At 50.0% G+C, this 57,671-nt stretch carries 50 protein-coding genes (2 of these 50 cut by a window edge); 46 read left to right on the top strand and 4 right to left on the bottom strand.

The features are described from left to right. From lon to thiI, 11 genes are all read left to right on the top strand, one after another. Nucleotides 1–1,441 carry the 3' portion of an endopeptidase La gene (gene lon / locus DWY89_RS06210; RefSeq protein WP_118523865.1) on the top strand. Its footprint begins 881 nt before the window's first position, so 1,441 of the gene's 2,322 nt are visible here — the last part of the coding sequence; its start codon lies off the left edge, out of view; its stop codon occupies nt 1,439–1,441. A 21-nt stretch (nt 1,442–1,462) separates the two neighbouring features. Further along, nucleotides 1,463–2,068 carry a ribosome biogenesis GTP-binding protein YihA/YsxC gene (gene yihA, locus DWY89_RS06205; protein ID WP_107001606.1) on the top strand — a complete coding sequence of 202 codons (606 nt, stop codon included), beginning with the start codon at nt 1,463–1,465 and terminating at the stop codon, nt 2,066–2,068. A 574-nt stretch (nt 2,069–2,642) separates the two neighbouring features. Then, nucleotides 2,643–3,644, top strand: a complete 1,002-nt coding sequence (gene gpr, locus DWY89_RS06200) for a GPR endopeptidase (RefSeq protein WP_107001605.1) — start codon at nt 2,643–2,645, stop codon at nt 3,642–3,644. A gap of 88 nt (nt 3,645–3,732) precedes the next feature. Then, complete coding sequence (spoIIP, locus tag DWY89_RS06195; protein ID WP_117795076.1) at nt 3,733–4,959, top strand: stage II sporulation protein P; 1,227 nt, start codon at nt 3,733–3,735, stop codon at nt 4,957–4,959. A 178-nt stretch (nt 4,960–5,137) separates the two neighbouring features. Beyond that, the gene (gene lepA / locus DWY89_RS06190; RefSeq protein ID WP_022359720.1) at nt 5,138–6,952 is read left to right on the top strand and encodes a translation elongation factor 4; all 1,815 of its coding nucleotides are present in this window, start codon (nt 5,138–5,140) and stop codon (nt 6,950–6,952) included. After that, a complete protein-coding gene (gene hemW / locus DWY89_RS06185) occupies nt 6,952–8,208 on the top strand; it encodes a radical SAM family heme chaperone HemW (protein WP_118523841.1) in 1,257 nt (418 codons plus the stop codon). The genes lepA and hemW overlap by 1 nt, the downstream gene beginning before the upstream one ends. Nucleotides 8,209–8,300: 92 nt before the next feature. Then, nucleotides 8,301–9,062, top strand: a complete 762-nt coding sequence (locus tag DWY89_RS06180; protein WP_022359721.1) for a TSUP family transporter — start codon at nt 8,301–8,303, stop codon at nt 9,060–9,062. Nucleotides 9,063–9,194: 132 nt separating this feature from the next. Beyond that, the gene (gene prmA / locus DWY89_RS06175; protein ID WP_118523840.1) at nt 9,195–10,151 is read left to right on the top strand and encodes a 50S ribosomal protein L11 methyltransferase; all 957 of its coding nucleotides are present in this window, start codon (nt 9,195–9,197) and stop codon (nt 10,149–10,151) included. Between the two features lie 2 nt (nt 10,152–10,153). Next, entirely contained in the window at nt 10,154–10,888 is a 735-nt protein-coding gene (locus tag DWY89_RS06170; RefSeq protein ID WP_118523839.1) for a 16S rRNA (uracil(1498)-N(3))-methyltransferase, read from the top strand. Nucleotides 10,889–10,919: 31 nt separating this feature from the next. Continuing rightward, nucleotides 10,920–12,074 carry a cysteine desulfurase family protein gene (locus DWY89_RS06165; protein ID WP_118523620.1) on the top strand — a complete coding sequence of 385 codons (1,155 nt, stop codon included), beginning with the start codon at nt 10,920–10,922 and terminating at the stop codon, nt 12,072–12,074. 80 nt (nt 12,075–12,154) lie between these two features. Continuing rightward, nucleotides 12,155–13,333 carry a tRNA uracil 4-sulfurtransferase ThiI gene (thiI, locus tag DWY89_RS06160; protein WP_117795086.1) on the top strand — a complete coding sequence of 393 codons (1,179 nt, stop codon included), beginning with the start codon at nt 12,155–12,157 and terminating at the stop codon, nt 13,331–13,333. A gap of 212 nt (nt 13,334–13,545) precedes the next feature. Here the strand turns inward: thiI and DWY89_RS06155 are convergent, their stop codons facing one another. Beyond that, nucleotides 13,546–13,776 (bottom strand): HPr family phosphocarrier protein, encoded by a 231-nt coding sequence (locus tag DWY89_RS06155; RefSeq protein WP_022359725.1) that lies wholly within the window; start codon nt 13,774–13,776, stop codon nt 13,546–13,548. A gap of 91 nt (nt 13,777–13,867) precedes the next feature. Between DWY89_RS06155 and mtaB the strand changes: the two genes are divergently transcribed. Further along, a complete protein-coding gene (gene mtaB / locus DWY89_RS06150; RefSeq protein WP_118523619.1) occupies nt 13,868–15,184 on the top strand; it encodes a tRNA (N(6)-L-threonylcarbamoyladenosine(37)-C(2))-methylthiotransferase MtaB in 1,317 nt (438 codons plus the stop codon). Between the two features lie 126 nt (nt 15,185–15,310). Here mtaB and DWY89_RS06145 read toward each other — a convergent pair whose 3' ends face one another. Then, complete coding sequence (locus DWY89_RS06145; protein WP_118523618.1) at nt 15,311–16,069, bottom strand: tRNA threonylcarbamoyladenosine dehydratase; 759 nt, start codon at nt 16,067–16,069, stop codon at nt 15,311–15,313. Nucleotides 16,070–16,772: 703 nt separating this feature from the next. Here DWY89_RS06145 and cysK point away from each other — a divergent pair. From cysK to DWY89_RS06035, 22 genes are all read left to right on the top strand, one after another. Next, nucleotides 16,773–17,708: a cysteine synthase A gene (gene cysK / locus DWY89_RS06140; RefSeq protein ID WP_107001595.1), complete on the top strand. Its 936-nt coding sequence runs from the start codon at nt 16,773–16,775 to the stop codon at nt 17,706–17,708. 281 nt (nt 17,709–17,989) lie between these two features. After that, a complete protein-coding gene (locus DWY89_RS06135; protein ID WP_118523617.1) occupies nt 17,990–19,159 on the top strand; it encodes an ATP-binding protein in 1,170 nt (389 codons plus the stop codon). 110 nt (nt 19,160–19,269) lie between these two features. After that, nucleotides 19,270–19,533, top strand: coding sequence for an IreB family regulatory phosphoprotein (locus DWY89_RS06130; RefSeq protein ID WP_022359731.1), 264 nt, complete (start codon nt 19,270–19,272; stop codon nt 19,531–19,533). A gap of 107 nt (nt 19,534–19,640) precedes the next feature. Beyond that, nucleotides 19,641–20,078, top strand: coding sequence for a Holliday junction resolvase RuvX (gene ruvX / locus DWY89_RS06125; RefSeq protein WP_118293431.1), 438 nt, complete (start codon nt 19,641–19,643; stop codon nt 20,076–20,078). A gap of 56 nt (nt 20,079–20,134) precedes the next feature. Then, nucleotides 20,135–20,437, top strand: a complete 303-nt coding sequence (locus DWY89_RS06120; protein WP_107001592.1) for a DUF1292 domain-containing protein — start codon at nt 20,135–20,137, stop codon at nt 20,435–20,437. Nucleotides 20,438–20,471: 34 nt separating this feature from the next. After that, entirely contained in the window at nt 20,472–22,139 is a 1,668-nt protein-coding gene (locus DWY89_RS06115; RefSeq protein ID WP_118523616.1) for a ribonuclease J, read from the top strand. Nucleotides 22,140–22,169: 30 nt separating this feature from the next. Continuing rightward, a complete protein-coding gene (locus tag DWY89_RS06110; protein ID WP_118523615.1) occupies nt 22,170–22,583 on the top strand; it encodes an aminodeoxychorismate lyase in 414 nt (137 codons plus the stop codon). Continuing rightward, entirely contained in the window at nt 22,570–23,211 is a 642-nt protein-coding gene (locus DWY89_RS06105; RefSeq protein ID WP_118524487.1) for an O-methyltransferase, read from the top strand. Before DWY89_RS06110 ends, DWY89_RS06105 begins: the two co-directional genes overlap by 14 nt. 14 nt (nt 23,212–23,225) lie before the next feature. Further along, nucleotides 23,226–24,464, top strand: a complete 1,239-nt coding sequence (locus DWY89_RS06100) for a U32 family peptidase (RefSeq protein WP_118467416.1) — start codon at nt 23,226–23,228, stop codon at nt 24,462–24,464. A 34-nt stretch (nt 24,465–24,498) separates the two neighbouring features. Further along, nucleotides 24,499–25,311, top strand: a complete 813-nt coding sequence (locus DWY89_RS06095; RefSeq protein WP_118523614.1) for a YdcF family protein — start codon at nt 24,499–24,501, stop codon at nt 25,309–25,311. A gap of 115 nt (nt 25,312–25,426) precedes the next feature. Then, entirely contained in the window at nt 25,427–28,345 is a 2,919-nt protein-coding gene (locus DWY89_RS06090; protein WP_118523613.1) for an insulinase family protein, read from the top strand. Between the two features lie 26 nt (nt 28,346–28,371). After that, nucleotides 28,372–29,289 (top strand): GTPase Era, encoded by a 918-nt coding sequence (gene era / locus DWY89_RS06085; RefSeq protein ID WP_118523612.1) that lies wholly within the window; start codon nt 28,372–28,374, stop codon nt 29,287–29,289. Nucleotides 29,290–29,309: 20 nt separating this feature from the next. Then, a complete protein-coding gene (gene recO / locus DWY89_RS06080; protein WP_118523611.1) occupies nt 29,310–29,957 on the top strand; it encodes a DNA repair protein RecO in 648 nt (215 codons plus the stop codon). A 30-nt stretch (nt 29,958–29,987) separates the two neighbouring features. After that, nucleotides 29,988–31,013, top strand: coding sequence for an acyltransferase (locus DWY89_RS06075; RefSeq protein WP_118522400.1), 1,026 nt, complete (start codon nt 29,988–29,990; stop codon nt 31,011–31,013). A 155-nt stretch (nt 31,014–31,168) separates the two neighbouring features. Further along, nucleotides 31,169–31,828, top strand: a complete 660-nt coding sequence (locus DWY89_RS06070) for a hypothetical protein (protein ID WP_107001586.1) — start codon at nt 31,169–31,171, stop codon at nt 31,826–31,828. Nucleotides 31,829–31,923: 95 nt separating this feature from the next. Next, complete coding sequence (locus tag DWY89_RS06065; protein ID WP_107001585.1) at nt 31,924–33,312, top strand: glycine--tRNA ligase; 1,389 nt, start codon at nt 31,924–31,926, stop codon at nt 33,310–33,312. A gap of 334 nt (nt 33,313–33,646) precedes the next feature. Next, complete coding sequence (gene ppdK, locus DWY89_RS06060) at nt 33,647–36,280, top strand: pyruvate, phosphate dikinase (protein WP_118523609.1); 2,634 nt, start codon at nt 33,647–33,649, stop codon at nt 36,278–36,280. Nucleotides 36,281–36,636: 356 nt separating this feature from the next. Beyond that, nucleotides 36,637–37,452: an ABC transporter substrate-binding protein gene (locus DWY89_RS06055; protein ID WP_118523622.1), complete on the top strand. Its 816-nt coding sequence runs from the start codon at nt 36,637–36,639 to the stop codon at nt 37,450–37,452. Further along, complete coding sequence (locus tag DWY89_RS06050; RefSeq protein WP_333491425.1) at nt 37,442–39,607, top strand: ATP-binding protein; 2,166 nt, start codon at nt 37,442–37,444, stop codon at nt 39,605–39,607. The genes DWY89_RS06055 and DWY89_RS06050 overlap by 11 nt, the downstream gene beginning before the upstream one ends. A gap of 45 nt (nt 39,608–39,652) precedes the next feature. Further along, nucleotides 39,653–40,006: a response regulator gene (locus DWY89_RS06045; RefSeq protein WP_118523608.1), complete on the top strand. Its 354-nt coding sequence runs from the start codon at nt 39,653–39,655 to the stop codon at nt 40,004–40,006. 91 nt (nt 40,007–40,097) lie between these two features. Continuing rightward, nucleotides 40,098–40,922 carry a Cof-type HAD-IIB family hydrolase gene (locus tag DWY89_RS06040; RefSeq protein ID WP_118467424.1) on the top strand — a complete coding sequence of 275 codons (825 nt, stop codon included), beginning with the start codon at nt 40,098–40,100 and terminating at the stop codon, nt 40,920–40,922. A gap of 168 nt (nt 40,923–41,090) precedes the next feature. Beyond that, nucleotides 41,091–41,405 (top strand): YerC/YecD family TrpR-related protein, encoded by a 315-nt coding sequence (locus DWY89_RS06035; RefSeq protein WP_022359748.1) that lies wholly within the window; start codon nt 41,091–41,093, stop codon nt 41,403–41,405. A 280-nt stretch (nt 41,406–41,685) separates the two neighbouring features. Here the strand turns inward: DWY89_RS06035 and DWY89_RS06030 are convergent, their stop codons facing one another. Next, nucleotides 41,686–42,300, bottom strand: a complete 615-nt coding sequence (locus tag DWY89_RS06030) for a DUF1836 domain-containing protein (protein ID WP_118492096.1) — start codon at nt 42,298–42,300, stop codon at nt 41,686–41,688. A gap of 245 nt (nt 42,301–42,545) precedes the next feature. Between DWY89_RS06030 and DWY89_RS06025 the strand changes: the two genes are divergently transcribed. The 4 genes from DWY89_RS06025 (at nt 42,546) to DWY89_RS06010 (ending at nt 47,482) form a co-directional block, all read left to right on the top strand. Next, the gene (locus DWY89_RS06025) at nt 42,546–44,984 is read left to right on the top strand and encodes a UvrD-helicase domain-containing protein (protein ID WP_118492098.1); all 2,439 of its coding nucleotides are present in this window, start codon (nt 42,546–42,548) and stop codon (nt 44,982–44,984) included. Between the two features lie 161 nt (nt 44,985–45,145). Beyond that, nucleotides 45,146–45,439, top strand: coding sequence for a hypothetical protein (locus tag DWY89_RS06020; RefSeq protein WP_022359751.1), 294 nt, complete (start codon nt 45,146–45,148; stop codon nt 45,437–45,439). 261 nt (nt 45,440–45,700) lie between these two features. Next, nucleotides 45,701–47,080, top strand: a complete 1,380-nt coding sequence (gene rlmD, locus DWY89_RS06015) for a 23S rRNA (uracil(1939)-C(5))-methyltransferase RlmD (protein WP_022359752.1) — start codon at nt 45,701–45,703, stop codon at nt 47,078–47,080. A 24-nt stretch (nt 47,081–47,104) separates the two neighbouring features. Then, complete coding sequence (locus DWY89_RS06010) at nt 47,105–47,482, top strand: hypothetical protein (protein ID WP_107001672.1); 378 nt, start codon at nt 47,105–47,107, stop codon at nt 47,480–47,482. On the opposite strand, the gene DWY89_RS06005 is transcribed toward DWY89_RS06010, so the two are convergent. Next, a complete protein-coding gene (locus tag DWY89_RS06005) occupies nt 47,460–48,269 on the bottom strand; it encodes a YihY/virulence factor BrkB family protein (RefSeq protein ID WP_118492100.1) in 810 nt (269 codons plus the stop codon). The genes DWY89_RS06010 and DWY89_RS06005 overlap by 23 nt on opposite strands. Before the next feature lie 290 nt (nt 48,270–48,559). Here DWY89_RS06005 and DWY89_RS06000 point away from each other — a divergent pair, with 290 nt between their 5' ends. The 8 genes from DWY89_RS06000 to DWY89_RS05965 form a co-directional block, all read left to right on the top strand. After that, nucleotides 48,560–49,501: a metallophosphoesterase gene (locus DWY89_RS06000; protein WP_118524493.1), complete on the top strand. Its 942-nt coding sequence runs from the start codon at nt 48,560–48,562 to the stop codon at nt 49,499–49,501. Nucleotides 49,502–49,661: 160 nt separating this feature from the next. Continuing rightward, complete coding sequence (locus tag DWY89_RS05995) at nt 49,662–50,480, top strand: segregation/condensation protein A (protein WP_117795115.1); 819 nt, start codon at nt 49,662–49,664, stop codon at nt 50,478–50,480. Beyond that, nucleotides 50,464–51,072 (top strand): SMC-Scp complex subunit ScpB, encoded by a 609-nt coding sequence (scpB, locus tag DWY89_RS05990; protein WP_118467432.1) that lies wholly within the window; start codon nt 50,464–50,466, stop codon nt 51,070–51,072. The genes DWY89_RS05995 and scpB overlap by 17 nt, the downstream gene beginning before the upstream one ends. Nucleotides 51,073–51,253: 181 nt before the next feature. Further along, nucleotides 51,254–52,435: a sodium/glutamate symporter gene (gene gltS, locus DWY89_RS05985; protein WP_107001574.1), complete on the top strand. Its 1,182-nt coding sequence runs from the start codon at nt 51,254–51,256 to the stop codon at nt 52,433–52,435. Nucleotides 52,436–52,736: 301 nt separating this feature from the next. Beyond that, complete coding sequence (locus tag DWY89_RS05980; RefSeq protein ID WP_118467774.1) at nt 52,737–53,168, top strand: dUTP diphosphatase; 432 nt, start codon at nt 52,737–52,739, stop codon at nt 53,166–53,168. A 19-nt stretch (nt 53,169–53,187) separates the two neighbouring features. Beyond that, nucleotides 53,188–53,997 carry a tetratricopeptide repeat protein gene (locus DWY89_RS05975; RefSeq protein ID WP_118523606.1) on the top strand — a complete coding sequence of 270 codons (810 nt, stop codon included), beginning with the start codon at nt 53,188–53,190 and terminating at the stop codon, nt 53,995–53,997. Between the two features lie 14 nt (nt 53,998–54,011). Then, nucleotides 54,012–55,262 carry a GTPase HflX gene (gene hflX, locus DWY89_RS05970; RefSeq protein WP_118472464.1) on the top strand — a complete coding sequence of 417 codons (1,251 nt, stop codon included), beginning with the start codon at nt 54,012–54,014 and terminating at the stop codon, nt 55,260–55,262. A 393-nt stretch (nt 55,263–55,655) separates the two neighbouring features. Then, on the top strand, nt 55,656–57,671 hold the 5' end (the start) of the coding sequence (locus DWY89_RS05965) for an acyl-CoA dehydratase activase (protein WP_118524486.1). 2,682 nt of this gene lie beyond the right edge of the window; 2,016 of the gene's 4,698 nt are visible here — the first part of the coding sequence; the start codon lies at nt 55,656–55,658; its stop codon lies off the right edge, out of view.

The raw sequence follows: 57,671 nt of genomic DNA, 5'->3' as shown, positions 1-57,671 counted from the left end.
AACGGTGCTGGAACTGCCGTGGAACAAAATGACGAAGGATAACGCGAGCCTGAAGCATGCGGAAGAGATTCTGGAAGCCGACCATTATGGTCTGGAAAAGGTCAAAGAGCGCGTGCTGGAATACCTGGCAGTCCGCATCCTGACGAAGAAGGGCATCAGCCCGATCCTTTGCCTGGTGGGACCGCCTGGAACCGGTAAAACTTCGATCGCCCGCTCGATTGCGAAGGCGATGGGACGCAAATATGTCCGCATCAGCCTGGGCGGCGTGCGCGACGAGGCGGAGATCCGCGGTCACAGAAAGACCTACGTCGGCGCGATGCCGGGACGCATCGTGGAAGGGCTCAAGCAGGCAGGGGTTGCCAATCCGCTGATGCTGCTGGATGAGATCGACAAAGTCAGCAGCGATTATAAGGGAGATACATCCTCGGCGCTCTTAGAGGTGCTGGACAGCGAGCAGAATGTGAAATTCCGCGACCATTATGTGGAGATCCCGATTGACCTGTCGGAGGTATTATTTATCGCGACGGCGAATACAACGCAGACGATCCCTGGACCGCTGCTGGACCGTATGGAGCTGATTGAAGTCAATAGTTACACGGAAAATGAAAAATATCACATTGCAAAAGACTATCTGATTCCGAAACAGTTGGAGAAGAATGGCCTTTCGAAGGAACAGTTAAATATCACGGGTTCGGCGCTGGAGAAAATGATTCACAGCTACACCAGGGAAGCTGGAGTCAGGAATCTGGAGCGCCGGGTTGGCGATATCTGCCGCAAGGCAGCCAGAGAGGTGCTGGAGAAGAAGAAACCGTCGATCCGCGTGACAGAGCGGAATCTGGATCATTATCTGGGACGCGAGAAAGTCTTCTTCGATGCAGCCGGAAATGAGGCACAGGTCGGTATCGTGCGCGGTCTGGCGTGGACGAGCGTCGGCGGCGATACACTGCAGATCGAGGTCAATGTCATGCCGGGCAAAGGCGTGCTGCAGATGACGGGTCAGATGGGCGATGTTATGAAGGAGTCGGCGCAGATTGCACTGACCTATGTGCGTTCGGTTGCATCTGATTACGGCGTGAAGGAGAACTATTTCGAGAAACACGATATTCACCTGCATATCCCGGAGGGCGCGGTGCCGAAGGATGGTCCATCGGCCGGAATCACGATGGCAACGGCGATGCTGTCGGCGGTGACAGGACGGAAGGTACTGCCGCGTGTGGCGATGACCGGCGAGGTAACGCTGCGCGGTCATGTGCTGATGATCGGCGGTCTGAAAGAAAAACTGCTCGCAGCCCGCATGGCGCAGGTGGAAAAGGTACTGGTACCGGCGAAAAATCAGCCGGATGTCAAGGAACTTTCGAAGGAAATCACGAAAGGAATGGAGATCGTATACATCAAGGAGATGAACGAAGTCATCCGAGAGGCATTTGTACCGGAGAAATAGCGGTTTAGTAGGAGAAAAAATATGATTATAAAAGATGTAAATCTGGAAACCGTCTGCGGTATCACCAGTAAGCTGCCGGCAAATACACAGCCTGAATTCGCGTTTGCAGGCAAATCAAACGTCGGCAAATCGTCCCTGATCAATGCGCTGATGAACCGCCGATCCTATGCGAGAACATCCTCGCAGCCGGGCAAGACCCAGACGATCAATTTTTACCATATCAACGACGCGTTTTACTACGTCGATCTGCCAGGCTACGGCTACGCGCGCGCGAGCGTTGAGGTCAAGGCAAAGTGGGGCAAGATGATTGAGAATTATCTGCACAAATCGCAGATGCTTCGCTGCGTCTTCCTGCTGATTGATATCCGTCATGAGCCGTCTTCAAACGACAAACTCATGTACGACTGGATCGTTTCCCAGGGCTTCCAGCCGATCCTGATTGCGACCAAGGCTGACAAGATCAAGCGCAGCCAGCTCCAGAAACAGTTAAAGATTCTCAGAACAGGTCTGGGAGTCGGCACCGAAGTGATGATGATTCCGTTCTCCGCCGAGACAAAACAGGGCAGAGAAGAGATCTGGAACTATCTGGAGACGGAGATCTGGAAGGTGGAACATCCGGGGGAATAGATGCCGGTGGGTAACTGTTCACAGGTAGGAATTTTCTGAACTGAAAATTCCGTACGATACAGTTCCGGCAGCAGATTTTGCCGATTTGGAATGCGTAGCATCGGCAAAATCCCGTTGCTGAGCACACGTGTGTGAACAGTAACGCCGGTGGAGAGTGCGGACGGCGAGAAATAGAATAGAGTTTTAGAAAAATTCGAAAAATAAACGTATAAACTGCGGTATCTGACCGGATATCAGGCGGCGCCTATCCTTGCGGGCGATGTCAAATATCTGGGCTGGGTGGCGCAGTTTTTTGTTTCACAGGAAATTGCGTCCTATGAAACAAAAAAGCGTTAGGTTTTTTTGAGAGAATAAAATATATATTTTTGGAAAATATAAAAATTGAGGTAACTGTTCAGTAGGTCTGCGCATTTACTGCGTTTTAATGGATTTTTGCGCGTGACTGTGAAGGTACTGAACAGTTACGAATTGAGAAAAATAATAAGGCTATCTTGAAGTAAAAAGTGATAGGATGGAATTTAAGCCTTATGGTGGTGCGGGTTGTGATTGAGTTGTGAGATAGAAGGGAGCAGCCATGTTTGAAAATCGGACGGATCTGGCGTTGGAGGAGAGAGAAAGTTTTGAGGGGAATGGGGGCGAAATCGGCGGTGTGGCGCTGCGGGAATGGCGCTGTCATGGCAGTTCGATCCGGATGACGGAAGTCTCGATTTTGAACGAAAAAGGTGCGGAATCAATGGGAAAGCCGATGGGAACCTACCTGACGATGGAAGATCCGGGTCTGTCGGAGACAGAGGATGTATACTGTGAGGCGGCTGCCGGGGAGTTAGGACGGCAGCTGGCGTCCCTGATCCGGAAAAACTGTGCTTCAACCATGGCCGGACTTTCGATTCTGGTAGCGGGACTGGGAAACCGGCAGGTGACGCCGGATTCGCTGGGACCGCGCGTGGTGGATGGGCTTTCGATGAACCGCCATCTGCGGACGGAGCCAGGCAGAAGAAATGGCACATACCTCTATACGGCTGAGAAAGCGGGGCGGACGGTGCATCCGGTTCTCAGCGGTATCCATCCGGGGGTGATGGCACAGACAGGGATGGAGACGGCAGAAATTGTCCGCGGCGTCGTGCGGGAGAGCCGCCCGGATCTGGTGATCGCGGTCGACGCGCTGGCGGCGCGAAACGTCCACCGTCTGGCAAGCACCATTCAGCTGACGGATACAGGAATTCATCCGGGTTCCGGCGTCGGCAACCACCGCCGGGGAATGACGCGGGAAAATCTCGGCGTGCCGGTAATCGCGATCGGCGTTCCGACGGTTGTGGGCGCGGCGGCGATCGTTCACGGGACGGTCAATGCGTTAGTGCGGACACTAACCGCCTCAAAAGAGGGCAGCCGGTTCGGTGAATACATCCGGGAACTGGATTCGGACAGCCAGTATGAGCTGATCCGGGAACTTCTGGAACCTGAATTTGGAGCGATGTTTGTGACCCCGCAGGACATGGACGAGCGTATCTGCAAGCTGAGCGCAGCAATCGCCGAGGGGATCCGGCGGGCAGTGGAACGGCTGGAGGAAGAAAGATAACACTGAAAAAAATGCCAGATTGAAAAACAGAACCAAACAGGAAACTACACTTTGCTAATCGCATAGGATAGAACAGGAAAGAAGGGAGATGAATGCGGTGCGGTGGTGGCAGAGGGCAGCCGGGCTCCTGATGGTTCTGTTTTTGCTGACAGTCGGCTGGAAGATGCGTGCATTCATCTGGACAGCTGTGCAGAATGCGGTGGTAAGGTCCTGGTATCCGGTCTGGGGGACTAATTTGCGGGATATACCAGATTCGGAGGAGGGGAAAAGGCATAGACTTGCCGGGTGGAAGAAACAGACGCAGGGAGAAGCCGATCCGTCCTATTATAAATATCTGGAAGAACAGGAAGTCCGGCAGGAGTATATGGATTTCCTGGCACAGTTTTCCGGGAGTAGGCTGGTGGATGGAACTTTACTTGGAAAATGGAACGGGCTTGTTCATGGAAGTGGGAGACAGGGCGGCGGAGAGACAGACGAAGAGAGGCTGTATAGTGCTGGAAAGAATGGAGAAAAGACAGAGAGGGCAAATCCTGCCGCACTGGTGGACAGCCCGCGTCTGCGGAAAAAGCTGGAAGATTATGATTATCTGATCCAGCATTTTTTTACAATCCACCCGACGGCATCGATTGACCGGAGCCTGATGAACGCAGAGACATTTTTATCGATGGATCTGACAATCAGGAAGGACGAGGCGGACGGACCACAGATCTTGATTTATCATACCCATTCGCAGGAAAATTATAGAGATTATGCGGGAAGCGACGGAAAGGGAGCGGTGGTGTCTCTGGGGGAAGAGCTGGCAAAACGGCTGCGGGCGAAAGGATATCAGGTCTGGCACGATACAACTGCCTATGATATGAAGTCGGGGCATCTAGACCGGAGCCGTGCCTATACATATGCCTGCGAGGGTGTCACGAACCTTTTGCAGAAATACCCGTCGATTCAGGTGATTTTAGATGTGCACCGGGACGGTGTCAGCGAGCAGACGCATCTAGTCACGCAGATAGAAGGGAAACCAACGGCACAGATCATGTTTTTCAACGGTACCAGCGAGACGCCGGACGGACCGATCGAGTATCTGGCAAATCCCTGCCGGAAGGAAAATCTGGCGTTCAGTTTTCAGATGAAGTGGAATGCCGATCAGATATATCCTGGGTTTACGCGGACGATTTATTTAAAGGGGCTTCGTTACAATCTGCATCTACGCCCGCGCTCGGCGTTGATCGAAGTCGGAGCACAGACGAATACATATGAAGAGGCGGTCAATGCGATGGATCCGCTGGCGCAGCTTCTGGATCAGGTGCTGACAGGCTAATGGCAAGGCTTTTAGTCAAGGCTTTTTCTATTTCAGGACTTGCGGCGTACCTGAAAAAATGGTATATTCATTTAGATCAGGTGTTATTTATTATAAAAGATGATTTTAAATAAAAAATAAGATATCGCAGCAAACATGTTGCTGCCAAACAAAGTGATACAGAGAGAGGAATGAACGGATGGCAATTATAGATCAGAGCAAAATCAGAAATTTCTGCATCATTGCACATATCGATCACGGCAAATCAACGCTGGCAGATCGTATTATTGAGATGACGGGACTTTTAACGAGCCGTGAGATGCAGGCGCAGGTGCTTGATAACATGGATCTGGAGCGGGAGAGAGGTATTACCATCAAGTCGCAGGCAGTCCGCACGGTATATAAGGCGAAAGACGGTCAGGAGTACATTTTTAATCTAATCGACACGCCTGGACATGTGGACTTTAACTACGAGGTTTCCCGAAGCCTGGCGGCGTGCGACGGTGCGATTCTGGTTGTGGATGCGGCACAGGGAATCGAGGCGCAGACGCTGGCGAATGTATATCTGGCGCTGGATCATGATCTGGAGGTCATTCCGGTGTTAAATAAGATCGATCTGCCGAGTGCGGATCCGGAGCGCGTGGCAGCGGAGATCGAGGATGTGATCGGTCTGGAGGCGTCAGATGCACCGCGTATTTCTGCGAAGACCGGCTTAAATGTCGAGGCAGTTCTGGAGGAGATCGTGCAGAAGATCCCGGCACCGGCGGGCGATCCGGAGGCATCGCTGCAGGCGCTTATTTTCGACTCTCTGTATGATTCTTACAAGGGCGTTATCGTATTCTGCCGTGTGAAGAACGGTACGATCAAAAAAGGCACACGCATGAAAATGATGGCGACCGGAGCGGCTGCCGAGGTTGTGGAGGTTGGATATTTTGGCGCAGGTCAGTTTATTCCGTGCGAAGAGCTTTCAGCCGGTATGGTTGGCTATGTGACTGCCAGTATTAAAAATGTGCAGGATACCCGCGTGGGCGATACGATCACCGATCTGGACAACCCATGTGCAGAGCCGCTTCCGGGTTACAAGAAGGTAACGCCGATGGTATACTGCGGTCTTTATCCGGCGGATGGTGCGAAATATCCGGATCTGCGGGACGCGCTGGAAAAATTGCAGCTCAACGATGCAGCGCTCTATTTTGAACCAGAGACATCGGTAGCGCTGGGCTTTGGTTTCCGGTGTGGTTTCCTGGGGCTTCTCCATCTGGATATTATCCAGGAACGCCTGGAACGCGAGTACAATCTGGATCTTGTGACAACGGCGCCGGGCGTTGTATACCGGGTGCACAAGACGAACGGCGATATGATTGAGCTGACGAACCCGTCAAACCTGCCGGATCCGTCCGAGATTGCCTATATGGAAGAGCCGATCGTGTCGGCGGAGATCATGGTTACGACCGAGTTTGTCGGTGCGATCATGACGCTGTGCCAGGAGCGCCGCGGCGTTTACCTGGGAATGGAGTATATTGAGGCGAGCCGTGCGCTGCTGAAATATGAACTTCCGTTAAATGAGATTATTTATGATTTCTTCGATGCATTGAAATCGCGCTCCCGCGGTTACGCGTCGTTTGATTATGAGTTAAAGGGCTACGAGGAATCCAAGCTGGTAAAACTGGATATTCTCGTCAACCGCGAGGAAGTGGACGCGCTCTCTTTCATCGTATTCGAAGGTTCGGCATATGAGCGCGGCAGAAAAATGTGCGAGAAGCTCAAGGATGAGATTCCGCGTCATTTATTTGAGATTCCAATCCAGGCGGCGGTCGGTGGAAAGATCATTGCCCGCGAGACGGTCAAGGCAATGCGGAAGGACGTTCTGGCAAAATGCTACGGCGGCGATATTTCCCGAAAGAGAAAACTTCTGGAGAAGCAGAAGGAAGGAAAGAAACGTATGCGTCAGATCGGAAACGTAGAGATTCCGCAGAAGGCATTTATGAGCGTCCTGAAGCTGGACGAGGAATAATGGAATTATATATACACATCCCGTTCTGCGTCCGCAAATGCCGTTACTGTGATTTTCTTTCGTTTGCGTCCGATGCGTGCGTGCGGGAGAAATATGTGGATCAGCTGATCCGGGAGATTGAAAGCATTCCGGAAGAGGATGCAGGGCAGTGTCCTGAAAATGCGGCGCCGCGGCTAAACCTGACAGGGCGGACGGTGGAGACGATCTTTATCGGCGGCGGAACGCCGTCCCTGCTTCCACCATCGGCGGTTGAGCGGATTCTGGCAGCCGTCCGGCAGGTCTTTCGGGTAGAGCCGGATGCGGAGATCACGATGGAGGCGAATCCGGGGACATTGACGCCGGATTCGGCAGCCGGTTACCGGAATGCAGGGGTCAGCCGCCTGAGTCTGGGGCTGCAGTCGGCTTCGGAGGAGGAATTGCGGCTTTTAGGGCGGATTCATACGCGGGAGCAGTTTTTACAGAGTTTTCGTGCTGCGCGGGACGCAGGATTTGACAATATCAATGTCGATCTGATGTCGGCGCTTCCGGGACAGTCGGAGGAGAGCTGGCAGGAGACTCTGCGGTTCGTCTGCGACCTTGAACCGGAACATATTTCCGCATACAGCCTGATTGTGGAAGAAGGCACGCCGTTATATGAAGAGTACGGGGAGATGTGCGCGGATCTGGAGAAATACGGCGATTACGCCTCTATGCCAAAGCGTTTACAGACGAAGTATGAAGGCTGCAAATGTCTGCCGGATGAGGAGACAGACCGGAATATGTACCACCACACGAAAACAACGCTGGCGAAGCTGGGCTATGAGCGGTATGAGATTTCCAATTATGCCAGACCGGGCTATGCCTGCCGCCACAACATCGGTTACTGGACCGGTGTGGAGTATCTGGGGCTTGGTCTGGGGGCATCCTCGTTGGTGGGCGGGAAACGCTTTCAGGTGACGGCGGATTTGAACCGTTATCTGGTGTTTACGAAAGAAGAGCTGGCAGCGGGCGCACAGTATGAGGAAATACACGAACTGAGCCGTCAGGAGCGGATGGAAGAATTTATGTTTTTGGGGCTGCGGCTGACCGGCGGCGTCCGGACGGCAGAGTTTGAACGTCGGTTTGGCGTGACGATGGAAGCGGTGTACGGCGAGGTGATCGAGAGGCTTTTGAAAGAAGGATTGCTGGAAGCGTCAGCCCAAACAGATAGCCATATCCGCCTGACGGAATATGGCTTGGATGTCAGTACCTATGCACTGGCGGAGTTTTTGCAATAAGAATAGAAATGTATGCCCGGAGTGCTTTTTGATTTCTGTTTTGCGACGGCAGGAGGAATTTGGGCGTGCATGAAAATTTTGGAGGATGTAGCATGGATTGCACGATACTGCAGTTTATAATCGTCTGCCCGATGGTATTTCTGGCAGGCTTTGTGGATGCGATCGCAGGGGGAGGCGGATTGATTTCACTTCCGGCGTACCTGATCGCCGGGGTTCCGACCCATATGGCGCTCGGAACCAACAAAATGAGTTCCATGATGGGAACGGCAATCGCGACCGGGCGGTTTGCCAAAAACGGTTACATACAGTTTAAGAAGGTGGTCTGGTTTATCGTGGCGGCGCTGATCGGTTCTTCGATCGGTTCGAACCTGACTTTGTTAGTCAGCGATAAGATTTTACAGTATATGATGATCGTGATTCTTCCGATTGTTGCATTTTATGTTATGCGGAATAAGAAAATGGGCGATGATTCGCTGGCGGGCACCCTGCCGGAGCGGAAATCATTCCTGATTGCGCTGGCATCCGCGCTGATCATCGGTATTTATGATGGCTTTTACGGACCGGGAACCGGAACTTTCCTGCTGCTGGTGCTCACAGGAGCGGCGCGCTATACGATGAAAGAGGCGGCGGGTACGACAAAGGCGATCAATCTTTCGTCCAATGTGGCGGCGTTTGTCACATTTGTGATTCACGGCAAGATCATTTACACGCTGGGGCTGGCTGCGGCGATCTGCAGTATTTTAGGAAATTATATCGGTTCCGGCCTGGTAATGGGAAATGGACAGAAGATCGTGCGCCCGCTGATTCTAGTGGTGCTGGCGATCCTGTTTGTGAAGATTTTATCGGGAAATTAGAAAAGAAAATTAAAACGATTAGGCGGATTCAGTTGTTTGACACATTTACAGTGAGAATGATGCAAAAGTAGCTGCGTGATGAAACGTGAATATTTGGCTGATAAGTCGTTTCAATAAAGAGAGGTAACGAACATGAAATGGAAGAAATTTACGCTGACGACCACCACAGAGGCAGTGGATCTCATCAGCTACACATTGGATGAACTCGGCATCGAGGGCATTGAGATTGAGGACAATATCCCGCTGACCGAGAAAGAGACGAAGGGAATGTTCATCGACATTCTGCCGGAGCTTCCGCCGGATGAGGGCGTGGCGAAGGTAAGTTTTTATCTCGATGAGGATGATGATATCCCGGCGATGATGGCGAAAGTCAAAGAGGCGCTGGAAGAATTGAAGCCGTTTACCGATCTGGGCGCCTGCACGTTTGCAGAATCCGAGACGGAGGATAAGGACTGGATCAACAACTGGAAACAGTATTTCAAACCGTTTACGGTCGATCACATCCTCATCAAGCCGACCTGGGAGACAGTGCCGGAGGAGCACAAGGATAAGCTGCTGATTCAGATCGATCCGGGTACGGCGTTTGGTACGGGCATGCATGAGACAACGCAGCTTTGCATCCGCCAGCTCGAGAAATACGTGACACCGGATTCAGAGGTGCTTGATGTCGGAACCGGAAGCGGTATCTTAGGCATCACGGCGTTAAAACTGGGCGCAAAACACGTATTTGGAACGGATCTGGATGAAAATGCGATCACAGCCGTTGGCGAGAATCTGGAAGCAAACGGAATCGCACCGGAGCAGTTCAAGGTCGTACAGGGCAACATCATCGACGATAAAACAGTGCAGGACGAGGCAAAATACGAGTATTACGACATTGCGGTTGCCAACATCCTGGCAGACGTTATCATCATGCTGCAGAAAGAGATCCCGGTTCATATTAAGAAAAATGGTATCTTCATCACATCGGGTATCATTGATATGAAGGAAGAGGCAGTCAAGGCGGCATTTGAGGCGAACGATGCCTTTGAGATTGTAGAGATTACCCATCAGGGCGAGTGGGTTTCTGTCACAGCGAGGAAGAAATAATCATGTACCATTTTTTTGTGGAACCGCACCAGATCGGGGCGGAAGAAATCCGGATTGAGGGCTCGGATGTCAACCATATCCGCAATGTTCTGCGGATGAAGCCGGGCGAGGAGATCCTGATCAGCAGCCGTGAGGGCGGCGACTATTTCTGCCGCGTGGAAGAACTGGAACCAGAGTATGTTTCGGCAAAGATTCAGGAAGAATGGGAAAACAAAGAGCTTCCGGCGCGGATTCACCTGTTCCAGGGGCTTCCGAAGGGCGATAAGATGGAACTGATCATCCAGAAGGCGGTGGAGCTGGGGGCATACCGGGTGGTTCCGGTCAGCATGAAGCGCTCGGTTGTCAAGCTGGATGCGAAAAAAGCGGACGCGAAGAGAAAACGCTGGAATGCGGTTTCTGAGAGCGCCGCGAAGCAGTCCAAGCGCAGCCTTATCCCGGAGGTGGCGCCGCTTATGACCTACAAAGAGGCGGTCAAAGAGGCAGCCGGGTACGATATGGTTCTTCTGCCATATGAGTCGGCGGACGGCATCCGGAAAACGAGGGAACTGCTGGCGTCGGTCAAGCCGGGGACGGATATCGCCGTTTTCATCGGTCCGGAGGGCGGTTTTGAGGACGAAGAAGTCGAGCTTGCCAGGGAAAACGGGGCGGAGATCGTAACGCTTGGAAAGAGAATTTTGCGGACGGAGACGGCAGGCTTGTGTATGCTGTCGGCACTGATGCTGCAGTTGGAAGTGTAATTGGAAAATTACAAAGGAGATAGAGATAAAAATGGAAGCCTATTTTGATAATTCAGCGACTACCAAGGTGCTGGACTGCGTAAAGGATGCGGTCGTTGATGCAATGTGCGTCAACTACGGAAACGCGGCGGCGAAGCACAGAAAAGGTGTGGAAGCAGAAAATTTGGTTCGCGAGGCAAAGAAGGCGATCGCGGATACACTGAAAGTGCAGGAGAAGGAGATTCTCTTTACTTCCGGCGGAACAGAGTCGAACAATACGGCGCTGATCGGCACGGCGCTGGCAAACCGCAGAGCCGGAAAACACCTTATCACAACCGGTGTGGAACATCCGTCGATCTACAATACGATGTCATTTCTGGAGGAGATGGGCTTTGAGGTGACCTATCTTCCGGTCGATCATCTGGGACATATTTCTCTGGAGGATCTGGAAAAAGCTATCCGCGAGGACACGATCCTGGTGTCTGTGATGTACGTCAATAACGAGGTCGGAGCAGTAGAGCCGATCGAGGCGATCAGCCAGTGCATCAAGAAGAAAAATCCGAAGACATTGTTCCATGTCGATGCGATCCAGGCATATGGAAAATATAAGATCCGTCCGAAAAAACAGGGAATTGACCTGCTTTCCGTCAGCGGACACAAGATCCATGCGCCGAAGGGCGTCGGATTCCTCTATATCCGCGACGGTGTCAAGATCCGCCCGATTCTGTTTGGCGGCGGCCAGCAGAAGGGCATGCGTTCCGGTACGGAAAATGTGCCGGGGTGTGTCGGACTCGGCGTGGCAGCACGAGAGGCGTACAAAGATTTTGATGCACGCATCGAAAAGCTGTATACACTCCGGGAGCACCTGATTGCGGGATTGAAACCGCTCGGCGGCGTCACCATCAACGGCAGTGAGGACCGCACCAACGCGCCGCAGATCGTCAGCGCCAGCTTTGGGGGCGTCCGCAGCGAGGTACTTCTCCATGCGCTGGAGGACAAAGGGGTTTATGTATCGTCCGGTTCCGCCTGCTCGTCCAATCATCCGGGCATCAGCGGTACTTTAAAGGGAATCGGCGTGAAAAAAGAACTTCTCGATTCGACGATCCGGTTCAGTCTGGGTGATCTGAATACCGAGGAAGAAGTAGACTATGCGATCGGCGTTCTGGGAGAACTGCTTCCGGTACTGCGCCGTTACCAGATGAAATAAAATGGCTGTTTAAAGAATGGCTGTTCAGTTTTTTTGCGGGAAAGCAGAAGAATGACAGCCTGTTGTAGAAAGGGAATTCCATGTTTCATACATTTTTGATTAAATATGCGGAGATTGGCCTGAAAGGTAAAAACCGCTATGTATTCGAGGACGCGCTGGTGTCCCACATCCATCACTCGTTAAAACGTCTTGATGGAAAATTTACCGTAACCAAGGAGGCAGGGCGTATCTATGCGACCGCAGCGGAAGAATTTGATTACGATGAGGTCATCGACGCACTGAAAAAGGTATTCGGTATTGCGGCGATCTGTCCGATGGTCCAGTTAGAGGACAACGGCTATGACGACCTGAAAGCGAAGATTGTTGAGTATGTGGACAAAGCATACCCAGATAAACACTTTACGTTCAAGGTAAACACCCGCCGTGCCAACAAACAGTATCCGCATACCTCCGAGGAAGTCAACCGCGATCTCGGTGAGGTCATCCTGGACGCATTCCCGGAGACAAAGGTAGACGTACACAATCCGGATGTTCTTTTAAATGTGGAACTGCGTGCAAAACGTATCAACGTATACTCTCTGGTGATTCCGGGACCGGGCGGTATGCCGGTCGGAACCAATGGACGCGCGATGCTGCTTTTATCCGGCGGTATCGACAGCCCGGTGGCAGGATACATGATCGCAAAACGCGGCGTTACCATCGAGGCAACCTATTTCCATGCGCCGCCATACACCAGCGACCGTGCAAAACAGAAAGTAGTCGATCTGGCAAAGCAGGTAGCAAAATACGCAGGTCCGATCAAATTAAACGTAGTCAATTTCACAGATATCCAGCTCTACATCTACGAGCAGTGCCCGCATGAGGAGCTGACGATTATCATGCGCCGCTACATGATGAAGATCGCGGAAGAGCTGGCGAAGAAAGACGACTGTCTCGGACTCATCACCGGCGAGAGCATTGGTCAGGTAGCATCCCAGACGGTTCATTCCCTGGCGGTTACCAATGCAGTCTGCACACTTCCGGTCTTCCGCCCGCTGATCGGTTTCGACAAACAGGATATCGTCGATATTTCTCTGAAAATCGGTACCTACGAGACATCGATTGAGCCGTATGAAGATTGCTGCACCATCTTCGTAGCCAAACACCCGGTTACCAAGCCGGTCCTGCACCTGATTGAAAAATCCGAGCGCAATCTGGAAGAGAAGATAGATGCGCTGGTAAAAGAGGCGATCGATACGGTTGAGGTTATCCGGTGCTAGTCATATATAAAAAAGAATGTGCCTTGGCACATTCGGGCGTCTCGCGCGGTCGCTTGCGACAGTTTTTTGCTTCGCGCGAGTGCGCATTCTCGCGGAGTGTTTTTTTCATAGGACGTAGTTCTCTATGAAAAAAAAGAACCGCTGCAAAGCGAGTTGCTTAACAGCGGTTTTTTTCGTTTCAAACAGAACCATCTCGATCGTTCTAATGGTTGCTATACAATGTACGGAGCCAATGTCGTTAAGATCTCATCGATCTGGTTCTCAGAATGGATGTTTAAATCGATCGGTTTAGACAGATCCAGACTGAAGATACCCATGATGGATTTAGCGTCAATCACATAACGTCCGGAAACAAGGTCAAAATCTACGTCGAACTTCGCTAAGTCGTTGACGAAGGATTTAACTTTATCGATCGAGTTTAAAGAAATACGAACTGTTTTCATGAAAAAAACCTCCTCTATCTACAATAATACTTTTATACTACAAAGTAATCTGACAAAAGTCAAGAGAGGATTCAATTTAAAGGAGATAAAAATGAGAAAAGCGGCATTCCACAATCTGGGCTGCAAGGTGAACTCGTATGAGACGGAAGCCATGCAGCAGCTCTTAGAGGATGCAGGATATGAGATTGTGCCGTTCCGGGAAGGAGCGGATGTTTATATTATCAACACGTGTTCCGTGACGAATGTTGCCGACCGGAAATCGCGCCAGATGCTGCACCGGGCAAAGAAAATGAACCCGTCGGCGGCTGTTGTGGCGGTCGGCTGTTATGTGCAGGCAGCAGGCGCGGAGCTGAAAAAAGATGAGGCGGTCGATCTGATCGTCGGCAATAACCAGAAAAAAGATCTGGTACAGATCCTGGATGATTATTTTGCAGATCACGAAAACAGCGGTGAGATTCTGGATATCGGACATTCACAGGAATACGAAGAACTCCATATCCGCCGGATTGCTGACCATACGCGTGCCTTTATCAAGGTACAGGACGGCTGCAACCAGTTTTGCAGCTATTGTATTATACCATATACGAGAGGACGCGTCCGCAGCCGCCGCCCGGAGGACATCGAGCACGAGGTGCGCGGGATTGCGGAAGCCGGATACAAGGAAATTGTCTTGACAGGTATCCATTTAAGCTCCTATGGTGTCGATTTCAAGGATGAGCAGCAAGAAAATCTTCTGACTTTAATCAAACGTCTCGACCAGATTCCGGGCATTGAGCGCCTGCGCCTCGGTTCTCTTGAACCACGTATCGTAACCCGTGAATTTGCCAAAGAGCTGGCGAGGCTGCGGACCATCTGCCCGCACTTCCATCTGTCACTCCAGAGTGGCTGTGACGCGACTTTAAAGCGCATGAACCGCCGCTACAACGCTGCTGAATATCAGGCGTGCTGTGAAATTCTGCGGGAAGAATTTGACAATCCGGCGATCACGACCGATGTCATCGTAGGATTCCCGGGCGAGACCGAAGAAGAATTTGCCGAAACAGAACGCTTCTTAAAAGCGATCCATTTCTATGAAATGCATATATTCAAATACTCCCGCCGCGCAGGCACCCGCGCCGCCGATATGCCGGATCAGGTACCAGAAGGAACCAAATCCGTCCGCAGCGATATCCTGCTGGCACTGGAAAAACAGCAGTCCTTAGAATACCGCGGGCGCTTCCTCGGAACCGAAGAAGAAATCCTTCTCGAAGAACCAATCGAGATTGACGGAACCAAATACATGATGGGACACACCCGCCAGTATGTCAAAGGTGCCGTGCCATACGAAGAAGGATTGAAAAATAAGACGGTGAAGGGAATCTTCACGAAGGCACTGAATGAAGAGGTGCTTTTACTGGAAAAAGAATAAAAGACAGAAAACGAAAAAACCAATGATACCCCCAAGATGGGATTCATTGGTTTTTTACATACATATAAAATTAAAAAAAATGACATAAATAGAATATATCGGCTTAACAAATTAATCAGTAAGCAATCAATGAACCCCAACGAGATCCTTAATAACTTCCCCAGCAATAATCAGTCCCACTACTGACGGTACAAACGAGATACTCCCCGGAATCTGCCGTCTGGCGGTACAATTGCGTGCGGTTCCCGGCGGGCAGACACAGTGGGAACGGCAGGAGGTAGCCATATCATCCACCGGCGTCAGTGGTTTTTCTTTCGAATAAACCACTTTCAGCTTCTTGATCCCGCGTTTTTTCAGCTCCCGCCGCATGACCTTCGCGAGAGGACAAACAGAGGTTTTATTAATATCGGTCACCTCAAAAGCGGTCGGATCCAGTTTGTTTCCGGCGCCCATCGAGCTGATGATCGGCGTGTGGGTTTCTTCCGCCTGTTCCACCAGAATCAGCTTTCCCGTTACGGTGTCGATTGCGTCGATCACGTAGTCATACTGGGAAAAATCAAATTCCTTCGCGGTATCCGGCATGTAGAATGTCTTGTAGGTGTGGACAACCGCATGCGGGTTGATGGATTTGATGCGTTCCTCAGCGACATCGACCTTGTACTTTCCGATGGTGGAGGTGGTTGCGATGATCTGACGGTTGATGTTGGTTAAGCAGACCTTGTCATCGTCGATGAGATCAAGCGTGCCGACGCCGCTGCGCGCGAGGGCCTCCACCGCATAGCCGCCGACTCCGCCGATGCCGAAGATGGCAACGCGTGCTTTTGATAAACGCTCCATGGCATCCCTGCCGAGGAGAAGTTCAGTTCTGGAAAATGAATTTAACATATGATACTCCCTTGTAATATATTCTGTCAGTAGCTTCACAGTCACAACTGTGCTATACTAAATAGTAGCAGGCTCTGTTTCTGAACGTTTTTTACCCATCAGTTCGGTATTTTATTGTAAAGGTGCGGTCTGCGTTTGTCAAGAAAGACATGAAGAAACGTAACAAAGTGTGCAAATAATCGTTACTGGGCACGCGTGCGTGAACAGTAACAACGGGCAAAAAAGGGTTGACAGATATTGCATAAAGTGATAATATACCTACTAAGCTAATAGGAAAAAGAAAAGGAGTGAAGATCATGAAAGCAGTCAATGGTTTTTGGATGAATACGATGTGTTGCAGCAATGTTTGTACCTGTATGGATCGATGTTGTTGTCGCATTTGTGTACGCGAAAACCAGAAAGCTGGACTTCGGTAAGCGGGGGTTCCGGGGAAAACGGGTTTCGTGAATCTTTTTATTCATAAGGGTTAAGGATATAGAAAGAGCGCATCCGCGTACACAGAAAAACAAGCAGGACAGGCGGCAGAAAAGCTGGATTGGACGGGCGGGAAATGTGTATAGAGGATGGGCTCTTTTCGCATTTTAAACTTCTTTTGGAGCGAGTTTTTCAAATTGGAAATGAGTTCTGGAAAAAAGAAGAATCTATAGAAATCTATAAAAATTAAAAAATATAAAAATCATCACAGATATAGGAGGAAATCATCATGGCAAACATTTATAAGGGAACACTGGGGCTGGTAGGAAACACACCGTTAGTTGAGGTTGTGAATGTTGAGAAAGCGCTGGGACTGGAAGCAACGGTTCTGGTAAAACTGGAGTATTTAAACCCGGCTGGAAGCGTGAAGGATCGTATTGCAAAAGGCATGATTGAGGATGCAGAGAAGAGAGGTGTCCTGAAAGAGGGTTCTGTCATCATCGAGCCGACTTCCGGCAATACCGGTATCGGTCTGGCGTCCATCGCAGCAGCGAAGGGATATCGCATCATCCTGACGATGCCGGAGACGATGAGCGTGGAGCGCCGCAACATTCTGAAAGCGTACGGTGCAGAGATTGTCCTGACTGAGGGCGCAAAGGGCATGAAGGGCGCGATCGAGAAGGCAGAAGAGCTGGCAAAAGAGACACCGGGCAGCTTCTTAGCCGGTCAGTTTGTCAATCCGGTCAATCCGGCGGTTCACAGAGCAACCACTGGTCCGGAGATCTGGAATGATACCGACGGAAAGGTTGATATCCTGATCGCAGGTGTTGGTACCGGCGGAACTCTGACAGGTACCGGCGAATACTTAAAATCCCAGAACCCGAATGTGAAAGTCGTAGCGCTGGAGCCAGCTTCATCCCCGGTATTAAAGACAGGCAAGGGCGGCGCACACAAGATTCAGGGTATCGGCGCCGGATTTGTGCCGGATGTACTGAACACTAAGATTTATGATGAGATTTTCGAGGCGGAGAATGAGGATGCATTTGCGGCAGCAAAACTTCTGGCACACAAAGAGGGCATCTTAGTCGGTATTTCCTCCGGCGCAGCCCTGCATGGTGCGATTGAGCTGGCAAAACGCCCGGAAAATAAGGGGAAAACCATCGTAGCGATTCTTCCGGACAGCGGTGACCGCTATTATTCCACACCACTCTTTACAGAGGACTAAGAGACTAATTATAAGAGACTAATTATAGAAATAGGACTTCCCAGAATGCAGGGAGAGTGTTATAATTAACAGAAAATGAGTGACTGGTTACGTGCGCGTGAACGGTAACAAAACAGCAGAAAAACACAGGACCCGTTTGTTTGGCAGAGCACTGTCAGCGCGGATCCTGTGCTTTTGTTTCATTTCATGAGAATTGTGGTTACTGTACACAGGTAGGTACATTTTTTACATTCTTTTTCTTAAAGAGGATTTTGCAGATAACGGATACAGGAGAATATACAATGAAAACGATTACGATTGAGGAGCTGGAAGCGTTAAAGGATGCGGAGAAGACGATCGTGGACATCCGCCCGCAGGACCAGTATATGCGCGGAACTTTTCCGGGGGCGGTAAGCCTCCCGGCGTCCCGGCTGGAAGAGCAATATGAGGAAGAAACAGCCAGGTTAGACAAAATGCATCCAGTGTACGTGATGTGCCATACCGGTGAGAAGAGTCAGGAGTGGGTGCGTCGTCTGACCGGAGACGGATTTGACGCGGTCAATGTGGAGGGTGGTTACCGTGCGTGGCTGCGCCTCTCCCTGTCCCGCTTCGTAGGCGGAGAATCCGAGGCGGATCGAGAGGAAAAACGGGCGAGAATTGAGCAGAGTATTATAAAAAAATTCCGCAAGCCGATCTGGCGGGCGTTTACGCGGGCGCTCAACACCTACGACCTGATTCAGGAGGGCGACAAGATCGCAGTCTGTATCTCCGGCGGCAAGGATTCCATGCTGATGGCGAAACTTTTCCAGGAATTGAAAAAACATGGAAAATTCCAGTTTGAAACCGTTTTTCTAGTGATGAATCCGGGCTACAATGCGGATAACTGGAAGATCATCCAGGACAATGCGAAACTTCTCGGCATTCCGCTGACGGTATTTGAGAGCGATATTTTCGACACGGTGGCGACGATCGAACAGAATCCGTGCTACCTCTGTGCCAGAATGCGACGCGGTCACCTCTATGCACAGGCGAAAGCGCTGGGCTGCAATAAAATTGCGCTTGGGCATCATTTTGATGATGTGATTGAGACGATCCTCATGGGAATGCTGTACAGCGGCAAGATTGAGACGATGATGCCGAAGCTGCACAGCCAGAATTTCGAGGGCATGGAGCTGATCCGCCCGATGTACCTTATCAAGGAAGATGCGGTCAAGGCGTGGCGCGATTACAACGGACTGCGGTTTATACAGTGCGCGTGCCGTTTTACTGAAAATTGCGTGAGCTGCGGAGGCGGACGCGGTTCCAAGCGCGATGAGATGAAGGAATTGATCGCCCATTTCCGCAAGGAGAGCGACGTGATCGAGAAAAATATCTTTAAGAGTGTCCACAATATCAACTTAAAGACTGTGATCGGTTACCACAAGGACGATTGGACGTACAATTTCCTGGATGATTATAATGATAAAAAATAACTTGCCGAATGGGGTAAAGTAGAGTAAAATAAAAAAGAGTAGTTTACCTGCACGCATGGATCCACAGAGTGACAGAGCGCGGCGGGTATTTAAAAGGACGTGAAGACAAAATGGGTGATATCAGCAATACACAGTTTTTTAGAGCAGTACAGGAAGAGAAGAAGCTGGAGGCAAGCCAGGTTCTGGAACAGGTATATACAGCGCTGACGGAGAAGGGTTACAACCCGATCAATCAGATTGTAGGATATATTATGTCTGGAGATCCGACCTATATTACCAGCCACAAGAGTGCCAGAAGCCTGATTATGAAGGTAGAGCGTGACGAAATTCTGGAAGAGCTTGTGAAGGTATATATTGAGACGAAGCTTCAGTAAAGAGTGGATGCAGCACGGCAATTAAAAAGCGGAAGAGTAAACAGCTGGCGACAACAGTCCAATATCTGACGGGCTGCCAGCTTGTTTTGTTATGGAGAAAATAGAATATGAGAATTATGGGGCTTGATTTTGGATCGAAGACCACGGGAGTGGCAGTCAGCGATCCGTTAGGCATTACAGCACAGGGGATTGAGACGATCACACGGAAGGATGAGAACAAACTTCGCCAGACCTGCGCCCGGATTGAAGAGCTGATCCGGGAATACGAGGTTGGGACGATTGTTTTGGGGTATCCTAAAAATATGAATAATACGCTGGGAGAGCGCGTTGAAAAGACGCTGGCATTTAAAGAGATGCTGGAACGGCGGACGAACCTTCCGGTCGTTATGTGGGACGAGCGCCTGACGACGAATGCGGCGGAGCAGATTCTGATCGAGAGTGGAGTGCGCCGGGAAAACCGGAAGAGCGTGATTGATAAGATTGCGGCAGTATTGATTTTGCAGGGATATTTGGATTTACAGGCACAAGGAAAAGCGGAAGAATAAATTATCAGTGATAAAAATAAATGATTGAAAATAAAGAATAGAAGGAGAATCATAGAATGGGAAACCTGGATTCAATGTTAGATGAACTGAATAATATGGAAAACAGCATCACGCTGAGGGATGAGAACGGCGAGGAAGTGAAGCTGTATGTCCTGGAAGAGACAAAGTTAAATGGCGAGTCCTATCTGCTGGCAAGTGATACGAAGGACGGCGATGGAGAGTGCTATCTGTTGAGAGATACATCAAAGCCGGAGGATGCAGAAGCAGCTTACGAATTTGTGGACGATGACGGAGAACTGGAGTACATGTCCAAGGTGTTTGCGGAGCTGATGAGCGATCTGGGCGTTGATATCGAATAAAAATCTAAAAATCGAATTTTTGGAGGTGCATTGATTGAAAAAGGAAACAAATCATAATAAGGTAAAGATCATACCGCTCGGTGGTCTGGAACAGATCGGTATGAATATGACTGCCTTCGAATATGAAGACAGCATTATTGTAGTAGACTGCGGTATGGCATTCCCGAGCGACGATATGCTGGGAATCGATCTGGTTATCCCGGATGTATCCTATTTAAAGAACAACATTGACAAAGTCAAGGGCTTTGTGATCACGCACGGACATGAGGACCATATCGGCGCGCTGCCGTATGTACTCCGCGATGTTCCGGCACCGGTATACGGCACCAAACTGACGATCGGACTGATTGAGAATAAATTAAAAGAGCATAATATGACGAAGACCGTCCGCCGCAAGGTCGTAAAGCACGGACAGTCCATCAATCTCGGATGTTTTCGGATTGAGTTTATCAAGACGAACCACAGTATCGCAGATGCATCGGCGCTTGCGATCTTCTCCCCGGCTGGCATTATCGTCCACACCGGCGACTTCAAGATCGATTACACACCGGTATTCGGTGAACCGGCGGATCTGCAGCGTTTTGCCGAGCTTGGAAAGAAAGGCGTGCTTGCGCTGATGTGCGACAGTACCAACGCGATCCGTCCGGGATTTACGATGTCGGAGCGCACCGTCGGCAAGACCTTTGATTCGATTTTTGCAGAGCACAAGAACAACCGGATCATCGTTGCGACGTTTGCTTCCAACGTAGACCGTGTCCAGCAGATCATCAATACGGCATACCACTATGGACGTAAGGTAGTGGTCGAGGGCCGTAGCATGGTCAATGTCATCGGCACGGCGAGCGAACTTGGATACATTAATATTCCGGAAAATACACTGATCGACATTGAACATCTGAAAAATTATAAGAAAGAGGATACCGTCCTTATCACGACCGGCAGCCAGGGCGAGTCTCTGGCGGCACTGTCCCGTATGGCGGCAGACCTGCACAAGAAGGTTTCGATCATGCCGGGCGACGTGGTTATTTTAAGTTCCACCCCGATTCCGGGTAATGAGAAAGCCGTTGCAAGAGTTATCAATGAGCTGTCGATGAAGGGCGCAGAGGTTATCAACCAGGATACCCACGTATCCGGACATGCCTGCCAGGAGGAGATCAAGCTGATGTACTCCTTAATTCGTCCGAAATTCTCGATTCCGGTACACGGTGAGTACCGCCACCTGATGGCGCAGCGCAACCTGGCGATCTCAATGGGCATTCCGAAGGAAAATGTCATCCTGATGCGCTCAGGCGATGTGATCGAGATTGGGGACGAGGGCTACTGCGTTGCCGATCATGTACAGGCGGGCGGCATCCTGGTCGATGGTCTGGGCATCGGTGATGTCGGAAATATCGTTCTGCGAGACCGTCAGAATCTGGCACAGAACGGTATCATTATCGTGGTACTGACGCTGGAGAAATACAGCAACCAGCTCTTAGCCGGACCGGACATCGTGTCCCGAGGTTTCGTCTATGTGCGTGAGTCCGAGGATCTGATGGAAGAGGCACAGAGAATCGTGGATGAAGCCGTACAGGGCTGTCTTGAGAAGCACGTGAGCGACTGGGGCAAGATCAAGAACATTATCCGCGACAGCCTGAGTGATTTCCTATGGAAGAAGATGAAGAGAAATCCGATGATTCTTCCGATCATCATGGAAGTGTAGAAGACTGCAAAAGCAGCACGGAGGTGGCATATGAGCCGGACATCTGGAGAACCCCATATCGCAGTATCAATTCTGGACAGCGTGTTCCGGATCGTCTTTCTGGTACTGACACTGTTTCTGCTCTATGAGGGCGCAATAAAGGGTTACTGGCTGGGGCATGAGATATTTAAACCGACCGCAGTCGAGGCAGAGCCGGGAAGAATGAGAACGGTTACCATCGAGGAAAGCGAAAGTGCCTCCGAGGCAGGCGAAGCGCTGGAACGCGTCGGTTTGATTCAAAGCCGCGTGGTCTTTATGCTGCAGGCAAAGATTTATGAATACAAGATATATCCGGGGACCTATCAGTTCAGCACCGCCCAGACTTCTCTGGAGATGCTGAAGGAGATGGATGAGGCGGCAGCTTCTGCCGCCAGCCCGGAGGAGGATAAAAGTGATAGTAAATGACAGAATTACCGCCTATATCCAGTCGTTGGACGCGGGCAACGGACCGCTGCTCGACTCGATAGAGGAAGAAGCGCTGGCTGACTGCGTGCCGATCATCCGCAGGGAGACCTCCGCATTTCTGAAAACACTGATTGCTCTCAAGCGCCCGCAGTCGATTCTGGAGGTAGGAACGGCTGTGGGCTATTCGGCTTTACTGATGAGCCGTGTGATGCCGGAAAACTGCCGGATCACGACGATTGAGAAGTACGAAAAAAGAATACCGATTGCCAAGCGCAATTTTGAAAGGGCAGGAAAAGAGCCGTGCATTACTTTACTGGAAGGCGATGCGGAAGAGATACTGGGGACGCTTTCCGGCCCTTATGATTTTATATTTATGGATGCAGCTAAGGGGCAGTATATGCACTGGCTGCCTCAGATTTTGCGTCTGCTGCCGTCCGGTGGCGTCCTTCTGTCGGACAATGTCTTACAGGACGGCGATATCGTGGAATCCCGCTATGCGGTCGAGCGCCGCAACCGGACGATCCACACGCGGATGCGCGATTATTTATATGAACTGACACACATGAAAGAATTTGAGACGTCTATCATTCCGATCGGGGATGGTGTGGCGTTAAGTGTAAAGCGATAAAAGAAAGGAAAAACATGAGAAAATTGGAACTTTTAATCCCGGCGGGCAGCCTGGATGTCCTCAAGACGGCGGTCCTTTACGGAGCCGATGCGGTCTATCTGGGTGGCGAGGCGTTTGGTCTGCGGGCAAAGGCGAAGAATTTTACGAACGAAGAGATCAAAGAAGGCATTGCGTTCGCTCATGAGCGCGGCGTCAAAGTATATATTACAGCAAATATTTTTGCACATAATGATGATTTAGCCGGTGTGGAAGAATATTTCACAGAACTGAAAGAAATCAAGCCGGATGCGCTGATTATTTCCGATCCGGGTGTTTTTGAGATTGCCAGACGCATTCTCCCGGAGATGGAGATCCATATCAGCACACAGGCAAATAATACAAACTACGGGACGTTCCTTTTCTGGTATAAACAGGGCGCGAAGCGCGTGGTAACGGCGCGGGAGCTGTCCTTGAAGGAGATTCGCGAGATCCGCGAACATATTCCGGAGGATATGGAGATCGAGAGCTTCATCCACGGAGCGATGTGCATTTCCTATTCAGGACGATGTCTTCTCAGCAATTTCCTGACGGGGCGCGACGCGAACCAGGGCGCCTGTACTCATCCGTGCCGCTGGAAATATGCGGTGGCGGAGGAGACAAGACCGGGCGAGTGGATGCCGGTCTATGAAAATGAGCGCGGCAGCTATATTTTCAACTCCCGCGACCTGTGCATGATTGAGCACATTCCGGAGATGGTCGAAGCAGGAATCGACAGCTTCAAGATCGAGGGACGCATGAAGACAGCACTCTATGTGGCAACCGTGGCGAGAACCTACCGAATCGCAATCGACGATTATCTGGAAAGCCCGGAAAAATACCAGTCCAAGATGGAGTGGTATAAGAGTGAGATCCGCAAATGTACCCACCGGGAATACATCACTGGATTTTATTTCCATAAACCGGGTACCGAGTCGCAGGTATACGGAAGCAATACTTATGTAAAACCGTACACCTATCTGGGAACGGTCGGCGCTGTGCGCGGGGATGGCCTGGTTCATCTGGAGCAGAAGAATAAATTCAGCGTGGGAGAGACGATCGAGATCATGAAGCCGGACGGACGTAACCTGCGTGTGGAAGTGAAAGGCATCTTTACTGAGGATGGAACCGCGCAGGAGAGCGCACCGCACCCGAAGCAGCAGCTCTGGGTAGATTTAGGCGGTATGGCAAAGCCGCAGGATATCCTGCGGCGTGAGGACGAAGCGCTGGATTTGTAAAGGTGCGGCTGGATGGACATCAGGAGGATGACAGATGGTTTGGTTTTTAGGAGGAACGGCGGTCCTGTGCCTGTTATATTATATCATAATTGTTATTTATTCAGGTGTTTCGACTTCGTTTGCCTTGATCTGGCCCTGCTTGGCGATCTTTTTGGGACTTCTGGCGGCTGGATGGTGGTTTGACAGCCAGCATGAGGGCAGAATTCCCGTGTGGATCGGCGTTTCCGTCGGGACAGTATGTGCGGCGGGATTTCTGATTCTGGTGATCACGGAGGTTTTGATCGGCTGGAGCGCCATTACGGCGACGGGACAGCCGGCGGACTATGTGATCGTGCTGGGAGCGCGTGTGCGCGGCACCAAGATCAGCAATTCCCTAAAGCAGCGTCTGGATCGGGCGATCGAGTATTCGGAGGAATATCCGAACACGGTTCTGGTGCTTTCCGGCGGAAAAGGTCCGGGCGAGGAGATCAGCGAGGCGCGGGCGATGTACGAATATTTACAGTACAACGGGATTCCGGAGGATAAGCTGCTGATTGAAGACCAGTCCTCCGACACGGTGCAGAACATCGAGTTCAGCCGGACGGTGATCGACCGGCAGGAATACAACAAGGCGCAGGCGGCGCGGGCACACCTGATGGAGTTTTACCGTGAGCGCCCGGACGGCGATACCATCCGGATCGGGATTCTGACGAGCAATTACCATGTGTTCCGGGCGGAGGCGATCGCGCGCAGACAGGAGATCGAGCCGGTCGGCGTGGCAGCTGCGTGCGACCCGGTGCTGGCGGTGCACCTGTGGCTGCGGGAGGCATTTGCCGTACTAAAAGACAAATTTATGGGAAGACTGTAAAAAAAGAAGAAAAAAAGATGCGATTCAACGTTACTGTTCACGTATGCGTGAACAGTAACGATTCAACAGATGTCTGTATGCACTGTGGAATCGTTTCAGAGAAAGGAAAGACAGCATGACAGTAAAAGATTTGAAGAGCTATCAGATCCTGAATGAAAAACACGTAAAAGAGCTGAATTCTGATGGGATTCTTCTGGAACATAAGAAGACGGGAGCGAGAGTGTTCCTGCTCTCGAATGACGATGAGAACAAGGTATTCTGCATCGGATTCCGTACCCCGCCATCTGACAGCACGGGTGTGCCGCATATCATGGAGCACAGCGTTTTGTGCGGTTCGGCGAAATTTCCAGTCAAGGATCCGTTTGTAGAGCTGGTGAAGGGCTCATTAAATACTTTCTTAAACGCGATGACCTACCCGGATAAGACGGTATACCCGGTTGCAAGCTGCAACGACAAAGATTTCCAGAACCTGATGGACGTCTATATGGACGCGGTTCTGCATCCGAATATCTATAAAGAAGAGAAGATTTTCCGCCAGGAGGGCTGGCATTACGAGATGGAGTCGGCGGACAGCCCGATCACGGTAAACGGTGTCGTTTACAATGAGATGAAAGGTGCATTTTCCTCCCCGGAGGGCGTGCTTGACCGCTACACGCAGAACACGCTTTACCCGGATACCTGCTATACGCATGAGTCCGGCGGCGCTCCGGAGGTTATCCCGGAGCTGACCTATGAGAATTTTCTGAATTTCCACCGCAAATTCTACCATCCGTCCAACAGCTTTATCTATCTGTACGGAAATATGGATATGGCAGAGAAGCTGGACTGGCTGGATCGTGAGTATTTAAGCCACTATGACCGTCAGCCGGTGGATTCTGAAATTCACTACCAGAAGCCGTTTGACGCGCCGAAGGACCGCGAGATCTTCTATCCGATCACTGAGGATGAGCCGGAGGATCACGCAACCTACCTGTCGGTCAATACGGTAGTAGGCGACGATCTCGACCCGATTCTCTACATGGCATTTCAGATCCTGGAGTATGTGCTTTTGGATGCGCCGGGCGCCGTTTTAAAGAAAGAACTCATCAGCGCCGGGATTGGCCAGGATATCCTGGGAAGCTATGAAAATGGTATTTTACAGCCATATTTTTCTGTCATTGCGAAAAATGCGGATGGCAGCCAGAAAGAGGCGTTTTTAAAGACTGTCAAGGAAACGCTTAAGAAGCTGGCAGATGATGGCATCAACCAGAAGAGCCTGCTGGCGGGCATCAACTACTATGAATTCCGCAGCCGCGAGGCAGATTTCGGCAACGCGCCGAAGGGATTGATGTACGGCTTGCAGTGCTTAGATAGCTGGCTGTACGATGGCGATCCGCTGATGCACCTGGAATATGAGGAGACATTTGCATTCCTCAAAAAAGCGGCAAAAGAGGGATATTTTGAGGAACTGATCCGCAAATATCTCTTAGATAACCCGTTTGAGGCAGTGATCACGGTCAGCCCGAAGCGGGGACTGACGGCGATCGAGGATGAGAAGCTGCGTGAAAAGCTGGAAGCATATAAGAAGAGCCTGGGCGCGGAGGAGATTCAGGCGATCGTGGATGGCACGAAAGAGCTGAAAGAGTATCAGGACACCCCGTCCCCGAAGGAAGATTTAGAGAAAATTCCGCTGTTGAAACGCTCAGATATCCGCAAAGAGGCGGAGAAATTTATCCTGACCGAGCGCGAGATTGGCGGAACCAAGGTGCTGGCACATGAGCTCTTTACCTCAGGCATCGGTTATCTGCGCGTGATGTTCCGTACCGACCATGTACCGTCCAGGGATCTGCCGTATGTGGGACTTTTGAAAGCAGTGCTTGGATTTGTCGATACGACGAAACACACATACAGCGATTTGTCGGATGAGATCAACTTAAATACCGGCGGTATCACGCTCAGTGTCAGCTCCTATGCGGACAGCCGGAAACAGGGCGCGTTTACCGGTATTTTTACCGCGAGTGCCCGGGTGCTGTGCGAGAAGCTGGACTTCGGATTTTCAGCGATCGCGGAGATTCTGCTTGATTCAATCCTTGATGATGAGAAACGTCTCGGCGAGATTGTGGCGGAGACGAAGTCGAAGAGCCAGATGCGTTTAAATCAGGCGGCACATTCAGCGGCAGTGATGAGAGCCAGCTCCTATTTTTCAGCAGAATCGGCATTTGACGACTGCACGGGCGGAATCGGCTTCTACCAGTTCCTTGAAGAGACGGCAAAGCACTTTGAGGAGAAAAAGGGCGAGGTGATCGCGAAATTAAAAGAGACGGCGGCACGTCTGTTTACGAAAGAAAATATGCTGATAAGCTACACGGCAGCAGCCGACGATCAGGCAGGGCTTGAAGCAGCGCTTCCGCTTTTAAAAGAACGTCTTCCACAGGGCGACGGAACCGTTTATCCGTTTGAGTGGAAAAAAGAGAACTTAAACGAGGGCTTCATGACCTCCTCCCAGGTCAATTATCTGGCGCGCTGCGGCAATTTCGTGGAGAAAGGGCTGGCATACAAGGGCACGCTGCGGACGCTGAAAGTCATTCTCGGATATGATTATCTGTGGATCAATGTCCGTGTCAAGGGCGGCGCTTACGGCGTCATGAATGGAGCCGGACGGTTTGGCGACAGCTATTTCGTTTCCTACCGCGATCCGAACCTGCGCGAGACGAATGAGGTTTACGAGGGCATCGTGCCGTATCTGGAGCAGTTTGAGGCAGATGAGCGTGATATGACGAAATTCGTGATTGGAACCATCAGCGACCTTGATGCACCGCTTCTGCCGCCGTACAAAGGCATTCGCGCCGACGCGGCCTGGTTTACCGGCGTGACGGATGCGATGGTTCAGAAAGAGAGAGACGAGATCCTGGCAGTTACCCCGGAGGATATCCGGGAGCTGGCGCCGATTATCAGGGCAGTGCTCAGTGAGCAGAGCATCTGTGCGATTGGAAATGCAGAAAAAGTCAAGGCAAATCAGGATCTGTTTAAGACGGTGAAGAATCTGTTTAACTAAATAAAATGTAAGCGAAAGGAAACAAGATGGCAAATACAGATACAAAAGAGTTTAAATCTGGCTTTGTGACCCTGATCGGGCGTCCGAATGTCGGCAAATCTACGCTGATGAACCACCTGATCGGACAGAAGATCGCGATCACATCTGAGAAGCCGCAGACGACCCGGAACCGTATCCAGACGGTTTACACAGACGAGCGCGGACAGATCATTTTTCTGGACACACCGGGTATCCACAAGGCGAAAAACAAGCTGGGCGAGTACATGGTCAATGTCGCAGAGAATACGTTAAAAGAGGTTGACGTGATTCTCTGGCTGGTAGAGCCGACCACCTTCATCGGGGCAGGCGAGCGTTACATTGCAGAGCAGCTTTCGAAGATCAAGACGCCGGTCATTCTGGTTATTAATAAAATTGATACGGTCAAATCGAAGGAAGAGATTCTGACCTTTATCGCGGCATATAAGGATATTTTGAATTTTGCGGAGATTATCCCGGTTTCGGCTCTCAAAGAGATGAATATCGAGGATGTCAAGAGCAGTATTTTTAAATATCTCCCGGCAGGTCCGCAGTTTTACGATGAGGATACCGTCACCGACCAGCCGATGCGCCAGATCGCAGCGGAGCTGATCCGCGAGAAAGCGCTTCGGATGCTGGACGACGAGATCCCGCACGGCATTGCAGTTGTCATCGACCAGATGAAAGAGCGCCCAAACGGCATCATCGACGTGGATGCAACGATCGTGTGCGAGCGCGATTCCCACAAGGGCATCATCATCGGAAAAGGCGGATCGATGTTAAAACGTATTGGAACCGCTGCCCGGATGGAAATTGAAAATCTGATGGACACGAAGGTCAACCTGAAACTCTGGGTTAAAGTGCGCCGGGAGTGGAGAGACAGCGATATGTATATGAAGAATTACGGATATAACCCGAAAGAAATTTAAGTGAGGGAAGGAAGGGCTGCATGCGAGATTTGATACAGACAACCGGAATGGTGCTTTATGCAGCCCCGGTCGGTGAATTTGATAAACGTCTGATTCTCCTGACGGGAGACCGCGGAAAAATCACGGCATTTGCCCGCGGGGCGAAGCGCACTGGAAGTTTGCTGCGTGCGGCAAGCCGGCCTTTCGCATTTGGAACCTTCACACTTTCTGAGACGCGGGATGCCTACAATCTCTATGGCGCGGAGATCGAAAACTATTTCGAAGGACTTGAACAGGACGTTGAGTGCGCCTGCTACGCTTCCTATTTTGCTGAATTCGCCGAATACTTCGGGAGAGAAGGTCTGGAGGCAAGAGAAATGCTGCGATTACTCTACCAGTCCTTCCGCGCCCTCCTAAAACCCGCACTCCCCAACAAACTTGTACAGCGCATCTTTGAATTAAAAATCATGGTCATCAACGGCGAATACACCGAAGATCCACCCTTGCGCGCCGGAGACTCCGCACGCTACGCCTGGCAGTACGTCATCTACGCGCCGATCGAGAAGTTGTATACATTTCTTTTGAAAGAAGATGCATTTGCACAATTTGCGGCGAATGTGGAGCGGAATAAGAGGGCGTATATAGATAAAAGTTTTCACTCATTGGAGATATTGCAGACGATTACATAACATACAACTATCCAGGGAGGAGTTGTTTATATGCCAGAAGCCAAATTCCACCAGAAAATCGCCTGGTTCAATTTCATCTGCTGCCTCATGGTCATCTGGACGCATTCCGGCAACGCGGATCTGTTTTTCCCGGAACTGGGGCAGGACGCACCGTGGTGGCATTTCCAGTACCCGGTCATGCAGGAAATTCTGCGGGTGGACATCCCATGCTTTATCATGCTGTCTGCCTACCTGTTCTACCGGAACTTCACGATGAAGCGGCTGGGAGAAAAATTAAATAAACGTCTGCATTCGCTTCTGGTTCCGTACCTGCTCTGGAATACCATCTACTACGTGGCGTATGTGGCGGCGAGCCGGATTCCGGGACTGCAGACGATCGCCAACCGGACGGATCTGGTGATTACGCCGTCGGGCGCATGGCAGGCGATCACCAAGTACACCTTCAATCCGGTGTTCTGGTTCATGTACCAGATCATCCTGCTGGTGCTGCTGGCACCGGTGCTGTATCTGTTTCTGAAAAATATCTGGACCGGCGCGGCATTTCTGCTGGTGCTGCTTGTGGCACTTTTCAAGGGGGTGGCGCTGCCGGAGCTGAATCTGGACGCCCTGATTTATTATTCCTTTGCCGCCTATGCGGCGCTGCACGGGAGAAAATGGGCGGAGGCGGTATGGTCGTGGAAGCGGGCGGCACTGGGGGTGTGCCTGCTAGCAGTGGGAATTGTGCTCAGCAGGAGCTATTATACCCACTATTTTGTGCCGGGAATCGTTCTCTACCAGCTTCTGGCAGTCATCGGTATCTGGATGATGGTAAACGAGCGCTGGCTGGGAGAAGTCAGACCGTTTATGACCTGCACCTTTTTTATCTATGCGACGCACTTTGTGGTGGTCCGTTTCCTCAATAAGGCGGCGGCGCTGCTATTTCCGGGCAGCCAGCTGGTTTCGATGTTTATGTATGTGTGCATGCCGCTGCTTGCAGTGACCCTCTGTTATCAGGCGGCGCGCGTGTTGCGGAGGTACCGTCCGGACATCTGGAAGACCCTGAATGGGGGACGTTGACAAAAAGCTGGATTTACGGTTGAAAGGCAGGTATCTCTGGAAACGGAAGTGCGAGTATGCGTTTTTTCAGGTCCAAGTCTTGAAAATACATAGAAAAGCAGGTATACTATAAAAACTTGGTTGTAGGAGCATTTTTGCGCTTGGGAGGAAGAGCAATGAAAAAAAGAGGATTTCTTCTGGCAGCGTGTACCGTGGGTGTGATGCTGTCCGGCTGTGGCTCACGGGAAACCGCCTTTTCCCCTTCGGAGAGCTGCGTATATGTGGCAAAAGACGGGGCGCTGTCGAGTGCTCTGGTGGAGCAGACCGGCGGTATTTCGGTCGATGAGAATGAATTAAAGCAGTATTTAGAGACGGCAGTGATTCATTTTAATGAAGAAAAAGGCGCCGGGGCGTTGGCACAGAACCAGAAAAATGCCGAGAGACTGCCGGCAGCATTGAAAAGTGTGAAGGCGGGAAAAGACACGGTGACTGCGATCTTTGATTATGCTTCCTTTGAAGATCTGAAAGCATTCGGAGAGACGAATGACAACGAGGACACCAGCAACTCCCTGACGGCGCTGGAGGCAAAGCCGCTTTCGGAGGCGATTGCCGATGGATGGTTTTCCGAGGGTGAGCTGGTAAAAGCGGATGGAAGCGAAGCCGGAACGGATACGGTTCAAAATGAAAAAAGCGGCATGGCAGTCCGGAGCGAGGGCGGTGCGACGTTGATGGTCGGCGGAAAAGTGCTTTACCGCAGTTCGAATACCGAGTTAAAAGACGATTCAACCGTCAGTCTGCCGGAAACAGGCACGGCTTATGTGATTTTTAAAAGATAAAAAACAGAATGATTGTTAAATTCGTCCATCTGCCAGATATCGAAAGAAGAGGCGGGGACGGGTACAATGATAAATGAATCAGGAGGACAAGACAAATGGAAAAGACGATGGACAAAATCGTGGCGCTCGCAAAATCAAGAGGATTTGTATATCCGGGTTCTGAGATTTACGGCGGCCTTGCCAATACATGGGACTACGGCAATCTGGGCGTAGAACTGAAAAACAATGTAAAACGTGCATGGTGGCAGAAATTTATTCAGGAAAGCCCGTACAACGTAGGTGTAGACTGTGCGATTCTCATGAACTCCCAGACATGGGTGGCATCTGGACATCTGGGCGGCTTCTCTGACCCGCTGATGGACTGCAAGAGCTGTAAAGAGCGTTTCCGTGCAGATAAGCTCATCGAGGATTATATGGCAGAGCACAACATCGAGATCGAGGGTTCCGTAGACGGCTGGTCCCAGGAGCAGATGAAACAGTACATTGATGACAATAACATCTGCTGTCCGAGCTGCGGCAAGCATGATTTCACCGACATTCGTCAGTTTAACCTGATGTTCAAGACTTTCCAGGGAGTTACCGAGGATGCAAAAAACACCGTATATCTGCGTCCGGAGACTGCACAGGGTATCTTTGTAAACTTCAAGAACGTACAGAGAACCTCCCGCAAGAAGATCCCGTTTGGTATCGGTCAGATCGGTAAATCTTTCCGTAACGAGATCACACCGGGTAACTTTACTTTCCGTACCAGAGAGTTCGAGCAGATGGAGCTGGAGTTCTTCTGTGAACCGGGAACCGATCTTGAGTGGTTTGCATACTGGAAACAGCACTGCATCGACTGGCTGCAGACACTTGGCATCAAGCCGGATGAGATGCGCGCGCGCGACCATTCTCCGGAAGAGCTGTGCTTCTACAGCAAGGCGACGACCGATCTGGAATTTCTGTTCCCGTTCGGATGGGGCGAGCTGTGGGGTATCGCAGACCGTACCGATTACGATCTGACCCAGCATCAGAACACCTCCGGTCAGGATATGACCTACTTCGATGATGAGAAGAAGGAGAAATATATCCCGTATGTGATTGAGCCGTCACTGGGTGCTGACCGTGTAACCCTGGCATTCCTGTGTGCTGCATACGATGAGGAAGAGATCGGAGAGGGCGATGTAAGAACCGTTCTTCACTTCCATCCGGCTATCGCACCGGTTAAGATCGGTGTGCTTCCGCTGTCCAAGAAGCTTAACGAGGGAGCAGAGAAGATCTACGCAGAGCTTTCCAAGTACTACAACTGCGAGTTCGACGACAGAGGAAACATTGGTAAGCGTTATCGCCGTCAGGATGAGATCGGTACTCCGTTCTGTATCACTTACGACTTCGAGTCGGAGACCGACCAGGCTGTTACCGTCCGTGACCGTGATACCATGGAGCAGGTACGTGTGCCGATCGCCGAGTTAAAGAACTACTTTGAGGATAAGTTCCGTTTCTAATCTTTAAATAAACAAAAAAGCAGAAACCATATTCCAGAAAACAGGAGATGGTTTCTGCTTTTTGTGTTAGAGAGGGCTTGTGAGATTTTTGGCATTTTGCAAAGAACGAAATTTATTTTGGGGAAGATTAGGCACTGTTCTGGATAGTCATCTCATTTAATATTCGCGAAAATTACAAAAAAATATATATTGATCGAAAAAAAGTTGGAAAGAATTCAAAAAAACTCTTTACTAGACCGCAGTTTATGTTATAATATTCACGATGGCTTTTATCTTTCACATAAATACAAATATGTGAATGTAAAACATAAACGAGTATAGGAGGAAAATACTTATGGCAAAATGGGTTTATATGTTTAGCGAGGGCGACATGACCATGCGTAACCTGCTGGGAGGAAAGGGAGCGAACCTGGCGGAGATGACAAGCATCGGTCTGCCGGTTCCACAGGGATTTACAATCACAACTGAGGCTTGTACCCAGTATTACGAAGATGGTCGCAAGATTAACGACGAGATCATGGCACAGACCATGGAAGGCGTTAAGAAGATGGAAGAGCTCAATGGAAAGAAATTTGGCGATCTGAAGAACCCACTGTTAGTATCGGTTCGTTCCGGTGCGAGAGCATCCATGCCAGGTATGATGGATACCATCTTAAACCTTGGTTTAAATGACGAGGTAGTTGCAGCGATGATCGCAGGCAACCCGGACCCGAAATTTGAGCGATTTGTATATGACTCCTACAGACGTTTCATCCAGATGTTCTCGGATGTCGTTATGGAAGTTGGTAAGAAATACTTCGAGCAGCTCATCGACAAGATGAAAGAAGAGAAGGGTGTTCAGTACGATATCGAACTGACTGCTGCTGACTTAAAGACTCTGGCTGAGCAGTTCAAGGCTGAGTACAAAAAACAGTTAGGTGAGGACTTCCCGTCTGACCCGGTTGTTCAGTTAAAATTAGCAATCGAAGCTGTATTCCGTTCCTGGGACAACCCACGTGCGAACGTATACAGAAGAGATAATGATATTCCGTATTCCTGGGGTACTGCAGTAAACGTAATGCCGATGGTATTCGGTAACTTAAACGATGAGTCCGGTACAGGTGTTGCATTTACCCGTGACCCGGCAACCGGCGAGAAGAAGCTGATGGGCGAGTTCTTAAAGAACGCACAGGGCGAGGACGTAGTTGCAGGTGTTCGTACTCCGATGCCGATCGCTCAGATGGAGCAGGAGTTCCCGGAGGCATATGCAGATTTCATCAAGGTTTGCGATGTGCTTGAGAACCACTACCATGATATGCAGGATATGGAGTTTACTGTAGAGAACCGTAAACTTTATATGTTACAGTGCCGTAACGGTAAGAGAACTGCTCAGGCAGCTCTGCAGATCGCTTGCGACCTGGTAGATGAAGGACATAAGACAGAGGAAGAAGCAGTCGCTATGATCGACCCGCGTAACCTCGATACACTGCTGCATCCGCAGTTTGACGCTGCTGCATTAAAGGCAGCTACTCCGCTTGGAAAAGGCTTAGGTGCTTCTCCGGGTGCTGCTTGCGGTAAAGTTGTATTCACTGCAGAGGATGCTGAGAAATGGGCTGAAAAGGGCGAGAAGGTTGTCTTAGTTCGTCTTGAGACCTCTCCGGAAGACATTACCGGTATGAAGGTTGCTCAGGGTATCTTAACCGTTCGTGGTGGTATGACCTCTCACGCAGCCGTAGTTGCCCGTGGTATGGGTACCTGCTGTGTATCCGGATGCGGCGACATCGCTATGGATGAAGAAAATAAGAAATTCACATTAGCTGGTAAAGAGTTCAATGAGGGAGACTTCATCTCCATTGATGGTACAACTGGTAATATTTACGAGGGCGAGATCAAGACCGTAGACGCTACCATCGCTGGTACATTCGGTCGTGTTATGGCATGGGCTGACAAGTTCAGAAGACTGAAAGTTCGTACCAACGCTGATACACCGGCAGATGCGAAGAAAGCTAGAGAGCTTGGCGCAGAAGGTATCGGTCTTTGCCGTACTGAGCATATGTTCTTCGAGGAAGACAGAATCGCTGCTTTCCGTGAGATGATCTGTGCTGACACTGTAGAAGAGAGAGAAGCAGCTCTGGATAAGATCCTTCCGTATCAGCAGGGCGACTTCGAGGGTCTGTTCGAGGCTCTGGAGGGCAACCCGGTTACGATCCGTTTCCTGGATCCGCCGCTGCATGAGTTCGTTCCGACTGAGGAAGAGGACATCAAGAAACTGGCTGAGGCTCAGGGCAAACCGGTTGAGACTATCAAGAACATCATCGCTTCCCTGCATGAGTTCAACCCGATGATGGGTCACCGTGGACTTCGTCTGGCAGTTACCTATCCGGAGATCGCAGTTATGCAGACCAAGGCAGTTATCCGTGCAGCTATCAACGTACAGAAAGCTCACGCTGACTGGTCCGTAAAACCGGAGATCATGATTCCGCTCGCTTGCGATGCGAAAGAGTTAAAATATGTAAAAGATATCGTTGTGAAGACCGCTGACGAGGAGATCGCAACAGCAGGCGTTGATCTGAAGTACGAAGTAGGTACCATGATCGAGATCCCGCGTGCAGCTCTGACCGCTGACGACATCGCAAAAGAGGCTGAATTCTTCTGCTTCGGTACAAATGACTTAACTCAGATGACCTACGGCTTCTCCCGTGATGATGCAGGCAAGTTCCTGAATGCTTACTATGACAAGAAGATCTTCGAGAGCGATCCATTCGCAAAACTGGATCAGACTGGCGTAGGTAAGCTCATGGAGATGGCGATCAAGTTAGGTAAAGCAGAGCGCCCGACCCTTCATGTAGGTATCTGCGGCGAGCACGGCGGCGACCCGTCTTCCGTAGAGTTCTGCCACAAGATTGGTCTTGACTATGTATCCTGCTCACCGTTCCGTGTGCCGATCGCTCGTCTGGCTGCTGCACAGGCTGCAATCGCTGAGAAATAATTTTAAGGAAATATCCTTGAATAGATGAGTAAATGAGGACTCCCTTACGAAAGTAAGGGGGTTCTTTTATATAAATAACCGGCGGCTGTTTATGAAAAAAAACATGGATGATGGCAATTTTTATGGACATGGTATATTTTGAATGCTATAATCAAAAGTGTAAGAATATAAGGTAAGAGTTAAGTGGGTATTATAGATAAAGTTCCTGTAAATTTTTTACATGGAGCTTTTTTTGATCATATTAGAAAATTAAGTCTTATGTGCGGGGGCACCGAAGCGCAGGCCACTGAATCGTAATAAATAGCCGGAAATCAGATGTGAAAAAAGTAGAAAAGAATAACAGGGATGGAAGGAAAATGAAAGGAAAAAGAGTGATCGCAGGTATTCTGCTTGTTGGAATCTTAGCAGTCACCCTGGCAGGGTGCAAAAATACAGATGAGAATAAAAAAGAAACGGGAAAACCCGTCATCACACTCGGAAGCGACAACTATCCACCATACAATTATCTGAATGAAGATGGTGTGCCGACAGGAATCGATGTAGAACTGGCTACAGAAGCTTTCAGAAGAATGGGCTATCAGGTGGAGGTTGTCCAGATTAACTGGGAGAAGAAGAAAGAGCTGGTGGAGAGTGGAGAGATAGATTGCATCATGGGCTGTTTTTCCATGGAAGGGCGCCTGGATGATTACCGCTGGGCCGGACCGTACATAGCAAGCCGTCAGGTGGTTGCTGTAAATGAGAGCAGTGACATCTATAAACTGAGTGACCTGGAGGGAAAGAATCTGGCTGTCCAGTCCACAACCAAACCGGAGGGCATCTTTCTGAACCGGACGGATGAGAGAATCCCAAAACTGGGAAATCTGATCAGCCTGGGACACCGGGAACTGATCTATACATTTCTGGGGAAAGGATATGTAGATGCAGTTGCCGCACATGAGGAGTCGATTGTCCAGTATATGAAGGATTATAATGCAAGCTTTCGTATCCTGGAAGAACCGCTGATGATCACCGGAATAGGGGTTGCTTTTGCAAAAGAGGATGAGCGGGGAATCTGTGAACAGATGGATCAGATTCTGGAGGAAATGCGTCAGGATGGCACATCCCTGAAAATCATTGAAAAATATCTGGATGATCCGGAGAAGTATCTGGAGGTGGATAATCTTGGATATTAAGGGAAGAACGAAGAAAAAACAGATTAAAACAATTGGTATTTTGCTTGGAATCTGTGTGGCTGTAGTCTCTCTGTTTTATTTCTTCCACACGGAAAAAGCGGAAGCAGAAGAAAGAATGGTAGAGATAGTAAACTATGTGAAAGTGCAGTGCTCCACCTACACCCATTATAATGAATCTTCGGAATCCAAAAGTCTCCTCCGTGCCATTGAAAGTGCCAGACAGATGAGTACCAATATTAACATGGAAACAGAAAGCGGCGGTCAGTTAAGCCGGGAGTTTCTGAAGGATAATCTGCAGACACTCTGGGTGGATGGTATCCTTGTACTTGATGCAGAGGGAAAGACGGTCTGTGAGTACAGCATGAACGAGTCACTGACGGATGAGATTACGAAGTATCTGCAAAAAGAAATTATCATGGATTTTGCCGGATATGAAGAAAGATCTTATTCAGAACGGTTTGCCAAAGAAGACGGGTCCCGGATCGACATTGCAGCCTGTGCCAGAAAAGACGCGCCGGGTGTTGTGGCAATTTATTATTACACATCTCCTGAATTTACCAGAAACTATACTTTGACGATACAGAGACTTTTAAATGGATATGGCGTCCAAAAAGATGGAACAATTATTGTTGCAGACGAGGGGGTCGTTGTTGCCAGTAACGATGAGAGCCTGCTGGGGCAGAATACGGCCGACAATGAGGTTGTTCAGGCAATGAAAAAGCACACAGACAGTCAGCATATTTTTCATTTAAAGAATGAAGGAACCGGATGCTACGGAATCATGCTGAAGCAGCGGGATTATTATATTTATGCATATCTTGCGGATCGAGAAGTATTTCATAATCTTCTATTAAGTGTGATAAGTGTTATTTTTCTATATTTTCTGATATTTGGTATATTCTGGTTCTGTATCTCCAGAACCAATCTGGAACATGAGAAACAAGAACGGGAAAAGGATGAAAAATATAAAGCAGAACTTCTGATAGCTGCAAAAAAGGCGGAAGCCGCTAATCGGGCAAAAACAGAGTTTCTTCAGCGGATGAGCCATGATATCCGGACTCCGATTAATGGAATCTGCGGTTTGATCAATATGGCAGATCATTGTGCAGATGATATGGAGAAACAGACAGAATACAGAACAAAGGTGAAAGAGGCATCCAATTTGTTGCTGGAACTGGTAAACGATGTCCTGGATATGAGTAAGCTGGAGTCGGGCGAAGTGATTTTGGAAGAAATTCCGTTTGATCTGAGCCGTATTTCCAGGGAAGTACTTGTTGTGATCGAGCAGATGGCGGCAGAACAGAATATCCGGATCGTGTGGGAGAAGAAAGAAATCACACATCGGAAGTTTATTGGAAGTCCAGGATATGTGAAACGTGTGATGATGAATATACTGTCGAATGCGGTGAAATATAACAGAAAAAACGGACATATCTATATTAGCTGCCGGGAGATTCCATCCGGACAGCCAGAGATGACGACAATAGAATTTGTCTGCCGGGATACAGGAATCGGAATGACAGATGAGTTTCAGAAACATATTTTTGAACCGTTTGCCCAGGAACATGCAGGAAGCCGTACAAAATTTGCCGGAACAGGCCTGGGAATGCCGATTGCAAAGAAGTTGATTGAGACAATGGGTGGAACCATTACCTTTGAAAGTGAAAACGGTGCAGGGACTACCTTTGTGATCCGGATTCCATTTAAAATCGATCTGAATTCGGATAAACGGGAAGAAAAGAAAGATGTATCAGATGGAAAATCTATAAAGGGACTGCATATTCTTCTGGCAGAAGATAATGAGCTGAACATGGAAATTGCTGAATTTGTGCTTCAGAATGAAGGTGCTGTCGTGACTAAGGCATGGAATGGGCAGGAAGCCGTTGAACGATTCAAAAAAAGTGAACCCGGTGAATTTGATGCGATTCTTATGGATATCATGATGCCGGTTATGAATGGTTATGAAGCAGCAAAGACGATTCGTTCCATGGATAGAAAGGATGCTAAAGCGATACCGATCATTGCAATGACAGCAAATGCGTTCACAGAGGACAGAATAAGAGCAAAAGAAGCAGGAATGGATCAACATATTGCAAAACCGATTGATATAAAAACCATACTTGCTGTTTTTGACCAGGTGTTTAGAACTTCATAAAAACTGCATATATATAGAAAATTAAAATACGGATAAAAGAAAAAAATACTGATTGTAGATGACGCGGAATTTAACAGAGATAGGTTGAAAGAAATTCTGGGAGAAACATATGATTATCTGGAAGCAGAAAATGGAAGTCAGGTCATTCAGATGCTGGGAGAAAATGTTGGAATTGATCGGATGCTTTTAGACATCAATATGTCACAGATGAATGGCTTTGATGTTTTGAAATGGATGAACCAAAGTCAGTGTATTACGGAAACTCCTGTAATCATGATTTCTTCGGAAGAACCGGTTGATACGATGCGTAAAGCATATGACATGGGAATCACGGATTATATCATCCGACCGTTTGATTCTGTGATTGTAAAGAAAAGAGTTCAGAATACCTTGCATTAAGTAATGTGGCATGTTGCTAATTGACAAATTCGCCTTTTCCAAGTATCGTATATACGTGTAATAGTATGTATGATTTGAATGTGGAGTAAATATGACCGAAAAACATAGTTATGAGATTATCGTCCTGGATCTGGACGGAACCTTAACAAACAGAGATAAGGTGATTACGCCAAAGACGAAGCAGCGTCTGATGGAGCTTCAGGAGCGCGGAAAGAAGATTGTACTGGCGTCCGGGCGTCCGACGCCGGGAGTGCTGCCGCTTGCGAGAGAGCTGGAGCTGGCAAAATACGGCAGTTATATTCTGTCGTTTAATGGAGGCAGGATCACGAACTGCAAAACCGGCGAGATCATATTCAGCCGTTCCCTGCCGCAGGAGGCAAATCAGAAGATTATACGCTTGGCCGAGGAGGAACAGGTGGGGCTTTTGAGTTACGATGAGGCGGGGGCAAAGCTTCTGACGAACCAGAGTGACAGTCCCTATGCGAAGTTGGAAGCGCGGATCAACGGCATGGAGTTAGTACAGGTGGACGACATAGAAGCTGCGATCACGTATCCGGTACCGAAATACCTGATGATGGAGGATGGAGACTACCTGGCGATGGTCGAGCCGCGCGTCAAGGCGGCGATGGGGAAGAATTTCAGCGTTTACCGTTCGGAGCCGTTTTTCCTGGAGGTGCTTCCGAGGGGCATAGATAAAGCACAGTCGTTAGAGCGTCTTCTTTCTCACATCGGGCTTTCGCGTGAGCAGATGATTGCCTGTGGGGACGGCTACAACGACCTCACGATGATTCAGTATGCCGGATTAGGTGTAGCGATGGAGAATGCGGTGCTTCCGGTGCGGAAAGCTGCAGACTTTATTACCTATTCCAACAACGACGACGGTGTGGCTCATGTGGTGGAGAAGTTTATGCTGTAGAAGATTTGGCAGATTCGCATAAATGTATATTGCGTGAACAGATGAAAAATAAAATATTCATAAAAATAGGCAAGATACTAGACTTTAAAACTTTAATATGTTAATATAAGAAAAACGGAAAAATGAATATATTTTCGGAGTACATATTAAAAAGGGGTGCCTTGCATTATGAATAAAAAACTGAAAACCGAAGCTGTGGATCATCTGTTCCAGGCGATTCTGACACTGAAAAATACCGACGAATGCTATAGCTTTTTCGAGGATGTATGCACAGTTAATGAACTTTTATCATTTTCCCAGAGATATGAAGTAGCGAAGATGCTGCGTGAGAAGAAGACATATCTGGAGATCGCGGACAAGACCGGCGCATCGACAGCGACGATCAGCCGTGTCAACCGTTCTTTAAATTACGGAAGCGACGGATATGATATGGTATTTGCGCGTGTGAAAGAGCAGGAAGAGGCGGAGAAAACGGAAGCGTAAGACGAAGTAGGAATATACGCACGATAGATAAAGCGCGTACTTTCATAGGTGTAGCAAACCAACCTGCCAAAGATGGACAAATTTGGCTTGGGGTGGAATTGTCCCAGGAGCTGGCAGCTGGTTGAATGAAAGATAAAAAGAAATGAAAGAAAAAAGACATTGAAAGAATTTCCACAAGGGGAAGTGATTCCAGTGTCTTTTTTATCGTGTATGATGCAATGGGTTGAATTTTTTGTTGTTTAGCCTGTTTTTGAGTGTGGCGGTACAGCGGAAGTGCTGCCTATTTCTTCTTCTTCGGATTCACCGGCGTCTCCTGCCGGAGCTGTTCCGCCAGGATTTCAATCATCTGTTTTTTCAGATAGACATCAAACGCCAGCTCACTGATAAAGGCGAACAGCTGTAAATACTCGCGGTCTTCACAGTCATAGTCCTTGAATGTCTGGCTGGCGGCGTCAAATTTTGCCATGACGTCTTCCTGCAAGCGCTTGCGCTGCCCTTTTTCCAGCGAAAAGATTTCGTTGTAAAGCTCTTCTAATTCCGGGCTGGAACCATGGGAAAAGTGGTGCTCGCTGATGGGCGAGAAGAGCTGCTCAATATCCCGAAAGGATATCACATTTTTAAAATAATAAATCAGAATCAGCATCAGCAGATGATTCTTGGAGTAGCGTTTTTTGATGGGCGGCGGCAGCAGGTTATTTTTGGCATAGTTATTGATCATGGTTTTGGTCAGGATCTTATCCTCGCCCAGCCATTTGGAAGTGTTCAGGTGGCTGTCCATGAAGGTCGTGACCTGATCCATATATAAATCAATACCGGGAATCTCCGACGGATGCACCCGGGTCAGACTATCAACATAAGCCAGCAGATCCTGCAGGCGTTCTTCGTTTGATTTCATGTATGTACCTCGCTGCGTTGAAATTCGAAAGCTGCGAAACAGGGAGGCGATTTTGGCGCTTCCGCTGTCATGAACTCTCTATGTGATATTATATAGTTTTGAAAACCAGATAGCAAGGAGAAATTTAAAATCAATGAAAATTCCGTGACATCCAAGAGAAAATAGATTATACTAGAGCGTATTCGAACATACTTTTTGTCATTAAAAATAGATTATATAAGAGGATAGAAGGGAACGAAACATATATGAGCAAATACGACACACTTAACCCGATGCAGCGGGAGGCGGTTTTTCACACGGAGGGACCACTCCTGGTTCTGGCAGGCGCCGGTTCAGGAAAGACGCGCGTCCTGACACACCGGATTGCGTATTTAATCGAGGAAAAACGGGTGGCGCCGTGGAATATCATGGCGATCACATTTACCAATAAAGCGGCGGCGGAGATGCGCGAGCGTGTGGATAAGATTGTGGGGGAAGGCGCGGAGGCGATCTGGGTCAGCACGTTCCATTCGAGCTGCGTTCGGATTCTGCGCCGGTTTATCGACCGTCTGGGATATGACACGAATTTTACTATCTATGACGGCGACGACCAGAAAACGCTGATGAAGCAGGTGCTCAAGAAAATGCAGGCGGATCCGAAGCAGTTTAAGGAGCGGGCGGTGCTGTCACGGATTTCTGCGGCGAAAAATGACCGGATCACGGCGGATGAGTTTGAGCAGCAGGCGGGAGCGGACTTCCGGGAGAAAAAGATTGCTCAGATTTACCGGGAATATCAGAAAGAACTCAAGAAGAATAATGCCCTGGATTTCGACGATCTGCTGGTGAAAACGGTAGAACTTTTCGAGGCAAACGCGGATGTGCTGGAATATTATCAGGACAAATTCCGGTATATCATGGTGGACGAGTACCAGGACACGAACCTTGTACAGTTTAAGCTGGTCGATCTGCTGGCAAAGAAGTACAGAAATATCTGTGTGGTCGGTGATGATGACCAGTCGATCTACAAATTCCGCGGGGCAAATATCGAAAATATTTTAAGTTTTGAGAAAGCATTTCCGGGCGCACGCGTTATCAAGCTGGAGCAGAACTACCGTTCCACCCAGAGCATCCTGAACGCGGCAAATGAGGTGATCCGCCACAACCGCGGCAGAAAGGACAAGACGCTGTGGACGGCGAATGACGAGGGACCGAAGGTGCGCTTCCGTCAGTATGACACGGCATACGAGGAGGCAGACGCCATTATCCGTGATATTGAGCGTGAGAAAGAAGAGAAAAATGCGGAATATTCGGATTTTGCCGTGCTGTACCGTACCAATGCACAGTCGCGTCTTCTGGAGGAAAAATGTATTTATTACAGCATTCCGTACCGGCTGGTCGGTGGCGTCAATTTCTATCAGCGCAAGGAAATCAAGGATATTCTCTGCTATTTAAAGACGATTGCGAATGGGCGCGATGATCTGGCGGTTCAGCGTGTCATCAATGTGCCGAAGCGCGGCATCGGTGCGACCTCGATCGGAAAAGTGACGATCTATGCGTCTGCCAATGGCATGAGCTTTTATGATGCGCTGCTGCGCGTGCGCGGCGTGCCGACGATCGGCAAGGCGGCGGATAAGATCGAGAAGTTTACGGAGCAGATCGAAAACTTCCGGTCGCGGCTTTCGGCCCTTTCGATCCCGGAACTTATCGAGGCGATTCTGGAAGAGACGGGATATAAGAAGGATCTGGAGGCGGAAGGCGAGATCGAGGGAGAAACACGTCTGCAGAACGTGGAAGAGCTGGTTAATAAGGCGACCGGCTATATGAGCACGGCGGAGGAACCGACGCTGGACGGATTTTTGGAGGAGGTTGCGCTGGTAGCGGATGTAGATAGTCTGGACGAATCCGAAAACAGGATTGTCCTGATGACTTTGCACGGCGCAAAAGGTCTGGAATTTCCGTATGTCTATTTAAGCGGCATGGAGGACGGGCTGTTTCCGAGCAGCATGTCCATCTTTTCGGATGATAAGGACGCCATCGAAGAAGAACGGCGTCTCTGCTATGTCGGAATCACTCGTGCGGAGAAAGAACTGACGCTGACGGCGGCGAGACAGCGCATGGTCAATGGAGAAACGCGGTTTGCGAAGGTCAGCCGCTTCATCGAGGAGATTCCGCCGCAGCTTCTGGACGAGGAAGAGCAGCCGATCGTCTTTGAACGGGCTGCTGGTATGAGCCGGGGCAGACGCGGATTTGAAGATTCGGGGACTTCTGGCTGGACAACGGGCAGCTTTGGTGTATCTGGCGCGGGAGACGGCGATCGGGTGCGGATTGGCGGAATGTCTGGAAAACACTCTCTTTCAGAGAACGATGCCGCCTGGGAGCGCGGCGCAGCCCGGATGAGCGGCTGGGGCGGTGTGAATGGTTCCGGAAGTGCTGGTTCTGGCCGCACGCTGGATCCATATAAGAGCGCTTATAGTTCCAGCAGCCGTCCAGCCAGCCCGGCACCGTCATTTGGCAAGGCATTTACGGTCCAGAAGGCCGACCATCTTTCCTACGGCGAGGGCGACCGAGTCCGCCACCTCAAATTTGGCGAGGGAACGGTGCAGAAGATCGCGGACGGCGGCAAGGATTTTGAGGTGACGGTTAATTTTGACCGCGTGGGCGTGAAAAAAATGTTCGCTTCATTTGCAAAACTGGTGAAATGTTAGACCGTGTTTGCCGTATTGTTACGGTACACGTATGCGAAAACAGTAATGCCGTATTAAAACATTTTCGCCAGATCCAATAAAAAATATAGTAAAATCGGCTGAGAGATGGTATAATAAAATCAAGAATTGCGGATCAAAACGCGGGAAAGGATGTGGAGTGTATGAATAAATTTGATATGATGAGCAAAGATGCGCTCTCCAGAGTAGAAGAGATCATGAATGCAACCAAACTGAATGAATTCCTTCACAGAAAAGAAGAAGAGGAGAAACAGAAAAACTGTATTCTCTGGATTTTAGCCATTATCGGTATTGTAGCAGCAGTTGCAGCGATTGCATACGGCGTATATCGTTTCTTTACTCCAGATTATCTGGAAGATTTCGAGGACGACTTCGATGATGATTTCGACGACGATTTCTTCGAGGATGAGAGCGACGAGAAAGAGAAGAAAGACTGATTGTGATAATTTAGTCAATGAATCAGAATAAATACTGCGCGGAACCGGAAAATCGGTTTCACGCAGTATTTTTTATGCCGTAGGAAAGTTTGTAGATAAGTTTGTATTTTTTATATCTTGGAAAAAGAAAAAAATTCCTGTATACTATAAAGATATGAATTAGAACCGCAGATGAAAATTAGCTGTGAGTTGAAAAATCATTTGCAGTTGGTGATTATAGTGCGGTAAAAGCCACTGAGAGAAGGAGCTATATAGTTATCAATGAAAAAAGGTGAGATTTACGAAGGAACTGTAGAACGGATTGAGTTTCCAAATAAGGGCGTAGTTGTGATAGATGGAGAGAAAGCGATCGTCAAAAATGCGCTTCCGGGACAGAAGATCCGGTTCCGTATCAATAAAAAGCGCGGCGGCCGATGCGAGGGTATGCTTTTGGAGGTTGTCGAGCACTCAAAGTTAGAGACGGCAGAGGATGTATGCCCGCATTTTGGTATCTGCGGCGGATGTCTTTATCAGCCGATTCCGTATGAGGAACAGCTTGCGATCAAGGAAAAACAGGTTCGTTCCCTTCTGGATGCGGTATGTCCGGAATATGAGTTTGAGGGCATCTTAGGCAGCCCGTTGGTGCAGGGCTACCGGAATAAGATGGAGTTTTCCTTCGGTGATGAGGTCAAGGATGGTCCTATGTCGCTGGGAATGCACAAGCGCGGCAGTTTTTATGATGTGGTTACAACCGGCGAATGCCATATCGTGCATCCGGATTTTTGCAAGATTCTTGTCTGTACAAAAGAATATTTTGAGGAAAAGAAAGTTGGATTTTATAAAAAAATGCAGCATACCGGCTATCTGCGCCATCTTCTGGTGCGCCGTGCGATCAAGACAGGGGAGATTCTGGTCGATCTGATCACGACGACACAGACGGATACCTTTGAGGGAACCGAGGAAGCCCTTTTACGGGGATGGACGGAGCGCCTGCAGGCACTTCCTATGGAGGGAAGCTTTGCGGGCATTCTGCATACCAAAAATGATACATTGGCGGATGCTGTAAAAGATGAGGGGACGGACATTCTGTTCGGACGCGAGCATTTTTACGAAGAGCTTTTAGGGCTACGGTTCCAGATCTCGCCGTTTTCTTTTTTCCAGACGAACTCATTGGGCGCGGAGGTACTGTACGAGAAAACGCGTGAGTATGTGGGTGAGACGAAGGGAAAAGTCGTATTTGACCTTTACAGCGGCACCGGCACGATCGCGCAGATCCTCGCACCGGTGGCGGAGAAAGTAGTCGGCGTGGAGATTGTCGGGGAAGCAGTCGAGGCAGCCCGTGAGAATGCGGCGCGCAACGGACTTGGCAACTGCGAATTTCTGGCGGGGGATGTCCTCAAGGTGGTGGACGAGCTGGAAGAAAAGCCGGATCTGATCGTTCTGGATCCGCCGCGCGACGGAATCCATCCGAAGGCGATCGGAAAGATTTTGAATTTTGGCGTCAGCCACATGGTTTATGTGTCCTGCAAACCAACCAGCCTTGCGAGGGATCTGGAACCGATCCAGGCGGCAGGATATCAGGTGGATAAGGTGTGCTGCGTGGATATGTTCCCGCATACTGCCAATTGTGAGACGGTGGTTTCATTGACGCGGAAGAAATAAGATCCCAAAATGGATGTGGGAAAAATGGATGAAACAAAAGAGAATGAAATAAAACCAGATACAGCAGATTGCCAGGTACAGGAGACAGCTGTGCAGCGCCGGAAGAGGGAGACTTTACTGCGCGAACAGACGCCGGATGCCCTGTGGGAAGCGATTCTTGCATTTGAAGGGGCAATATTTTACACGGCGAAAGGGCTGGAATATTCGTACACGATCCGGGGCAACGAGATGTTTGTCAGCCGGAAAGAAAAGTCGGTCACGCGTGCAAGCATCCTGGTGGCGTATAAAAAAGCGCAGGAGCTTGGCTGCGTGACCGGACCAAAGCAGCTGGGAGTGTTTGGGGCAAGCTATCTGTATCCGGTGTTCCTGAGGCTGGGGATTATCTGCGCCAGTGCTGGTTGATTTCCGCCCCGAAAAACAGGATGCAGATGCAGGCGTACAGCCACAGCATCAGGATCACGACGGCGGTCAAGCTGCCGTACATATAAGAATAATTACCGAAATAGTTGAAGTAGATGGAAAATCCGTAGGAACATCCGATCCATCCGACGGTGGAAATCAGCGCACCGGGAAGCTGGAGACGGATATCCTGCCGTTCATAGGGCAGCCAGGTGTACAGCGCGATGAAAAAGAGCGTCAGCAGCGCCAGCGCAAGAAACGTCCGGAGACTAATCAGGCAGGAAACGAATCTGTCCAGCATCGGAAAGTAACGGAATAGCAGGCGCTGCAGGGAGGAACCGAACACCATCAGAACCAGGGAGAAAATGCACATCAGGAGAAAAACGATGGTATAGCCAGAGTTGATGATACGTCCTAAAAGATAATTTCTGCGCTTGCGGCAGCCGATGATCCGGTTTAAGCCGCGCTCGATCCCAAGCATGCCGCGGGCAGCCGACCAGATGGTTGCCACGGTGGTAACCGAGAGCAGGGCGGCCGGGGATACAGTCTGGATATCCTGGATTACCGATTCAATCAGCGGGTGGATGCTGGAGGGAAGAAGCTGTGTCATCACGTGCATCAGATCCTCCGGGCTGACGGCGGGGATGAGCTGGATCAGCGTCAGCAGAATCATGATAAAAGGTGCGGCGGAGAGAACAATAAAAAAAGAAGCCTGGGCGGCGTACACCGTGACTTCGTCTTTGATGAAATCGTTGTAAATCCGTTTACAGTTCAGGAGAAAAGAAAGCATGGAAAACCTCGCTTGATTTATGTTATTAAGAAAATATCCGTAACCGGCTCATTTCCCTTTGAAAAATGGCTGACGATAGGTGAATGCCATTTCAGTGTTGTTAAAAGTATATTATCATGAGGTCGAAAAAATAGCAACGGATTTGCCTGTCTTGACGAAAACACCGGTTTCCCGTATGATAACAGGATAGAAATGATTCGGGTCTGCAGGATATAAGGATGGCAGTGATGCGGACAGCAGCAAAAATCAGCCGGCAGCCAATTGGAAAATGGGACATGGGAGGAAACAAAATGATCGCAATCACAGCATGCGCGGCGGCACTGGCAGCCGTGACAGTGGGGCTTTTGCTCCGCTCGGAATATGAAAAAAAACATTTTGTGACCGACCAGTATGAGATAGAGAGTCCGAAGCTGCCGGATGGCGCTGCGTTCCGCTGCGTATTTTTGTCGGATCTGCATGATAATGTGTATGGAACGGACAATGAGCCGCTGGTGGCAGCGATCCGCGCATTCAAGCCAGATGCGGTGCTGATCGGCGGCGATATGATGGTCTGTAAAGGAAAAGGAGATTTAACCGTCACGGTATCGCTTCTGGAAAAATTGACCTCCTTTGTGCCGGTTTACTATGCGAACGGAAATCATGAGGAGCGGATGAACCGGGAGCGGGATGTGTATGGAGATTTGTATGATCAGTTCCAGATAGAATTAAAACGTCTGGGGGTTCATTATTTGTCGGATCGGAGCGAGGAGATCAATCCGTGGATCCGGGTGACTGGGTGCAATTTGCGGGAGATATATTATAAGCATCATTTCACGGTGCCGGAACTGCCGATGGAAGAGCTTTCGGAGCGGGTTGGAACTGCGGCAGAGAAGACGTGTTTTCAACAGATGAAAGAATCGTTTTTTCCTGACTTGGCGGAAAAGGAGCGGGAAGCCGGACATGAAATGTATGAGATATTATTATTTCATTCTCCCCTCTTTTTTGAGACCTGTCGGAAATGGGGCGCGGATCTGACGCTTTGCGGACATTTCCACGGCGGAACCATCCGGATCCCGGGGCTGGGAGGCGTGATGACGCCGCAGTACCAGTTTTTCCTGCCATGGTGCGCCGGACGGTTTGATGCGGACGGAAAGACGATGATCGTCAGCCGGGGGCTTGGGACGCATTCGATCAATGTGCGGCTGAATGACCGGCCAGAGCTGGTTTGTGTGACGTTGCGGGGAAAACAATAGAGAGATTCTGGTTATTGTACACGGGTAGGCACTTTTGGAACCGAAAGTGCCGTAAGAAAACGTGGTGGCAGCAGGAATAACTCTTCGGCACAGGTGGATGTATACGGAATTTGGTATATGATTGTAGAAAAAGCTGGCTAAAAGAAGGAGTTCGGAAAGAATGGAAATTTCCTATAAATTAGATAATTTTGAAGGACCGTTGGACCTGTTGCTTCATCTGATTGAAAAAAATAAAGTAAGTATCTACGATATTCCGATCGTCCTGATTACGGAGCAGTATCTGGAATATGTTAATCAGATGGATCATGAGGATCTGGATGTGGTCAGCGATTTTCTGGTGATGGCGGCGACGCTTCTGGACATCAAATCGCGGATGCTCCTTCCGAAGGTGGAAAAAGAAGAGGAAGAAGACGAGGAAGATCCGCGCGCCGAGCTGGTGCGCCGGCTGTTGGAATATAAGATGTATAAATATATGGCGCAGGAGCTGGAAGAGCGGGAGCAGGAGGCAGAGCTTCTCTTTTTTAAGGAACCGACGATTCCCCGGGAGGTGGCGAAATATGAAGAACCGCTGGATCTGGACAAGCTTCTGGATGGTCTGACGCTGGCAAAGCTGCAGAAAGTGTTTGACGCGGTCATGAAGCGGAATGCCAATAAGCTTGACCCGGTGCGAAGCCGGTTCAGCACGATCCGCAGGGAACCGATCAGCCTGGAGCAGAAGGTAAGGTCGGTGCTTTCTTATGCGCGGGAACACCGTCATTTTAAATTCAGCGATGTGCTGGAGAGGGAATCCGATCGCCTGGAGATAGTCGTGGCGTTTCTGGCAGTGCTGGAGCTGATGAAGATGGGACGGATTCATCTGGTGCAGGAAAAATTGTTTGATGAGATGCAGCTCGATACAGTGGATGTGGATGAAACGGAAGACGAGGCAGAGCTGGAACTTTCGACGGAGGAAGGAGAAGAGTATGCCAGAATTAGATGAAAAACGCGAGGAAGCCATCGTGGAATCGGTTCTCTTTACAATGGGAAAATCGGTTGAGCTGCGCCAGCTTGCGGCGGCGCTCGGGACGGATACAGAGCGCGCGGAAGCGGCGGTCAGACGATTACAGAGCCGTTATGAGGCAGAAAAGCGGGGCATGCAGATCACGCAGCTGGAGGACAGTTGGCAGATGGCGACCCGCGCGGAATATTATGAGAATCTGATCCGGGTGGCAGCGACGCCGAAGAAGCAGATTTTAACGGATGTTGTGCTTGAGACACTCTCGATCATTGCTTATAAACAGCCGATCACGAAGCTTGAGATTGAAAAGATCCGCGGGGTTAAATCGGATCACGCGGTCAATAAACTGATTGAGTACAATCTCGTTTACGAGGTAGGGCGTTTGGATGTGCCGGGACGTCCGGCATTGTTTGCGACGACGGAGGAATTTTTGCGCCGGTTTGGAGTCGGATCGACGAAAGAACTGCCGGAACCGGCACCGGGACGAATCGACGAGTTCCGCATGGAGGCGGAGGAAGAGCTGAAGTTTGAGGGGAAACTGCCGGAAGAGGCAGAGAAGGAAATGAAATATTAACGTTTTCTTAACAATATTCATTCAATTCTGACATTAACAGATTCTTAACATCATATTTCTGTATTTTCTTGTAACTTTTTGTAGCCAACGTGGAAAATGAGGTCAACACAAACAAACAAGCAGCTCTTTCAAATTGCTACATAAATGAAAGAAGCCAGCAAAACAAAAGGGGGAATTGTTTATGTTGACACTTGAGCTTGATATGTATCAGGCGTGTGCTCTTGGCGCACTGGTCTACTGTCTGGGAAGATTGCTTGTACAAAAGCTGCCCTTCCTGAGCAAGTATTGTATACCGGCTCCGGTTGCGGGCGGTGTCGTATTTGCATTCGCTCATCTGGCGTTGTATGCAACAGGAGTTCTGGAGCTTTCCTTTGATACAACCTTACAGAGCGTATTTATGACGATCTTCTTCTGCAGCGTCGGTTTTACCGCCTGCTTCCGTCTGTTAAAGAAGGGCGGCGTTCAGGTATTTATGTTCCTGGCGCTGGCAGTTGGTATCTGTATCGTGCAGGATGCAGTCGGCAGCGGTCTGGCAGCAGCGTTTGGTCTGAATCCGCTTCTCGGCTTATGTATGGGTTCTATGCCGTTAGTTGGAGGTCACGGAACGAGTGGTTCCTTCGGACCGCTTCTGGAGCAGGAATACGCAGTTGTAGGCGCAACTACAGTTGCCTTGGCATCCGCTACATATGGTCTGGTATCCGGCAGTATGATGGGTGGTCCTATCGCCCGTGCCCGTGTTGAGAAACACCATCTGAAATCAACCGCAGCCGAGGAAGGCAATGCAGTTGACGAAGTAGCATCGCCGATCGACGGTCAGAAATTCACCACCGCGGCTGTATTCCTTGCAGTTGCAATCGGTGTTGGTACCTTCATTTTCGCGTTCTTTAAGAGCATTGGTCTTACATTCCCGACTTACATCGGTGCGATGCTGGCAGCAGCCGCTATCCGTAACATCTGGGATGTACAGCACAAAGATCTTCCGATGGAAGAAGTTGACGCACTGGGCGGTCTGTCCCTGAACCTGTTCTTAGCGATGGCAATGATGAGCCTGAAGCTGTGGCAGTTAGCAGCTCTGGCGCTTCCGATGATTGTTATCCTGTTAGTTCAGACGGTTGTTATGTTCCTGTATGCAAACTTCCTTGTATTCAACATCATGGGCCGTGATTACGAGGCAGCTGCAATGACCACCGCATTCTGTGGTTTCGGTATGGGCGCAACCCCGAACGCAATGGCAAACATGAGAGCACTGGTAGAGCGCTATGGTCCGGCTCCGCGTGCATTCTTCATCGTACCGTTAGTAGGAAGCTTATTCGTAGACTTCTTTAACTCCATGGTACTGACTACTTTCATGAACCTCTTATAATTTGATGGCTGGTTCAGCAAAGTATCCATTTAAAATATCCCGATATTGAAGTAGCTCCAACCTATTTCCTTCCCGGCGGTTCTGGATTTCCAGGCCGCCGGGATTTTTCGCGTGCAACGAGCGAAAGTCCGTGCCTGCACGAATTAATACTTTCGGAAAACGCGCGCGTGTGGTATTATAGAGAAACTGGAAAGTTGAAAAATATTTTTCGGGGAGGTGCTTTGTGAAAAACAAACTTGCAAGGCAGCCATTACCAGATAAAATGTGACATAAGAAAGGATTTCATACAGATATGAACAGCATGAACATAAAGATCAAATATTTCACAGACGCCATTGACCGCCTCGCCTACATTGACGGCAAATCTGACTGGATCGACCTGCGTGCGGCGCGTGAGGTGGTGCTGAAAAAGGGTGATTTTGCCCTGATTCCGCTTGGCGTGGCGATGGAGCTGCCGAAGGGCTATGAGGCGCATGTAGTTCCGCGCAGCAGTACCTTTAAAAATTTCGGCATCATCCAGACCAATCATATGGGTGTGATCGATGAGAGCTACTGCGGGGACAATGATCAGTGGCATTTTCCGGCATATGCGCTGCGTGATACAGTGATCCATGTCAATGACCGCATCTGCCAGTTCCGCATCATGGAGCATCAGCCGAAGATCATATTTGAGGAGACGGAGAAGCTTGACAATAAAGATCGCGGCGGGATCGGAAGTACGGGAAAGAATTAATAAAAAGGTTTGGTAAAAAATGAAGCAGATAAAGAGGTTAAAACGAGAAAAAGTAAGTCTTTTTCTGGCGGCAGCGGTGCTTTCACTGGGCATCCTTTCCGGCTGCGGCGCTGAATCGAAGGAAGCGAAAGAAGCGCGTATGACCGGAATCGAGCAGTTAAATGCAGGTAATTATCAGGATGCGATCGATTCGTTTGGAAAAGCGCTGGATGAGAGCGATGGGATCGTCAATTCTTTTGAACTGGATGTTTTAAAATATCGCGGCGAGGCAGAATACAAACTGGCGGATTATAAGGCGGCAGCGCAGACCTATGGAATTCTGGCGGAGGTGGATGGAGGAAAAGCGGAATACCTCTATTATAAAGCGGCTTCGGAGGCAGCAGACGGACAGGCGGAGGACGCCGAAAAGGATTTTGCGGCAGCGGAGGAAAAGGCGAAGAACAGCAAAAAAAGCAGCGCCGCGGCTCCGGGGGTGAGTCTGGCGTTTACGGCGCTTGCATCGGCGGCGCGGGATGCCGGGGACAGTGAACTCGCAGCCCAGTACTGCAATCAGGCGATCGAGCGCGGCGTATCGGGACCGGAGATTTATAATCAGCTTGCGATCAGTGAAATGGAGGCTGGCGATTATGAGAGCGCGATGTCCCATTATGAGGAGGCGCTTTCGCTGGCAGACAGTGAGACGGCGCTGGTAATCCGGCAGAATATTGCGGTTCTCTATGAGAAAGAGGGCGATTTTGCGAAGGCGCTGGAAGAGTTTAAGGAGTGCCAGGCAGCCGGTGCGGACACACCGGAGGTGCAGAAGGAAATCCGTTTTCTGGAAAGCCGGTAAATATTGGAGGTAATATGGCAGAATTGTTCGATATGAAAGAACTGGAGGAGCGCGTCATTCTGGTGGCGGTCAGCACCTCTGATGAAGATGATACGGAGGCGTCCTTGGATGAGCTGGAGGAGCTGGCGGATACCGCCGGAGCGACGGCGATCGGGCGTCTGGTGCAGAACCGGGAGAAGATTCATCCAGGCACCTATCTGGGCAGTGGAAAGATCGGGGAACTGCGGGAGATGGTCTGGGAAATGGGCGCAACCGGCGTGATCTGCGACGATGAACTGTCCCCGGCACAGCTTCGCAATCTGGAATCGGCGCTGGATACGAAGGTAATGGACCGGACGATGGTCATTCTCGATATTTTCGCGGCGCATGCGACGACGAGCGAGGGAAAAATCCAGGTTGAGCTGGCACAGCTGCGTTACCGCGCAGCGCGCCTGGTCGGTCTGCGCAGTTCCCTGTCCCGTCTGGGCGGCGGTATCGGTACGAGAGGACCGGGTGAAAAGAAGCTGGAGATGGACCGCCGTCTGATTCATGAGCGGATCGGGCAGCTAAAGTCGGAACTGGAAGATGTCAAACGCCACCGCGAGGTGACGAGAAAACAGCGCGACCGGAAATATACGCTGTCGGCGGCGATCGTCGGCTACACGAATGCCGGTAAGTCAACGCTTTTAAACACCCTGACGGGTGCAGGAATCCTGGCACAGGATAAACTGTTTGCGACGCTGGATCCGACGACGCGTGGATTAAAGCTGGCGAGCGGACAGGAGATCCTGCTGACAGATACGGTCGGATTCATCCGCAAACTGCCGCACCATCTGATCGAGGCGTTCAAGAGTACGCTGGAGGAGGCACGTTATAGCGATATTGTCCTCCATGTGGTCGATGCGTCGAATCCGCAGATGGACACGCAGATGTATGTCGTATATGATACGTTGCGTCAGCTGGAGATCGGCGATAAGACGGTGGTAACAGTCTTTAACAAGATGGATCAGGTGGAGCAGCCGGAGACGCTGAAAGATCTGCATTCTGATTATCAGGTGCAGATTTCCGCGAAGACGGGCGCGGGGCTGGATGAGCTGAAGGATATTCTGGAAATGATTCTGCGAAACCGCAAGATTTATCTGGAAAAGGTATTTTCCTACCAGGAAGCCGGACGCATCCAGACGATCCGTAAATACGGTCAGCTTTTAAAAGAAGAGTACCGGGAAGATGGCATTTACGTGGAGGCATATGTGCCGACGGAGCTCTACGCAGGGCTGATGCGCTAACAGGCAGATGATAGGTTACTGTGTTACGTTCACGTATACGTGCCCAGTAACGGGATTTGCCGAGGCTTCGCATTTCAATACGGCAAATTCCTGCTGCCACCACGTTTTCTTACGGCACCTTTGAAATTCCCGGGAATTGACTTTTTATTTTAAATTTGTTAGAATGTAGCATATTTATGGCTGTACAGAATGCTGGAAGGCAGATGCGTACAGATCCATACGGTAAAGAGGTGTGCGGGGAAAAACCGTATGCCTCTTCTTCATGTTTTGGCGGATGCTAAGAAGTTGTTAAGATGAAGAGAAAAGAGATGACAGGGCGCAGGCTGCTTGTGTCGGATAGAATGACCGCACAAGTTTGCAGACATCTGGGATAAAGGAGTTAGAAGATACAGAATGGAACAGAAGGGACAAAACGGACAGGAACAGATTCTCGTCGGAATTGACGTTGGCTCAACGACGACGAAGGTGGCAGTGATGGAGGTGGCAACGGGGAAAGTCCTGTTTTCGGACTATACACGCCATCACTCGGATCAGCTTCAGAGTGTGTCGAGAGCTGTAAAATTGGTGAAAGAGACGCTTGCGGGGCGGTCATTTCTGACGGCGATGACCGGTTCGGGCGCAAAGCACCTCTCGGAAGAGCTGGAGATCCCTTATGTACAGGAGGTAGTGGCGAACTCGATCGCCTTGAAAGCCATGTACGGGGAAATCGGAACGGCGATCGAGCTGGGTGGACAGGATGCGAAGATTATCTTTTTCCAGAGGGATAAACGGACGGGCGAGCTGCAGGTCGCAGATATGCGGATGAACGGCAGCTGTGCTGGCGGTACAGGTGCGTTTGTGGATGAGATTGCTTCTCTTCTTAAGACACCGGTTGAGGAATTTGACGCGCTGGCGGCACAGGGAACAACCGTATATGATATATCCGGACGGTGCGGCGTGTACGCCAAGACCGACATCCAGCCTCTTTTAAATCAGGGGGTGAAAAAATCAGATTTGGCGCTTTCCTCCTTCCATGCGATTGCTAAACAGACGATCGGCGGTCTGGCACAGGGACTTTCGATCGAGAAGCCAGTCGTCTTTGAGGGTGGTCCGCTGACCTTTAACCGGACGCTGGTGCGCGTGTTTGCTGAACGTCTGGACCTTCGGCCGGAGGAAATTTTAAGTCCGGGCCGGCCGGAACTTCTGATTGCCTGCGGTGCGGCGCGTGCGGCAGTGAAGCTTTTTTCGAAGGAAGAGGCGCTCGCCACGGCAGACGGACTGTTAGATCGGATCGAGAAGGTGCGTGCGGCGCGCGAGGAAGCAAAGAAACAAAGTGAAGCCGGAAATGGCGATGAGATGGCGGAGGGCACGTTCCGTTCCCGTCCATTTTTTGCCGACCAGGCGGCGCAGACGGAATTTAAGGAGAGACACAGACGCCCGGAACGAAAAACAGTATATCCGCAGTCAGGCAGTACGCTGCGGGCATATCTGGGTATTGATTCGGGCAGTACGACGACAAAATTTGTCCTGTTAGATGAGAATGAGGAACTTCTGGATTCCTTTTATGCGCCGAATCAAGGCGATCCGCTGACGGTGGCAAAGAAAGCATTGATTGCGATGCGGGAAAAGTATGCGTCCCACGGCGTGCGGCTGGAGATTTTGGCAGCCGGGACGACCGGTTATGGAGAAATGCTGTTTTCACGTGCATTTTCGGCCGAGACACACGCGGTTGAGACGGTGGCACATGCGCGTGCGGCGGCAAAATACACGCCGGATGCGACGTTTCTTCTGGACATCGGCGGTCAGGATATGAAGGCAATCTGGCTGGACAATGGCGTTATCACAAATATTGTCGTGAATGAAGCCTGCTCATCCGGCTGTGGGTCGTTTTTGGAAAATTTTGCATCCTCCCTGCATATTCCGGCGCGGGAGATTGCTGAAAAGGCATTTTCTTCGCAGCATCCGGCTGCGCTCGGAAGCCGCTGTACCGTCTTTATGACGAGCAGTATCGTGACGGAGCAGAGAAATGGAAAGCTGCCGGAGGACATCATGGCGGGGCTGTGCCGTTCGATCATTGAAAATGTATTTACAAAGGTTATCCGTGTGTCGAATCTGGATTCCCTGGGAAAGAGGATTGTGGTACAGGGCGGAACGTTTGAAAATGATGCGGTTCTCTGTGCGCTGGAACAGTATGTCGGCCGCCCGGTGATCCGGGCGCCGTATCCGGGCATTATGGGGGCGATCGGTGCGGCGCTTTTAGCGAAGGAAGAAGCACAGAGCCGGAAACAGCCGCATTTTATTGGTTTGGATCAAATGGAGTCCCTGACCTGGCAGCAGGAGGCGAATGTGCCGTGTCCGTTCTGTATGAACCATTGTCAGCGTGCGGTGGTGCGGTTTTCGAATGGAACCTCATGGATCACGAACAACCGT

It is taken from the genome of Clostridium sp. AF27-5AA (assembly GCF_003478415.1).
GTDB lineage: Bacteria > Bacillota > Clostridia > Lachnospirales > Lachnospiraceae > Otoolea > Otoolea fessa.
Note: the sequence above shows the minus strand (reverse complement) of the source record. Positions and strands in the feature narration are given on the sequence as shown.

What these genes read in the sequence shown, in the direction of transcription:
- yihA (WP_107001606.1), top strand. Translation starts at nt 1,463, where the DNA reads ATGATTATAAAAGATGTAAATCTGGAAACCGTCTGCGGTATCACCAGT.
- gpr (WP_107001605.1), top strand. Translation starts at nt 2,643, where the DNA reads ATGTTTGAAAATCGGACGGATCTGGCGTTGGAGGAGAGAGAAAGTTTT.
- spoIIP (WP_117795076.1), top strand. Translation starts at nt 3,733, where the DNA reads ATGAATGCGGTGCGGTGGTGGCAGAGGGCAGCCGGGCTCCTGATGGTT.
- lepA (WP_022359720.1), top strand. Translation starts at nt 5,138, where the DNA reads ATGGCAATTATAGATCAGAGCAAAATCAGAAATTTCTGCATCATTGCA.
- hemW (WP_118523841.1), top strand. Translation starts at nt 6,952, where the DNA reads ATGGAATTATATATACACATCCCGTTCTGCGTCCGCAAATGCCGTTAC.
- DWY89_RS06180 (WP_022359721.1), top strand. Translation starts at nt 8,301, where the DNA reads ATGGATTGCACGATACTGCAGTTTATAATCGTCTGCCCGATGGTATTT.
- prmA (WP_118523840.1), top strand. Translation starts at nt 9,195, where the DNA reads ATGAAATGGAAGAAATTTACGCTGACGACCACCACAGAGGCAGTGGAT.
- DWY89_RS06170 (WP_118523839.1), top strand. Translation starts at nt 10,154, where the DNA reads ATGTACCATTTTTTTGTGGAACCGCACCAGATCGGGGCGGAAGAAATC.
- DWY89_RS06165 (WP_118523620.1), top strand. Translation starts at nt 10,920, where the DNA reads ATGGAAGCCTATTTTGATAATTCAGCGACTACCAAGGTGCTGGACTGC.
- thiI (WP_117795086.1), top strand. Translation starts at nt 12,155, where the DNA reads ATGTTTCATACATTTTTGATTAAATATGCGGAGATTGGCCTGAAAGGT.
- DWY89_RS06155 (WP_022359725.1), bottom strand. Translation starts at nt 13,776, where the DNA reads ATGAAAACAGTTCGTATTTCTTTAAACTCGATCGATAAAGTTAAATCC.
- mtaB (WP_118523619.1), top strand. Translation starts at nt 13,868, where the DNA reads ATGAGAAAAGCGGCATTCCACAATCTGGGCTGCAAGGTGAACTCGTAT.
- DWY89_RS06145 (WP_118523618.1), bottom strand. Translation starts at nt 16,069, where the DNA reads ATGTTAAATTCATTTTCCAGAACTGAACTTCTCCTCGGCAGGGATGCC.
- cysK (WP_107001595.1), top strand. Translation starts at nt 16,773, where the DNA reads ATGGCAAACATTTATAAGGGAACACTGGGGCTGGTAGGAAACACACCG.
- DWY89_RS06135 (WP_118523617.1), top strand. Translation starts at nt 17,990, where the DNA reads ATGAAAACGATTACGATTGAGGAGCTGGAAGCGTTAAAGGATGCGGAG.
- DWY89_RS06130 (WP_022359731.1), top strand. Translation starts at nt 19,270, where the DNA reads ATGGGTGATATCAGCAATACACAGTTTTTTAGAGCAGTACAGGAAGAG.
- ruvX (WP_118293431.1), top strand. Translation starts at nt 19,641, where the DNA reads ATGAGAATTATGGGGCTTGATTTTGGATCGAAGACCACGGGAGTGGCA.
- DWY89_RS06120 (WP_107001592.1), top strand. Translation starts at nt 20,135, where the DNA reads ATGGGAAACCTGGATTCAATGTTAGATGAACTGAATAATATGGAAAAC.
- DWY89_RS06110 (WP_118523615.1), top strand. Translation starts at nt 22,170, where the DNA reads ATGAGCCGGACATCTGGAGAACCCCATATCGCAGTATCAATTCTGGAC.
- DWY89_RS06100 (WP_118467416.1), top strand. Translation starts at nt 23,226, where the DNA reads ATGAGAAAATTGGAACTTTTAATCCCGGCGGGCAGCCTGGATGTCCTC.
- DWY89_RS06095 (WP_118523614.1), top strand. Translation starts at nt 24,499, where the DNA reads ATGGTTTGGTTTTTAGGAGGAACGGCGGTCCTGTGCCTGTTATATTAT.
- DWY89_RS06090 (WP_118523613.1), top strand. Translation starts at nt 25,427, where the DNA reads ATGACAGTAAAAGATTTGAAGAGCTATCAGATCCTGAATGAAAAACAC.
- era (WP_118523612.1), top strand. Translation starts at nt 28,372, where the DNA reads ATGGCAAATACAGATACAAAAGAGTTTAAATCTGGCTTTGTGACCCTG.
- recO (WP_118523611.1), top strand. Translation starts at nt 29,310, where the DNA reads ATGCGAGATTTGATACAGACAACCGGAATGGTGCTTTATGCAGCCCCG.
- DWY89_RS06075 (WP_118522400.1), top strand. Translation starts at nt 29,988, where the DNA reads ATGCCAGAAGCCAAATTCCACCAGAAAATCGCCTGGTTCAATTTCATC.
- DWY89_RS06070 (WP_107001586.1), top strand. Translation starts at nt 31,169, where the DNA reads ATGAAAAAAAGAGGATTTCTTCTGGCAGCGTGTACCGTGGGTGTGATG.
- DWY89_RS06065 (WP_107001585.1), top strand. Translation starts at nt 31,924, where the DNA reads ATGGAAAAGACGATGGACAAAATCGTGGCGCTCGCAAAATCAAGAGGA.
- ppdK (WP_118523609.1), top strand. Translation starts at nt 33,647, where the DNA reads ATGGCAAAATGGGTTTATATGTTTAGCGAGGGCGACATGACCATGCGT.
- DWY89_RS06055 (WP_118523622.1), top strand. Translation starts at nt 36,637, where the DNA reads ATGAAAGGAAAAAGAGTGATCGCAGGTATTCTGCTTGTTGGAATCTTA.
- DWY89_RS06040 (WP_118467424.1), top strand. Translation starts at nt 40,098, where the DNA reads ATGACCGAAAAACATAGTTATGAGATTATCGTCCTGGATCTGGACGGA.
- DWY89_RS06035 (WP_022359748.1), top strand. Translation starts at nt 41,091, where the DNA reads ATGAATAAAAAACTGAAAACCGAAGCTGTGGATCATCTGTTCCAGGCG.
- DWY89_RS06030 (WP_118492096.1), bottom strand. Translation starts at nt 42,300, where the DNA reads ATGAAATCAAACGAAGAACGCCTGCAGGATCTGCTGGCTTATGTTGAT.
- DWY89_RS06025 (WP_118492098.1), top strand. Translation starts at nt 42,546, where the DNA reads ATGAGCAAATACGACACACTTAACCCGATGCAGCGGGAGGCGGTTTTT.
- DWY89_RS06020 (WP_022359751.1), top strand. Translation starts at nt 45,146, where the DNA reads ATGAATAAATTTGATATGATGAGCAAAGATGCGCTCTCCAGAGTAGAA.
- rlmD (WP_022359752.1), top strand. Translation starts at nt 45,701, where the DNA reads ATGAAAAAAGGTGAGATTTACGAAGGAACTGTAGAACGGATTGAGTTT.
- DWY89_RS06010 (WP_107001672.1), top strand. Translation starts at nt 47,105, where the DNA reads ATGGATGAAACAAAAGAGAATGAAATAAAACCAGATACAGCAGATTGC.
- DWY89_RS06005 (WP_118492100.1), bottom strand. Translation starts at nt 48,269, where the DNA reads ATGCTTTCTTTTCTCCTGAACTGTAAACGGATTTACAACGATTTCATC.
- DWY89_RS06000 (WP_118524493.1), top strand. Translation starts at nt 48,560, where the DNA reads ATGATCGCAATCACAGCATGCGCGGCGGCACTGGCAGCCGTGACAGTG.
- DWY89_RS05995 (WP_117795115.1), top strand. Translation starts at nt 49,662, where the DNA reads ATGGAAATTTCCTATAAATTAGATAATTTTGAAGGACCGTTGGACCTG.
- scpB (WP_118467432.1), top strand. Translation starts at nt 50,464, where the DNA reads ATGCCAGAATTAGATGAAAAACGCGAGGAAGCCATCGTGGAATCGGTT.
- gltS (WP_107001574.1), top strand. Translation starts at nt 51,254, where the DNA reads ATGTTGACACTTGAGCTTGATATGTATCAGGCGTGTGCTCTTGGCGCA.
- DWY89_RS05980 (WP_118467774.1), top strand. Translation starts at nt 52,737, where the DNA reads ATGAACATAAAGATCAAATATTTCACAGACGCCATTGACCGCCTCGCC.
- DWY89_RS05975 (WP_118523606.1), top strand. Translation starts at nt 53,188, where the DNA reads ATGAAGCAGATAAAGAGGTTAAAACGAGAAAAAGTAAGTCTTTTTCTG.
- hflX (WP_118472464.1), top strand. Translation starts at nt 54,012, where the DNA reads ATGGCAGAATTGTTCGATATGAAAGAACTGGAGGAGCGCGTCATTCTG.